At 48.8% G+C, this 56,029-nt stretch carries 58 protein-coding genes (1 of these 58 cut by a window edge); 25 read left to right on the top strand and 33 right to left on the bottom strand.

Annotated features, from left to right (window positions below; all coding sequences use genetic code 11):
- The 3 genes in view from trpS to BLQ88_RS34130 are tightly spaced (at most 16 nt apart) and all read right to left on the bottom strand, a layout consistent with a single transcriptional unit that may run on beyond the window.
- Positions 1-6: the 5' end (the start) of a tryptophan--tRNA ligase gene (gene trpS, locus BLQ88_RS34140; RefSeq protein WP_090157510.1), read on the bottom strand. Its footprint begins 972 nt before the window's first position; only the first 6 of its 978 coding nucleotides appear in the window; the start codon lies at positions 4-6; the stop codon falls past the left edge of the window.
- Positions 7-22: 16 nt separating this feature from the next.
- Positions 23-316 (bottom strand): type II toxin-antitoxin system RelE/ParE family toxin, encoded by a 294-nt coding sequence (locus tag BLQ88_RS34135; protein WP_090157509.1) that lies wholly within the window; start codon positions 314-316, stop codon positions 23-25.
- Positions 313-534 carry a hypothetical protein gene (locus BLQ88_RS34130; RefSeq protein WP_090157508.1) on the bottom strand — a complete coding sequence of 74 codons (222 nt, stop codon included), beginning with the start codon at positions 532-534 and terminating at the stop codon, positions 313-315. The genes BLQ88_RS34135 and BLQ88_RS34130 overlap by 4 nt, the downstream gene beginning before the upstream one ends.
- 116 nt (positions 535-650) lie before the next feature.
- On the opposite strand from BLQ88_RS34130, the gene BLQ88_RS34125 reads away from it, so the two are divergent.
- The 5 genes from BLQ88_RS34125 to BLQ88_RS34105 all read left to right on the top strand — a co-directional run bounded on the left by BLQ88_RS34125 (position 651) and on the right by BLQ88_RS34105 (position 6,136).
- Positions 651-1,322, top strand: coding sequence for a DUF2461 domain-containing protein (locus BLQ88_RS34125; RefSeq protein WP_090157507.1), 672 nt, complete (start codon positions 651-653; stop codon positions 1,320-1,322).
- A gap of 51 nt (positions 1,323-1,373) precedes the next feature.
- On the top strand, positions 1,374-5,024 hold the full coding sequence (gene dnaE, locus BLQ88_RS34120) for a DNA polymerase III subunit alpha (protein ID WP_090157506.1): 3,651 nt from the start codon (positions 1,374-1,376) through the stop codon (positions 5,022-5,024).
- Positions 5,025-5,109: 85 nt separating this feature from the next.
- Positions 5,110-5,442 (top strand): thioredoxin, encoded by a 333-nt coding sequence (gene trxA / locus BLQ88_RS34115; RefSeq protein ID WP_090157505.1) that lies wholly within the window; start codon positions 5,110-5,112, stop codon positions 5,440-5,442.
- A gap of 108 nt (positions 5,443-5,550) precedes the next feature.
- A complete protein-coding gene (locus BLQ88_RS37645; protein WP_090157504.1) occupies positions 5,551-5,736 on the top strand; it encodes a type II toxin-antitoxin system HicA family toxin in 186 nt (61 codons plus the stop codon).
- Positions 5,737-5,740: 4 nt separating this feature from the next.
- Positions 5,741-6,136: a HicB family protein gene (locus tag BLQ88_RS34105; RefSeq protein WP_090157503.1), complete on the top strand. Its 396-nt coding sequence runs from the start codon at positions 5,741-5,743 to the stop codon at positions 6,134-6,136.
- A gap of 305 nt (positions 6,137-6,441) precedes the next feature.
- Here the strand turns inward: BLQ88_RS34105 and BLQ88_RS34100 are convergent, their stop codons facing one another.
- The 7 genes from BLQ88_RS34100 to BLQ88_RS34070 form a co-directional block, all read right to left on the bottom strand.
- Positions 6,442-7,320: an aldose 1-epimerase family protein gene (locus BLQ88_RS34100; RefSeq protein ID WP_090157502.1), complete on the bottom strand. Its 879-nt coding sequence runs from the start codon at positions 7,318-7,320 to the stop codon at positions 6,442-6,444.
- A gap of 5 nt (positions 7,321-7,325) precedes the next feature.
- A complete protein-coding gene (locus BLQ88_RS34095) occupies positions 7,326-8,537 on the bottom strand; it encodes an aspartate aminotransferase family protein (RefSeq protein WP_090157501.1) in 1,212 nt (403 codons plus the stop codon).
- A 1-nt stretch (position 8,538) separates the two neighbouring features.
- Positions 8,539-9,732: an ATP-grasp domain-containing protein gene (locus tag BLQ88_RS34090; protein WP_090157500.1), complete on the bottom strand. Its 1,194-nt coding sequence runs from the start codon at positions 9,730-9,732 to the stop codon at positions 8,539-8,541.
- Positions 9,725-10,567, bottom strand: a complete 843-nt coding sequence (locus BLQ88_RS34085; RefSeq protein WP_090157499.1) for a type 1 glutamine amidotransferase — start codon at positions 10,565-10,567, stop codon at positions 9,725-9,727. The genes BLQ88_RS34090 and BLQ88_RS34085 overlap by 8 nt, the downstream gene beginning before the upstream one ends.
- Before the next feature lie 125 nt (positions 10,568-10,692).
- On the bottom strand, positions 10,693-11,790 hold the full coding sequence (locus BLQ88_RS34080; RefSeq protein ID WP_090157498.1) for a carboxylate-amine ligase: 1,098 nt from the start codon (positions 11,788-11,790) through the stop codon (positions 10,693-10,695).
- Between the two features lie 28 nt (positions 11,791-11,818).
- On the bottom strand, positions 11,819-13,186 hold the full coding sequence (locus BLQ88_RS34075; RefSeq protein WP_090157497.1) for an ATP-grasp domain-containing protein: 1,368 nt from the start codon (positions 13,184-13,186) through the stop codon (positions 11,819-11,821).
- A gap of 26 nt (positions 13,187-13,212) precedes the next feature.
- Positions 13,213-13,926 carry an esterase family protein gene (locus tag BLQ88_RS34070; protein ID WP_090157496.1) on the bottom strand — a complete coding sequence of 238 codons (714 nt, stop codon included), beginning with the start codon at positions 13,924-13,926 and terminating at the stop codon, positions 13,213-13,215.
- A 133-nt stretch (positions 13,927-14,059) separates the two neighbouring features.
- On the opposite strand from BLQ88_RS34070, the gene BLQ88_RS34065 reads away from it, so the two are divergent.
- On the top strand, positions 14,060-14,848 hold the full coding sequence (locus BLQ88_RS34065) for an alpha/beta hydrolase (protein WP_090157495.1): 789 nt from the start codon (positions 14,060-14,062) through the stop codon (positions 14,846-14,848).
- On the opposite strand, the gene BLQ88_RS34060 is transcribed toward BLQ88_RS34065, so the two are convergent.
- Complete coding sequence (locus tag BLQ88_RS34060; RefSeq protein WP_090157494.1) at positions 14,845-15,870, bottom strand: acyl-CoA reductase; 1,026 nt, start codon at positions 15,868-15,870, stop codon at positions 14,845-14,847. The genes BLQ88_RS34065 and BLQ88_RS34060 overlap by 4 nt on opposite strands.
- Positions 15,871-15,999: 129 nt before the next feature.
- Here BLQ88_RS34060 and BLQ88_RS34055 point away from each other — a divergent pair, with 129 nt between their 5' ends.
- From BLQ88_RS34055 to BLQ88_RS34040, 3 genes are all read left to right on the top strand, one after another.
- Positions 16,000-16,347, top strand: coding sequence for a 4Fe-4S binding protein (locus BLQ88_RS34055; protein ID WP_083769031.1), 348 nt, complete (start codon positions 16,000-16,002; stop codon positions 16,345-16,347).
- Positions 16,348-16,693: 346 nt separating this feature from the next.
- The gene (locus BLQ88_RS34045) at positions 16,694-17,893 is read left to right on the top strand and encodes a porin (protein ID WP_229212979.1); all 1,200 of its coding nucleotides are present in this window, start codon (positions 16,694-16,696) and stop codon (positions 17,891-17,893) included.
- Positions 17,894-17,953: 60 nt separating this feature from the next.
- The gene (locus tag BLQ88_RS34040; protein ID WP_090157492.1) at positions 17,954-19,273 is read left to right on the top strand and encodes an ammonium transporter; all 1,320 of its coding nucleotides are present in this window, start codon (positions 17,954-17,956) and stop codon (positions 19,271-19,273) included.
- Positions 19,274-19,580: 307 nt separating this feature from the next.
- Here the strand turns inward: BLQ88_RS34040 and mtaB are convergent, their stop codons facing one another.
- Both mtaB and BLQ88_RS34030 read right to left on the bottom strand, forming a co-directional pair.
- Positions 19,581-20,909 (bottom strand): tRNA (N(6)-L-threonylcarbamoyladenosine(37)-C(2))-methylthiotransferase MtaB, encoded by a 1,329-nt coding sequence (mtaB, locus tag BLQ88_RS34035; RefSeq protein WP_090157491.1) that lies wholly within the window; start codon positions 20,907-20,909, stop codon positions 19,581-19,583.
- A gap of 36 nt (positions 20,910-20,945) precedes the next feature.
- Positions 20,946-22,781 carry an LTA synthase family protein gene (locus BLQ88_RS34030; RefSeq protein ID WP_090157490.1) on the bottom strand — a complete coding sequence of 612 codons (1,836 nt, stop codon included), beginning with the start codon at positions 22,779-22,781 and terminating at the stop codon, positions 20,946-20,948.
- A gap of 148 nt (positions 22,782-22,929) precedes the next feature.
- Here BLQ88_RS34030 and BLQ88_RS34025 point away from each other — a divergent pair, with 148 nt between their 5' ends.
- Complete coding sequence (locus BLQ88_RS34025) at positions 22,930-25,116, top strand: glutamine synthetase III family protein (protein WP_090157489.1); 2,187 nt, start codon at positions 22,930-22,932, stop codon at positions 25,114-25,116.
- Positions 25,117-25,144: 28 nt separating this feature from the next.
- A complete protein-coding gene (locus tag BLQ88_RS34020; protein ID WP_090157488.1) occupies positions 25,145-25,699 on the top strand; it encodes a hypothetical protein in 555 nt (184 codons plus the stop codon).
- A gap of 117 nt (positions 25,700-25,816) precedes the next feature.
- On the opposite strand, the gene BLQ88_RS34015 is transcribed toward BLQ88_RS34020, so the two are convergent.
- The gene (locus BLQ88_RS34015) at positions 25,817-26,827 is read right to left on the bottom strand and encodes a glutamine synthetase beta-grasp domain-containing protein (RefSeq protein WP_090157487.1); all 1,011 of its coding nucleotides are present in this window, start codon (positions 26,825-26,827) and stop codon (positions 25,817-25,819) included.
- A 395-nt stretch (positions 26,828-27,222) separates the two neighbouring features.
- On the opposite strand from BLQ88_RS34015, the gene BLQ88_RS34010 reads away from it, so the two are divergent.
- From BLQ88_RS34010 to BLQ88_RS34000, 3 genes are all read left to right on the top strand, one after another.
- On the top strand, positions 27,223-27,930 hold the full coding sequence (locus BLQ88_RS34010; protein ID WP_090157486.1) for an RsmE family RNA methyltransferase: 708 nt from the start codon (positions 27,223-27,225) through the stop codon (positions 27,928-27,930).
- A 140-nt stretch (positions 27,931-28,070) separates the two neighbouring features.
- Complete coding sequence (locus BLQ88_RS34005) at positions 28,071-28,730, top strand: DUF4159 domain-containing protein (protein WP_090157485.1); 660 nt, start codon at positions 28,071-28,073, stop codon at positions 28,728-28,730.
- A gap of 130 nt (positions 28,731-28,860) precedes the next feature.
- On the top strand, positions 28,861-29,607 hold the full coding sequence (locus BLQ88_RS34000) for an acyl-CoA desaturase (RefSeq protein WP_090157534.1): 747 nt from the start codon (positions 28,861-28,863) through the stop codon (positions 29,605-29,607).
- Positions 29,608-29,944: 337 nt separating this feature from the next.
- On the opposite strand, the gene BLQ88_RS33995 is transcribed toward BLQ88_RS34000, so the two are convergent.
- From BLQ88_RS33995 to BLQ88_RS33975, 5 genes are all read right to left on the bottom strand, one after another.
- Positions 29,945-31,327 carry a sensor histidine kinase gene (locus tag BLQ88_RS33995; protein ID WP_090157484.1) on the bottom strand — a complete coding sequence of 461 codons (1,383 nt, stop codon included), beginning with the start codon at positions 31,325-31,327 and terminating at the stop codon, positions 29,945-29,947.
- Positions 31,328-31,330: 3 nt separating this feature from the next.
- Positions 31,331-32,008 carry a response regulator gene (locus BLQ88_RS33990; protein WP_019943812.1) on the bottom strand — a complete coding sequence of 226 codons (678 nt, stop codon included), beginning with the start codon at positions 32,006-32,008 and terminating at the stop codon, positions 31,331-31,333.
- Complete coding sequence (locus tag BLQ88_RS33985; protein WP_090157483.1) at positions 32,005-32,538, bottom strand: 5' nucleotidase, NT5C type; 534 nt, start codon at positions 32,536-32,538, stop codon at positions 32,005-32,007. The genes BLQ88_RS33990 and BLQ88_RS33985 overlap by 4 nt, the downstream gene beginning before the upstream one ends.
- A complete protein-coding gene (locus BLQ88_RS33980) occupies positions 32,538-33,845 on the bottom strand; it encodes a dihydrolipoamide acetyltransferase family protein (RefSeq protein ID WP_090157482.1) in 1,308 nt (435 codons plus the stop codon). Before BLQ88_RS33980 ends, BLQ88_RS33985 begins: the two co-directional genes overlap by 1 nt.
- 64 nt (positions 33,846-33,909) lie before the next feature.
- The gene (locus tag BLQ88_RS33975) at positions 33,910-35,181 is read right to left on the bottom strand and encodes a competence/damage-inducible protein A (protein ID WP_090157481.1); all 1,272 of its coding nucleotides are present in this window, start codon (positions 35,179-35,181) and stop codon (positions 33,910-33,912) included.
- Positions 35,182-35,288: 107 nt separating this feature from the next.
- On the opposite strand from BLQ88_RS33975, the gene BLQ88_RS33970 reads away from it, so the two are divergent.
- Both BLQ88_RS33970 and gldC read left to right on the top strand, forming a co-directional pair.
- Positions 35,289-36,014, top strand: coding sequence for a DUF4197 domain-containing protein (locus BLQ88_RS33970; RefSeq protein WP_090157480.1), 726 nt, complete (start codon positions 35,289-35,291; stop codon positions 36,012-36,014).
- A gap of 35 nt (positions 36,015-36,049) precedes the next feature.
- Positions 36,050-36,391 (top strand): gliding motility protein GldC, encoded by a 342-nt coding sequence (gldC, locus tag BLQ88_RS33965; RefSeq protein WP_090157479.1) that lies wholly within the window; start codon positions 36,050-36,052, stop codon positions 36,389-36,391.
- A 28-nt stretch (positions 36,392-36,419) separates the two neighbouring features.
- Here the strand turns inward: gldC and BLQ88_RS33960 are convergent, their stop codons facing one another.
- From BLQ88_RS33960 to ispG, 3 genes are read right to left on the bottom strand one after another with little or no spacing between them, the layout of a single operon-like run.
- Positions 36,420-36,776, bottom strand: coding sequence for an MmcQ/YjbR family DNA-binding protein (locus BLQ88_RS33960; protein ID WP_090157478.1), 357 nt, complete (start codon positions 36,774-36,776; stop codon positions 36,420-36,422).
- Entirely contained in the window at positions 36,773-36,952 is a 180-nt protein-coding gene (locus tag BLQ88_RS33955; RefSeq protein ID WP_090157477.1) for a DUF6728 family protein, read from the bottom strand. Before BLQ88_RS33955 ends, BLQ88_RS33960 begins: the two co-directional genes overlap by 4 nt.
- 9 nt (positions 36,953-36,961) lie before the next feature.
- Positions 36,962-38,959, bottom strand: a complete 1,998-nt coding sequence (ispG, locus tag BLQ88_RS33950; protein WP_229212978.1) for a (E)-4-hydroxy-3-methylbut-2-enyl-diphosphate synthase — start codon at positions 38,957-38,959, stop codon at positions 36,962-36,964.
- 323 nt (positions 38,960-39,282) lie between these two features.
- On the opposite strand from ispG, the gene BLQ88_RS33945 reads away from it, so the two are divergent.
- From BLQ88_RS33945 to BLQ88_RS33935, 3 genes are read left to right on the top strand one after another with little or no spacing between them, the layout of a single operon-like run.
- Complete coding sequence (locus BLQ88_RS33945) at positions 39,283-40,017, top strand: hypothetical protein (RefSeq protein WP_090157475.1); 735 nt, start codon at positions 39,283-39,285, stop codon at positions 40,015-40,017.
- 11 nt (positions 40,018-40,028) lie between these two features.
- Complete coding sequence (locus BLQ88_RS33940) at positions 40,029-40,433, top strand: hypothetical protein (protein WP_090157474.1); 405 nt, start codon at positions 40,029-40,031, stop codon at positions 40,431-40,433.
- Between the two features lie 5 nt (positions 40,434-40,438).
- On the top strand, positions 40,439-41,521 hold the full coding sequence (locus tag BLQ88_RS33935; protein WP_090157473.1) for a T9SS type A sorting domain-containing protein: 1,083 nt from the start codon (positions 40,439-40,441) through the stop codon (positions 41,519-41,521).
- Positions 41,522-41,564: 43 nt separating this feature from the next.
- Here the strand turns inward: BLQ88_RS33935 and BLQ88_RS33930 are convergent, their stop codons facing one another.
- From BLQ88_RS33930 to BLQ88_RS33920, 3 genes are read right to left on the bottom strand one after another with little or no spacing between them, the layout of a single operon-like run.
- Positions 41,565-42,647 carry a GHMP family kinase ATP-binding protein gene (locus BLQ88_RS33930; protein ID WP_090157472.1) on the bottom strand — a complete coding sequence of 361 codons (1,083 nt, stop codon included), beginning with the start codon at positions 42,645-42,647 and terminating at the stop codon, positions 41,565-41,567.
- A 4-nt stretch (positions 42,648-42,651) separates the two neighbouring features.
- Complete coding sequence (locus tag BLQ88_RS33925; protein ID WP_090157471.1) at positions 42,652-43,878, bottom strand: sugar MFS transporter; 1,227 nt, start codon at positions 43,876-43,878, stop codon at positions 42,652-42,654.
- Positions 43,879-43,921: 43 nt separating this feature from the next.
- Positions 43,922-45,274 (bottom strand): Gfo/Idh/MocA family protein, encoded by a 1,353-nt coding sequence (locus BLQ88_RS33920; protein ID WP_090157470.1) that lies wholly within the window; start codon positions 45,272-45,274, stop codon positions 43,922-43,924.
- 305 nt (positions 45,275-45,579) lie between these two features.
- On the opposite strand from BLQ88_RS33920, the gene BLQ88_RS33915 reads away from it, so the two are divergent.
- Positions 45,580-45,996, top strand: a complete 417-nt coding sequence (locus BLQ88_RS33915) for a 6-pyruvoyl trahydropterin synthase family protein (protein WP_090157469.1) — start codon at positions 45,580-45,582, stop codon at positions 45,994-45,996.
- Positions 45,956-46,645, top strand: a complete 690-nt coding sequence (folE, locus tag BLQ88_RS33910; protein ID WP_090157468.1) for a GTP cyclohydrolase I FolE — start codon at positions 45,956-45,958, stop codon at positions 46,643-46,645. Before BLQ88_RS33915 ends, folE begins: the two co-directional genes overlap by 41 nt.
- Positions 46,646-46,845: 200 nt before the next feature.
- On the opposite strand, the gene BLQ88_RS33905 is transcribed toward folE, so the two are convergent.
- Together BLQ88_RS33905 and BLQ88_RS33900 are read right to left on the bottom strand one after the other, a co-directional pair.
- Positions 46,846-47,769: a sugar phosphate isomerase/epimerase family protein gene (locus BLQ88_RS33905; protein WP_090157467.1), complete on the bottom strand. Its 924-nt coding sequence runs from the start codon at positions 47,767-47,769 to the stop codon at positions 46,846-46,848.
- A gap of 23 nt (positions 47,770-47,792) precedes the next feature.
- Entirely contained in the window at positions 47,793-48,809 is a 1,017-nt protein-coding gene (locus BLQ88_RS33900; protein WP_090157466.1) for a cation diffusion facilitator family transporter, read from the bottom strand.
- Between the two features lie 38 nt (positions 48,810-48,847).
- On the opposite strand from BLQ88_RS33900, the gene BLQ88_RS33895 reads away from it, so the two are divergent.
- Complete coding sequence (locus tag BLQ88_RS33895; protein ID WP_090157465.1) at positions 48,848-49,402, top strand: NUDIX domain-containing protein; 555 nt, start codon at positions 48,848-48,850, stop codon at positions 49,400-49,402.
- A gap of 1 nt (position 49,403) precedes the next feature.
- Positions 49,404-50,018: a LysE family translocator gene (locus tag BLQ88_RS33890; protein WP_090157464.1), complete on the top strand. Its 615-nt coding sequence runs from the start codon at positions 49,404-49,406 to the stop codon at positions 50,016-50,018.
- 2 nt (positions 50,019-50,020) lie between these two features.
- Here BLQ88_RS33890 and BLQ88_RS33885 read toward each other — a convergent pair whose 3' ends face one another.
- Together BLQ88_RS33885 and surE are read right to left on the bottom strand one after the other, a co-directional pair.
- Positions 50,021-51,589 carry a GH3 family acyl-acid amido synthetase gene (locus BLQ88_RS33885; RefSeq protein ID WP_090157463.1) on the bottom strand — a complete coding sequence of 523 codons (1,569 nt, stop codon included), beginning with the start codon at positions 51,587-51,589 and terminating at the stop codon, positions 50,021-50,023.
- A gap of 13 nt (positions 51,590-51,602) precedes the next feature.
- A complete protein-coding gene (surE, locus tag BLQ88_RS33880; protein ID WP_090157462.1) occupies positions 51,603-52,370 on the bottom strand; it encodes a 5'/3'-nucleotidase SurE in 768 nt (255 codons plus the stop codon).
- A 119-nt stretch (positions 52,371-52,489) separates the two neighbouring features.
- On the opposite strand from surE, the gene BLQ88_RS33875 reads away from it, so the two are divergent.
- On the top strand, positions 52,490-52,984 hold the full coding sequence (locus tag BLQ88_RS33875) for a GNAT family N-acetyltransferase (protein ID WP_090157461.1): 495 nt from the start codon (positions 52,490-52,492) through the stop codon (positions 52,982-52,984).
- A 5-nt stretch (positions 52,985-52,989) separates the two neighbouring features.
- Here BLQ88_RS33875 and trhO read toward each other — a convergent pair whose 3' ends face one another.
- Positions 52,990-53,976, bottom strand: a complete 987-nt coding sequence (gene trhO, locus BLQ88_RS33870; protein ID WP_090157460.1) for an oxygen-dependent tRNA uridine(34) hydroxylase TrhO — start codon at positions 53,974-53,976, stop codon at positions 52,990-52,992.
- Positions 53,977-54,129: 153 nt separating this feature from the next.
- Between trhO and BLQ88_RS33865 the strand changes: the two genes are divergently transcribed.
- On the top strand, positions 54,130-54,744 hold the full coding sequence (locus tag BLQ88_RS33865; protein WP_090157459.1) for a deoxynucleoside kinase: 615 nt from the start codon (positions 54,130-54,132) through the stop codon (positions 54,742-54,744).
- Between the two features lie 7 nt (positions 54,745-54,751).
- On the opposite strand, the gene BLQ88_RS33860 is transcribed toward BLQ88_RS33865, so the two are convergent.
- The 3 genes from BLQ88_RS33860 to BLQ88_RS33850 all read right to left on the bottom strand — a co-directional run.
- The gene (locus BLQ88_RS33860; protein ID WP_090157458.1) at positions 54,752-55,222 is read right to left on the bottom strand and encodes a hypothetical protein; all 471 of its coding nucleotides are present in this window, start codon (positions 55,220-55,222) and stop codon (positions 54,752-54,754) included.
- 103 nt (positions 55,223-55,325) lie between these two features.
- Positions 55,326-55,631, bottom strand: coding sequence for a helix-turn-helix domain-containing protein (locus tag BLQ88_RS33855; protein WP_090157533.1), 306 nt, complete (start codon positions 55,629-55,631; stop codon positions 55,326-55,328).
- Between the two features lie 81 nt (positions 55,632-55,712).
- A partial coding sequence (locus BLQ88_RS33850; protein WP_143016999.1) for a transposase occupies positions 55,713-56,029 on the bottom strand: 317 nt, incomplete at its 5' end.

Below are 56,029 nucleotides of genomic sequence, written 5' to 3'. Positions count from 1 at the left end.
GGCCATTTATTACTATTGATACTTAGTTACGTGATGTTGGTTTGCGGCGGTTGTCCCAAAAGGAAAGCAGAACAATATGGTCTTTCTTCACTTTATAAAACAATGTGCATTGCTTGGTAACAAACCCCTTTCGTACGCCGGGCCTCGCTCGAGAGGCTTCGTACATGAGCGGAAATACCGATATCTGTTTCAGGACGTCTTTGGTTTTCCTGATAAATTTTCTGACTTCTTTTTCTGACCAGTTGGTTTCCAAGTGTGCAATAATGTCGGTAAAGCTTTTTTCTGCCTCCGCCGTCCAGCGAACAGGCATATTCATAGATACCTGCCGAATTTTTCCATTACCTCCTCGTTAGATTTGGTCTGGCCTGCCTCAGATTGCTTCAAACCTTCGTCGATGCTGTCTTTCACATGGTCAGGGAGCTCATCCCAAAAGTCAGTGTATTCCAACTTTTTCTGGATCGCCTCCCAATCCTTCATAGAGATATAAACACCAGTCCTTTCTCCCTTTTCATTCGACAAATACTGCACATTCATAGCTATCAACAGGTTAGCGTTTTCGGGTAAGCATTAGCCTTTTCTTAATCCCAAAATTCGTTAAATTGAACCAGAAAACGTAGTAAATTTGAATTTTATACCTTCACCAACACGACATGGATTCTAAAACGCTGCACTTTCTCAGTCAATTAGCCGAAAACAATAACAGGGAGTGGTTTCAGGAAAATAAGAAACATTATGAGGCCGCGAAAGCGGATATGGAAAAGCTGGTCGGGTTCCTGATCACCGAGGTAGGCAAGTTCGAAGACCTCGGAAATGTACAAGTGAAGGATTGTATGCTGCGCATTTACCGGGATGTTCGCTTCTCGAAAAACAAAGATCCGTACAAGAAAAATCTGGCTGCGGGCATTGGTCCGGGCGGGAAAAGTTCGGGCAAAATTGATTATTACTTGCAAGTGCAGCCGGGTGACCAAACGTTCCTGGGCGGCGGAATGTGGGAGGTGACCACCGAGCAATTGGCGCGCTTCCGGCAGGAGATCGACTACAATGCGCATGAGCTCAAAACCATTATCGAGGAAAAGGAATTTCACGCCTATTTTCCTGAAATTCACGGCGAAAGCTTGAAAACGGTGCCCAAAGGCTATTCCAAAGAACACCCGGAAATTGAATTGTTGAAACGTAAACAACTTTTCTTTATGCACCGCTATACCGATAAAGAGGTGGCTTCCAAAGACTTCGGTAACCTGGTTTTAAAAGGCATTCAGTTGCTGAAACCCTTTACCGATTATATGAATTATGTATTGTACGAAGAAGCGGAAGAGCATTGACGTGCGAAGTTGATTTGAGAAAGCCGCGATACCCATTACAACCCATTTAATATGCAATTTTCACATTTGCACTGTCACACGCAGTTCTCACTGCTCGATGGTGCTGCCGATATCAAAAAGCTGTTCAAAAAGGCCAAGGAGGACAATATGCCCGCCGTCGCCATCACCGACCATGGTAATATGTTCGGGGTGTTCGAGTTTGTGGCTGAGGGGAACAAGCAGGGCATCAAGCCGGTCGTCGGTTGCGAGTTTTATGTGGTGGAAGACCGGCATGTGCGGCAGTTTACCAAAGACAAAAAGGACGTCCGCTTTCACCAGCTTTTACTTGCCAAGGATGAAATAGGATATAAAAACCTCGTGAAAATGTGCTCGCTGGGCTTCATGGAGGGGATGTATGGGAAATATCCGCGGATCGACAAGGAATTGATCGTCAAATACCATCAGGGTTTGATCGCTACCACTTGCTGTATCGGTGCGATGATCCCGAAAACGATCATTCGCCAGGGTGAGGAGGCTGCGGAGCGCGAGTTTAGATGGTGGCTGGATTTGTTCGGAGATGATTTTTACGTCGAATTGCAGCGTCACGATATTCGTGATCAATACATTGTAAATGAGGTGCTTATTAAGTTTGCGCGGAAATATAATGTGAAGATCATCTGCTCGAACGACTCGCATTATGTGGATCGCGACGATTGGAATGCACACGATATTTTGCTCTGTATCAATACCGGCGATAAGCAAAGCACGCCTTCTGCGAAGGATTTTGATGATGAAAAGGGTATTCCGAAGGGCTCCCGCTTCGCATTTTATAACGACCAGTTCTATTTCAAAAAAACCAGCGAAATGCTGCAACTGTTCAACGACCTGCCCGAGTCGCTGGACAATACGAACGAGATTGTCGACAAAATCAAAACGCTCGATCTCCGGAAAGACATTCTGCTGCCCAACTTCCCTATCCCCGACGAGTTCAAGACGCATACCTTGTCGGAAATGGTGGGTAAAAAGGAGCTTACCGCCGATGTTTTAAACCAATGGGAATACCTGCGGCACCTTACATTCGAGGGCGCGCGGAAGAAATATGACGTCGTAACGCCGGAAATAGAAGAACGCCTAAACTTTGAGCTTGACACGATCCGGAATATGGGTTTTCCGGGTTACTTCCTCATTGTGGCGGATTTTATCGATGCCGGTCGCAAAATGGGCGTTTTCATCGGTCCGGGCCGTGGTTCAGCGGCAGGTTCCGCGGTAGCTTATGCAATAGGGATCACGAACATCGACCCGGTGAAGTACGATCTCCTTTTTGAGCGTTTCCTCAATCCCGACCGTATCTCCATGCCCGATATCGATACCGACTTCGACGATGATGGTCGTCAGAAAGTAATCGATTATGTGGTGAAAAAATACGGCTACAACCAGGTGGCGCAGATTGTGACTTACGGTACCATGGCTGCCAAATCGGCGATCAAGGATGTGGCGCGGGTAATGGACCTGCCATTGCCGGATGCGAACATGCTCGCGAAGCTGGTACCGGATAAGCCGACTTACAATATGACGCTGAACCGCATTTTCACCGCGCCGTTGGAAGGGGAGGGCAGCCTTATGAAAAAAGAAGGTATCTCGCCCGACGAATTGGAGAATGTGAAGCGGATGCGGTCTATTGCCTTAGGTAACGATTTGCAGGCCAGTGTTTTGCAGGAAGCGCGCAGACTCGAAGGTACCGTTCGTAACACAGGTATCCACGCCGCCGGTATCATCATCGCGCCCAGCGATTTAACAGAAATTATCCCCGTAAGTACTTCCAAAGATTCCGACTTTTTGATTACCCAATACCAGGGAAAAATCATCGAGGATGCGGGGGTAATTAAAATGGACTTTTTGGGGCTTCGAAACTTATCCATTATCAAGGAAGCCCTGCGGATGATCAAGAATAATCATGGGGTAGACATTGTCATAGACGATGTGCCTCTCGATGATCCAAAGGTTTTCGAACTGTTCCAGCGCGGCGAGACGAATGCGATATTCCAGTTCGAATCCGACGGGATGAAAAAGTACATGCGCGACCTTATCCCCGACCGTTTCGAGCACTTGATCGCGATGAACGCATTGTATCGCCCGGGCCCGATCGCGTACATTCCTAACTTTATCCGCCGGAAGAACGGGCAGGAGGAAGTGACTTACGACTTGCCTGAATTGGAAGAGTACCTGGCTGATACTTATGGCATTACAGTGTACCAGGAGCAGGTAATGCTTTTGTCGCAGAAGCTGGCAGGCTTTACGAAAGGCCAGGCGGATACGCTGAGGAAAGCTATGGGTAAAAAGCAGATCGAAACGCTGAACAAGCTGAAAGGCGACTTCATGAAAGGCGGTACCGAAAAGGGCCTTGATGCGAAGAAGCTGGAAAAGATCTGGACCGACTGGGAAGCATTTGCGTCGTACGCATTCAACAAATCCCACTCGACCTGCTATGCGTTTGTGGCTTATCAAACGGCTTATTTGAAAGCGCATTACGAGTCGGAATATATGGCGGCGGTATTGACGAGTTCGCTGGGCAGTATCGATAAGATCACGTTCTTCCTGGAAGAATGTAAAAACCTGGGAATTAAAGTATTGGGGCCGGATATCAATGAATCGGAGCGGCAGTTCGGTGTGAATAAAAAGCAGGAAATTCGTTTTGGTCTCGCCGGTGTAAAAGGAAGCGGCGACGCGGCCGTAGAATCGATCATTGAAGAAAGGACCAACAACGGTCCGTTCAAGGATGTATTCGACTTTATGACGCGTGTCAATCTCCGGACGGTGAATAAAAAGACATTGGAAAGCCTCGCATACGCAGGCGCATTCGACTGCTTCCCGGAATACCACCGTGCGCAGTATTTCGCTGTCGAGACAGGTGAAACAGGCACTTTTATCGAAAAACTGATCCGTTACGCCAACAACTATCATGCGGAAAAATCATCGGCACAAGCATCGCTGTTTGGTATGCTTGGAGATAGTGGTTCGACGCTCGCGAAGCCCAAAGCCGCAGAAGTGGGTGAATGGGACGATCTGGCGAAGCTCCGTTACGAGCAGGAGGTGGTAGGTTTCTACATTTCAGGTCACCCGCTGGATACATTCCGGACCGAGCTGGACAATTTCTGCTCTTGTACCGTCAATAAGGTGCTTGAAATCCATGAAGGAGAGCGTGCACCGCGGTTTTATGGCAAGGATATCAATGTGGCGGGGATTGTCACAAGCGCGCAGGAGCGGATGTCGAAAAATGGCAGTCTTTTCATGATTTTCAAGATAGAGGACTACCAGGGTGCAATGGAAATGCTGATCGGAGGAGAGGATTATATTCGATTTAAAAACTACCTGCAAGTGGGCCAGTTCCTGTACATTAAAGGTAAAGTGCAGAACCGCTGGAAACAGGAAGACCAGTTCGAATTCAAGATTTCGCAGATACAACTTCTGCCGGAAATCATGGAAAAGATGTGCAGGAAAATCAAGATCAACCTTACGCTGGATCAGATCGACGCGCAGTTCATTCATGTGCTCAACGACACCTTCGGAAACTACCCAGGCGGGTGCCAGGTGAGCATGACCGTGAAGGACCCTGAAAGCCATTTGGAAGTAGAAATGTTGTCGCGCGGTTACCGCGTATCTCCTAGCAATGAGCTGTTTAAGGTGCTACGGGGTTCCCTGGGCGTGAAATTCTCCCTAAACTGATTTGTATTAAATTAAATGAGGAACTTTTAGATACTAATATTCCTTATTAATCCAGATTGATAAATAACATTTAGACACTTAAAACATGGGAAAAGCACTTGAAATTACCGATAGCACCTTCGACGAACTGATCCAGGGCGACAAGCCAGTACTGGTTGACTTCTGGGCTGAGTGGTGTGGGCCTTGTAAGATGATCGGTCCGGTTGTGGAGCAACTCGCTGGTGAGTACGACGGCAAAGCAGTTATCGGTAAAATGGATGTGGATATGAACTCTTCGGTACCTGCAAAATTCGGTATCCGCAGTATCCCTACGCTGATGATCTTCAAAGGCGGCCAACTGGTAGATAAAGTAGTAGGCGTTGTTCCTAAAACAACCCTTGAAGATAAATTGAATGCCCAAATCGAAGCGACCGTTTGATAATCGCTGATTTGTGAAAGAGTTAAAAGCCCCGGTGACGGGGCTTTTTTAGTTGTATACTAGAATGAAAGGTATATAATTATCTACTCTTATTACTATATTTGCACTATGAAATATTCGGAGTTTCATCGCATCATCCGGCGGAACGGATGGATCCTGGCCCGCACACGAGGCAGCCACTATATGTACACAAAAAACGGCATAACGTATTGCGTGCCGTATCATTCTTCAAAGGAAATGAATGAAGGTTTGAGAAAGACAATCATCAAGGAAATGAAATTGACTAATCAATAGAGGTATGAAAAGAATCAGAATATTGATTGAAAGAGGAAAAGACGGATATAGTGCTTACGCCGAAAATGCCAGGAAAATTTATGGAATAGGAGATACGGTGCAAGATGTGAAAAGAAATGTTCTCGAATGCATTGAAATCCTTAAATCATTTGACGACAAGAACATTCCGGCAGCGCTGAAAGGTGAATACGAAATCATCTGGAAGTTCGATGTGGAAAGTCTTTTGGAATATTACAAAGGCATATTTAGCCAGACAGGGATTGCTCGGCTGACGGGCATTAATGAAAAGCAACTGAATCACTACGCCTCCGGCCTCAAAAAGCCTCGCGCAGCACAGGCGAAGAAGATTGAGAGTGCATTGCATAAACTGGGAGGAGAATTGCTGGCTATCGAATTGTGATGGGATCGCCGACGAAATCTCGTATATGTCGTTGCATGCCTACGGCATTTTGGCGCTTCCTCATCTGACTTTTACTACCAATATTACATGCCAGACGGCATTGAAGGTTTGGGTAGAGCGGCACAAATGGCCGTTCTTTCTTCCTACGTTAAGTCGCGTAGCGACGTAATATTGGTAGCAAAACCGAAAATCCTCCCTTCAACGTGAATCCCGTAGGGATGTAACATTACCACTCGCTAATTTCAACATAGCCGCATCGTGCTAAAACCGAACCGCATAGCAGGAACAACGAATGCGGCGACAGGCTACTCATTGATTTCGATTGTAAAACTAGCCTCGAAAGTTCCGCCGGCTTCCAGTTTCAGAATACCTTCCTTTGTCGCAAAATTCTGGTCCGAATCGGCGCTGTCGGCAATGCCCAGCCATGGCTCGATACATACGAAATGGCCGCCGGGTTTTGCCCAGATGCCGAGGTAGGGGAAGTCTTTGTAGGAAACAGTGATTACCTGTCCCGATTTGGTGCTTCTCAGACTCACCCGTTTTGAAATCAAATGCTTGAAAATCAATGCATCATTGTCGAACAGGTGGTTGTTTAAATGCAGCACATTGGTGTGTTCCAAAACCGGTTTGGTCGTGTTGCTTACGAGGCCGTTTTTTTCCAGAATCCAGGTTGAATCGTTTTCAATCGCCTCAAATTCAAGGTAATAGTCCTCGTAAACTTCATCCTCATGGAGAGGACATTTGAATGCAGGATGACCGCCGAGGGAGAAAAGCATTTCAGAACCGCCGTGGTTGAGCACTTTATGATCGACCACGACTTTCTTGCCTTCCAGCCGGTAGGTAATTTGAAACTTGAATTTGAAAGGATAAATGGCCAGCGTTTCTTCGTTGTATTCTAATGCAAATGTAAGACTATCAGTTGTTTGGCTCGTTAGTTTTACATTTGCGTTATTGCGGACCATTCCGTGGCGTGGTACCGCATATTCACTGCCGTTGTATTTTACAAAACCATTCTTGATAGCGCCGATCACGGGAAAAAGTACCGGTGCATAACTGGCCCAAACCGAAGGATCAGCGTTCCAGAGGAAATCTTTGCCGGTTACGGTCGATTGGATCTGGCAAAGTTCAGCGCCGGTTTCCTGCACGGCGATTTTCAAATGGTCGTTTTGAATGGAGTAGTTCATATCGTTCAAGAATTCAGGACATTGATAATAGTCGCGCAGGCCTCGCGAATCTGATCTTCGGTGATCGTCAGCGGTGGGGCAATGCGCATGGAATTGTCGCAAAAAAGGAACCAGTCGGTGACCACGCCCAGCTCGATACAACGATCGATGGTCGCTTTCAGTTTATCGAAAGATGCCATTTCTGCCGCAAGCATAAGGCCTTTTCCGCGGATTTCCTTGATTTCAGGGTGAATTAACAGTGATTTAAACAGTTCTCCTTTTTCGATGGCCGCTTGCGCCAGTTGCTCATCGACAGTTACCCTTAGGGCAGCCAGCGACGCCGCGCAACTCACGGGATGTCCGCCAAATGTGGTAATGTGGCCGAGTATCGGATTGGTTTTCAGTACTTTCATGATTTGTTGCGACGCCATGAATGCACCGATCGGCATGCCGCCACCCATTCCTTTGGCACTCAGCAGCATATCCGGGTAAATACCATACTGCTCAAATGCCCAGAAGCTACCCGTACGTCCAAAACCGGTTTGTATTTCATCCAGAATGAGCAAGGTGCCGGTTTCAGTGCATTTTCGGCGCAGCGCAACGAGGTAACAATCATCAGGCACCCGCACCCCCGACTCACCACCGATCACCTCGATAATTACAGCGGCAGTCTGATCCGTAATTTTTTCAAGATCAGGCAAATAGCCATGCTGAATATGCTTTACGCCCGGCAGTAGCGGACGGAAGTTTCGTTTGAAAAACTCTGCGCCGGCCAGGCTCAATGCGCCCTGCGTAGCCCCGTGATAAGCATTGTAACACGAAACGAATTCGCGCCGCTTGGTAAACCGTTTCGCTAGTTTCATGGCTCCTTCCACCGCTTCGGTACCCGAATTGGTGAAATATACATTGTCGATCAGGCCGAAAGGAGAGGGGTTGGGGGCCTCCAAATGCAAGGTGTCGGCCAATGCTTTCGCGAGTTGTACCTGCGCGCTCTGCACGTACTCGCCATACACGAGCAGGTGCATATGCTTATCCAGTTGTGCGTGAATGGCTTCGAGCACTTTCGGGTGCCGGTGGCCAACGTTGCTCACGCCGATACCGGAAATGAGGTCCATATACGACTTGCCGTCGAGACCGTACATGTAAACGCCCTCGGCCTTTTCAATTTCAAGGGCAAGCGGGAAATCGGAAGTTTGCGCCAGATGGTCGAAAAAGTGCTGGCGATGTGAGATATGCATTCTAATGTTCAAAAAAACTGGCACTGCCGCCTACCCAGGTGAAATCCTTGTTGTACCGGACGCCGATCATTTCGCCCCGGCTCAACCGGCTGAGACTGATCAGTAACTCCGGCTTTTCAGCATTGTCGGGCCAGCCGTACATCATGCGGATTTCGCATTTCACGAGACCGTCTGGTGCCTGGATAACCGGTTCGTAGGCGACTTTTCGCTGCAATATATAATTTTCCGGGTCGGGAATGGCTTCCAGATCGGCTTTTGTCAGGTGGAGCTGCACGCCGGAACCCGCGAAAGAGAAAAGCGGTTTCAATACATAATTCTGAAGGTCAGCAGGAAACTCATCCCGGTAGTCGCTCAGAAAACGGGTTTCGGGTATAAATTCCCCCTTCAAAAAAGGCATCGCAAACTTGCTGATCCTGAAAAACCAGTTAGGATGACCTACCCATTGCACGTCGACGTCGTCGGTGAAGTGGTAGCTGGTTTGCAGATCGGGATAGTTGAACAGGTCGTCGAAAATGAGGCGGTTGTAGATGCGTGTGACCTGGATTTTCCGGCCGTCTTTTTCATAAAACAACAGCCTTCCTTCCCGGATCAGTTTGGTATAACACACTGCCTTAATGCCCAGCATTTGCTCGGTAACCGCGAAATCGATGCGCGTTTTCTGCTTTTCCGGGAATATTTCAAGCAATATCACATGCTCAGGCTGTTCGCCGCCGAGGATCAGCGCTTTCAATTTGGATACATATTCATCCAAAGAAGTCGCGCCAAACAGATATTCGAAATTGCCCTGGACATCGAAAAATTTCCTGAAAGTCTCCGATAGCAACGCCTGATAGCCAAATATGGACGGAAAGCCCTGTAATTCAATGAGCTGTGGCACGAGTTCACCAGCCGCATTCCGGCAAATGGCGTAATCGATAGCGAGAAAAGAGGAATGCGCATTCTCGCCGGGAACGTACTGATTAGAAGGTACGGCGCGATCCGTTTTGCTGCGAAAATCGGGTGATATTAACGTAGAAATGATATCGTCCGATGCGTGTATGATCTTTTCTTTCAGTTTTTTGGGTACAAAAACAGGCGTTTCTGCAACTCTGAAATCCAGCTGACCGGGAAACGGCGTATTGAGCGATTCGACGAATTTTTCGTACCCTTTCTCCGTAAAGGAGTTATTGAACGCTTCCCGGGCTTGCTTATGCATAGGCTGGCTGGAACGTTTTGTTGAATGCGTTTTTCAAAAATGTGGGAATAACGACGGCTTCGGTCATCGAAATCTTGTCCGGATCGTTCAAATGCACGATCATATCGTTGTACTTCTGCTCACCGTGCGCTTTGATAATGGCCTCCTTTTTATCTTCCTTCAAAAAATAACGCAGCATTCCCTCGGCATCGGCCTCCGGGTGAAACTGTGTGCCGACGATCTCGCCCGAAAAGCGGATAGCCATCACGGCGCGTTCGAGCGGCACGTGCGGGCGAATTTTTTCCAGACAAAGCAGCTTCGCACCCAATGCGTCGAATGCAAACTGGTTGGGCTGGGTAACCTGGAAATCACGTGAATCGACGATCCAGAAAGGGTCGCTCAATGCACTTAGCAACGGATCTTTGCGCCCGGAGGAAGTTTTGTGTACTGGAAATGTGCCAAAGGATGTTTTCCGCCGCTTGCTCACCGCCGCCAGCTCCCAGTGAATGCATGCCATTTGAAATGAATGACAAATCAGGAACAAATGCTTTTTGATACGGTTCTGCCGCTTTGCATTGAAAGCCAGTATTTTATCCAGAAATCCGAAAAATTTCTTCTCCCAAGCCTCGCCGACCGGTGCCGGATTGCCCGGCCCGCCCGTAGAAATGTATGCGTCGAAGTCCATTTCCGGCACTTCGAGCTTTTGTCTTACATCAAAAACAGAGAATTCAACGGGCATGCTCTGCTGCTCTCCAAATGCGGCGATGATCTTTTTAATGCATCGCATTCCCTCGTTGGGGTGGCCGTTGTACATGTCCAGGATCGCAATCCGGAAATGTCTTTCATGAGTGGTCATTTCAGTGGGGGGCCGGTTCGTGTCAGTGAAAACGGCCTTTAAGTTATAGAATCGGGTAACCTATTTTAAACAAATGTGTTCCTGATTAGTTCGGATTTTGGATCAAAAGTTTGATTTAATTCTAATCAAAGGCCGATTTTAGTTTCCGAGACAATATAATCTACAACCGCGTTCAAACTGCCCGTTTGCTCGAAAACGGCGAGCTGGCGGTCGGCACCGGTACCCATTTCGAGTATCTGGTGAATGTATTCGATCTCCTTGCGGCTGCCGAGTTCGTCCACTACGTCGTCGATGAATTCGAGGAGCTCGCAGATCAGGATTTTGTACTCCACTTCCTGCTGCTTCCCGAAGTCGATCAGCTTGCTTTGAATACCATACCGCGCAGCACGCCATTTATTTTCGTTGATCAGCATTCGCCGGTAGGGGCGGAAGCTCAGGTTCTGGCTGTGTAGCTTGTGGATTTTGGCCACGAGCGCCTGCATGATCGCGGCCAGGCAGATGGTCTCGTCCGTACGCATGGGCACGTCGCACATGCGGAACTCGATGGTGTTGAAAAACGGGTGTACACGGATGTCCCACCAGATTTTTTTGCCGTTGTCGATGCAGTTTGTTTTAATCAAAAGCGCCACATACTCGTCATATTCGGCCGCACTCGAAAAGAAATCGGGAATGCCGGTCCTGGGGAATTTGTCGAAAACCTTCGAGCGATAGGACTTGAAACCCGTATTGCGCCCGCACCAGAACGGCGAGTTGGTCGATAATGCGTAAATGTGCGGCAGGAAATACCTTACCGCATTCATGATCTGTATTCCTTCGTTCCGGCTCTCGATGCCCACGTGCACGTGCAACCCGAAAATGAGGTTACCGCGTGCTACATCGCGCATTTCGTCGATGATCTGGTCGTAACGCGGATCGTCGGTAATGAGCTGGTCTACCCAGTCGGCGAACGGGTGTGTGCCGGCAGCGGCTACTTGGAGGTCCTGTTTTTCGGCCAGGTCCAGGATCATTTTGCGCAGGTAGGTAACCTCTTCCCGCGCTTCCTGGATGTTATGGCAGATATTCGTCCCTACTTCCACCACCGCCTGGTGCATTTCCGCCTTCACGCGTTCCTTTAATGTAATTTTTCCATCTTCAACCAGCTTTGACATGTGCGACCGCAGGTTACGGGTTACCGGGTCGATGGTCTGAAATTCTTCTTCAATTCCCAGGGTGAATGTTGCCATAATGCAAAGGCGGCTGAATTTTAGTTTGTCAGGACTTCTTCAATTTGGAGTTTTTGGCGGGTGCTTTGGTCGCGGCCGCCTTGGTAGTCGGGATTTTGGGCTCTGCCGGTTCGGCCACGGCGATCGGTTCCGTGACGATCGCTCCAAGCGATTTGGCCGGTTTCTTCGGCGCTACCGTTTTGACTTTTACTTCGGTGGCGGATGGGGCGGCTTCCGGAGTTTTCGCAGGCGCGGCCTTGGGTGCCTTCGTTGCTGCCGGTTTCGTTGCGGCCGCTATTTCGGGAGTCGCTTTGGTTGCTTTCGCGGGCGCAGGTTTCGCGGCAGCCGGCGTTTTTTCGGCTGTTTTGGTTGCTTTCGCGGGTGCGGCTTTTGCTTTTGCAGGTTCAGAAGGAGCTGCGGCCGGTTCGGCGGAAGCTACCGCTGGTTGGGCGGCTTGTGCCGGAATGCCATTGACGGCCTGGTTAATGAATGTACCCCAGGTAAGGTTGATCTGCCCCGGAACCTGCGCTTTTGCCCGCTCGATGGCCATATTGGCCGCCGCTTCCACTACCCATTCGAAGTTGTCGCGACCTACCGAGTAAATGTCGGCGTCGGGCGCGGGATTACAGAAGTCAATTGCGTATGGAATGCCGTCGCGCACGGCGAATTCGACGGTATTAAAGTCATAACCCAATGCGACATTCAGTTTTAATGTATAGTCCCTGATCGTTTCCAGCAGTTTTTCGCGCTCCTCGCCCTGGGCTTTCAAATCGGCGGCGTAGCGCAAATGGTGCGGGTTGCGCGGTTCGTAAGGCATCACGAGCACATCTTTCTGACCAATGCAATAGCAGCGTACATAATCGTCGAACACGATTTCTTCCTGCAACATCATCACCAATTGTCCCGTTTCCTCGTGCTTGATCCACATATCCTGCGGGTTCACGACGCGGTACACACTTTTCCAGCCACCGCCGTCGTGCGGTTTCATGTACGCCGGGAAGCCCACATACTGAAATATCTCCTCCCACGCCATAGGGAATGCGAGGTTGCGGAAGGAGGTTTCGGAAGTGTTATCGGGGCGTTGTTTCGAAGGTAGCAACACGGTTTTTGGAACCGGTATGCCCAGTTTTTCCGCCAATGCATTGTTAAAGAACTTCTCGTCCGCGCTCCACCAGAAAGGGTTATTGATCACTGCCGTGCCCGAAAGTGCTGCGTTTTTAAGGAATGAGCGGTAAAAAGGCACGTCCTGCGAAATACGGTCGATGATCACGGCATATTCGGTGGGTGCGGCCTGTATGACTTTATCGATGGTAACGGCCTCTGCTATAATGCCGTCTTCACCTTTGCTGTTGATTCTTTCGATAAACGCGTTCGGGAAGGTGTTTTCCATTCCAAACAGGATTCCGATCTTTTTCATATTCAGGTTTTGAGTTGTGTTTTTGATTATTGCAAAACAATGCGCGACAGGTAATCCGGAAACATTTTGTTCCATAGCGGCCAGTCGTGCTTCTCCCAGCCCCGGATGTCGAGCCAATGTTCGATGCCGCTGTTGTTGAGGACGTTGGACATTCTTATGTTGCTATTCAGGCAAATGTCCCAGTCGGAAGTGCCGAGAGCGATCTTCATGTGGCCGAAGCGCCAGCCTTGCTCATTAGGCATGAAATCGACCGGATTATTGAAATAAACCGAATCATCATAAAAGCCATCGAGAAAGCCCCGGATGTCGAATATGCCGCTCATACTGAGGAGATATGCGACCTGGTCGGGATGGCGGAAGGCGAAATTAGCGGCATGGAAACCGCCAAAGCTGCAACCCGCCACGCCGATCTTGCCGACATTACATTCATTCCTTATATAAGGTACGAGCTCGTTTTTCAGGAATTTGTCGTATTGAATGTGGTTCGCGACCCGGTATTCGGGATTGAGATGCTTCGCGTACCAGGAGTCGGCGTCGATCGTGTCCACACAGTAAATCTTGTATTTCCCCGATTCGACCAGCCACCGGACGGATTCGATCAGGCCCATGTCCTTGGCCTGGTAATACCGGCCGAGCGTCGTGGGGAAGAGCAGGATAGGGTAGCCCCAACTGCCGAAAACAAGCATCTCCACGTCCTTGTCGAGATGATGAGAGTAGTATTTAATGTGCTTCTCTTCCAAACAAAGACGGTTTATAGTTGATAAATGAAATATACAAAACAAATCATAGGAAGCAAATTATTAACTTTCGGGTTTTATTTCTGTCCGTAGTCGTCCCATTTCAGTGAATTCAGCCACTTTCCCCATAAAAACAATGCCTGTAATTACCTCGCTACCATCGACTTTCCTTGGCCGGGAAGTGGTGGTGACGATCGTGCTGCCGATGCATTTTAATCCCAATGAAACTTACCCGCTGGTGCTTTTCAATGATGGACAGGACTTTGGGGCTTTGCATATGGCGGAAACGGCGGCGGCATTGGAGGCCGCGGGAAGCATCGCTCCGTGCGTCATTGCGGGCATACACGCGAATGAGGCGCGCATACATGAGTACGGGGTCGCCCGCCAGCCCGACTACGCGGGACGGGGCGGCAACGCGCAGCTTACGACCTCATTTGTTTTGGAAGAATTGCTGCCATATCTGGCAAAGCATTATAATATTGTTCAAAACGGCATTACCTACGCCGGCTTCTCGCTGGGCGGGTTAATGGCGCTGGATGCCGTATGGAACCACCCCGATGTATTCTCGCAAGCCGGCATATTCTCCGGCTCGCTGTGGTGGCGGCAAAAGGCGCTCGACGAAGGTTATGCGGAAACGGACCGCATTATGCATGAGCAAATACGGGTTACCAAAAGTACGGCTCCACTTAGTTTCTGGTTTCAATGCGGGACCTGGGACGAGCACGACGACCGGGATGGCGACGGCGTGATCGATTCCATTCAGGATACGCTCGAATGCATTGCCGAGTTGGAACGGAAAGGGTATGCCTGGGGGCGGGATGTTTGTTATGTAGAAGTAAAAGAGGGAATGCACAACCCAGAAACATGGGCAAAAGTCCTTCCTGATTTCCTCGTATGGGCATCAGGAAGGGCAGGGAAGGCCTAATCCATGTTGGACAGGAATGCCATAGTATCGATACCGTCGGCATAATCCGAGAGCCCGGGTGCCTGTGCGGAGCCGAATGGCAGCGCTTCCGGTAAGTGCAATTCGGGTTTCGCCACCACGCACTGGATCTTTTCCTCCGATTCCCGCAATAATGCTTTCAATTCTTCCACGGAATCATAATGCTGGTAATGCAGCACGCTGATGGGCGATACCAATGCCTCGCTCTCGGTTGCGAGCAAAAAGCCGTTATCCGAGTGCGCAATACGGTTTACGAGGTAAATGGATTTGTTGTACTCGTAATTGTTGAAATACTTGTGGTGATTTACATAGTCATCCGCCATTTCTTCGATGGCCTGGTAAAACCCGGTAAAGTCATATCCGGACGGAACGAAAACTTTGGATACATTGCGGCAGCCAAGCCCGAAATATTGCAGAATATCAGTCGCTAATGCCCTGAGTTCCTCACGCGTTTCCCCGCCCGTGAGTGCGGCGACCGATGTCCGGTTCTTACGTATAATATTAGGCTTTTTGGCAAAATAGTAATGGAAATACCGCGCCGTATTGTCGCTTCCCGTCGCGATGTACGCATCCGAATCGTTCAAACGCTCTACGAACTGAATATAATCCTTAAACTCCGGTTCGATTTCGGTCAGTTGGGTAAGCAATGCACGGATCAGCAGCGGGTCGTCGGAGCTTGGTTTGGCGAGTAAAGTATGTCCGCTGATGAGTACGCACAGTGCATCATGAAAACCTACCGCAGGGATGTTTCCTGCCATAACTACGCCAATTTTGCAGGATTGGGCGGGTTCGGGGTAGGCTGCGGCCCAGGCTTGGAGTCGCTCTTCATTCATGTACTGCCCGGCGATCGCATTCAATGACAACCTTACATTGGCGGGTGTGAACCAGTTATTCCGGCTTTTGGCGCCCGCAACCCATTCCGCGATCGTTTCCTCGTTGGCCGGGTCGCTGATGAACTGCCCCAGACGGATGAATGCATTTATTCTCCGAATTCTTGATATCATTCTACTCTGACTCTAAAAAGTTAAATGGCAAGTGCCGTTTTTATTTTTCTGATTGTTGGGAAACTATAAATAGTTATATTTGTTACCCAATACAGAAGAATAGCAACAAATATAAACAATCCGGCGACTATGGCTATAATGATAACCGATGAATGCATAAATTGTGGGGCGTGTGAGCCAGAATGCCCGAATACTGCAATTTATGAGGGAGGTGTAGAATGGACTTGGGGAGATGGAACGAGTTTAGATGAAGTGGACTTCGGTGATGGCACCATCGTAAGCGGCAAGGAAAAGCAGTCCCCTGTTTCAGACGAATTTTACTATATAGTTACAGATAAATGTACCGAGTGCGTTGGTTTCCATGAAGAACCCCAGTGTGCTGCGGTTTGTCCGGTTGACTGCTGCGTGCCTGATCCCGACAACGAGGAAGAAGAAGAAACTTTGCTTGCCAAAAAAGCATGGATGCACGGTGAATAGACCCTGCTGAATATAGAAAATGCGAAGCCTGCTACTCAGCAGGCTTTTTTTGTGCCCTTTCGGTTCTGCAAATGGCATTATAATAATAAAATTTCTTAATAACTGCAACTGATTCTTTTGAAGAAAATTCTGTTTTGTTGAGCATATGCAGAATATTCAGTTTTTGTAAAAAATTGTGATTTTGGTGTTTTTGTGTTTTAAAAACGATAAAAAACATGATAAAAATCAGAAAATTGGATTTTTAGGTATAAATTTTGGCTAGATTATTTGATAAATATAATTTAAGTACAATATTTGATCCAGTAAATCAGCCGGAGAGTAATATTAACTTAAACAGAATATAATTATGAAAAAAGTCTATTGCACAGTATTATCTTTGATAGTTCCGATTTTGGGTTTTGCGAAGGCGGAAGATGATAAGAAGGCAGTGAAAGCCGATACTGCGGTGGTAACAGAGGCTAAGGATGAGGAAGAGGCAAAAGGAGCATTCGCTTTCTCGGGCTATCTGGATTCCTATTACATGGCTAATTTCAATAAACCCGTATCCCGCTCCAATATGGGTGCCTCTAACGCGAGGGTGTTCGATCAAAAGTCGGGCCAGTTTTCGCTCGGTCTGGTTCAGGCGAAGGTTGCTTATACCAATGCTAAGTCGGAAGCGGTTGTTGACCTTACTTTCGGTCCTAATGCAAACATGGGCAACTATGGAAACGCATTGTTCAGCACTGCGCTGGCGATCAAGCAAGCATACTTTACATACAAATTTACCGACAAGTTCTCGATGACCGCAGGACAGTTCGGTACGCATATCGGGTACGAAGTGATCGACGCACCGGCCAACTTCAACTACTCGCTCTCCAACCTGTTCAACAACGGTCCGTTCTACCACGCAGGTTTGAAAGCCACTTACGCATTCTCCGACAAGGCATCTCTCATGGTCGGTGTGGTGAACAATGTGGATGGTTTAGGCGATAACAACCGCGCGAAAGGCATTATCAGCCAATTGTATTTCAAACCGGTTGAAAACTGGAACGTGTACGTGAATTACATCGGAAGCAACGAGGCTAACACGGATTCACTGGGCAAGCAGCCGGACGGCTTCTACCAGGTATTCGACCTTACCACCAGCTTCCAGATCTCTGAGAAATTCCTCCTGGGTCTTAACGCCGCGTATGGATCGCAGAAGGGTGATTATCAGGGCGCAGGTGGTCCGATCAAGGCTGAATCCTGGGGTGGTGTAGCGGTTTATGCGAATACCGCAATCACCGACAACTTCGGAATCGGCGCACGTTACGAATATTTCAACAACGACAGCGGTGTGAGAGGTTTGCTTACTGCCGCGAAGACGGGCACCAAAGTGAATTCAGTGACCTTGACTGGTAACATCAACCTGGCCGACGGACATATCCTGGTAAAACCTGAATTCCGTCTCGACGCTTATCCTAAACTGAGCGGTGCAGGAGAAGCGCAGCAGTTCCAGGATTCAGAAGGCGGCTGGACTAAAAACAGCCAGACTACATTCGGATTAGCATTCATTTACAAGTTCTGATACAACAGCATTTCACACGAATACCTTCTTAATCTAATACAATAACAATAATTTACTACAATGGAAAAACGTAACTTTATCCCACTGATTATCCTCCTGGTAATCAGCATCCTCGGTGCCTTCGTCCCCAATGTTCCGACGCAGATCCCTACGGAGGGCATCAATTCGGGCGACACTGCATGGATGCTCGTGTCATCCGCGCTGGTACTGCTTATGACCCCGGGTCTGGCGTACTTCTACGGAGGAATGGTTAACACCAAAAACGTCATCTCCACGATGCTCCAGAGCTTCATCGCGATGGGGGTAATCAGTGTGGTATGGGTAGTTTGCGGTTTCAGTCTTGCATTTGGTGAGGACATCGGTGGTTTCATCGGTAACCCATCGACGCACTTCATGTTCAAAGGTGTATTGGACGGCCCGGTTTGGGGTACCATTCCTTTCGCTTTGTTCGCGATGTTCCAGTTGAAGTTCGCGGTGATCACACCTGCGCTCGTAACCGGTTCAATGGCTGAGCGTATCAACTTCCGCTCTTACGTTCTTTTCATGATCCTTTTCTGCTTGTTAATTTACACACCACTTTGCCACATGACATGGCATGCAGATGGTATTCTTTTCAAAATGGGTGTTCTTGACTTTGCAGGTGGTACTGTGGTTCACATGTCTGCCGGCTGGGCTGCTTTCGCTGGTGCATTGTATCTGAAACGTCGCAAGTCGCTGCTCGAAGACCACGTATTGCCTCCTGCGAACATTCCATTCGTATTGCTCGGAACAGGTTTGCTTTGGTTCGGATGGTTCGGTTTCAACGCCGGTTCTGCACTGACAGCCTCTCCGTTGGCGGTTTCAGCTTTCGCTACTACTAACACCGCTGCTGGTGCTGCTGGTTTGGCATGGGTCCTTTTCGATGCTGCAAGAGGCAAGAAAGTATCTGCACTTGGTTTCTGTATCGGTGCTGTGGTTGGTCTGGTTGCCATCACACCAGCTGCCGGTTTCGTAACGGTTCCTGCTGCATTGTTCATCGGAACTGTGGCTGCGATCATCTCTAACTACGTTGCCCACCTGCGCACCCGTTCAACTTTGGACGATACGCTGGACGTATTCCCTTGCCACGGTGTAGGTGGTATGGTAGGTATGCTCATGACCGGTATCTTCGCGACAAGCGGTGTTAACTCACTGGTAGTTGACCAAGGTCTTGCATTCGGCGAAACCAAGTTGTTCATCAACCACGTAATCGCCCTGGTAGGTGTATCTGCATTCGCATTCGTAGGCTCATTCGTACTCCTTAAAGTGACTGACCTGATCCTGCCGCTTCGTGTAACTGAATCGGACGAAAAAGCAGGTCTGGACGTAAGCCAGCACGACGAGTTCCTTGTAGAAGCTTAATCTAAACTATAAGAATAAATGCAAAAGCCCGGCCAAATTGGTCGGGCTTTCTTTGTGACAAATTAAAGCAAGCTGTTCCTAGCAGCCTTTTCTTCTTATAATAATCCCCGGATTAAAACCCGAGCCAAAGAATTCTCTAGTCCATTGCCGTCGACTTAAGTCGACGGTACTAGATAAGATTATAGCTAGATTAAGATTATAGCTAGATTAAAGATTATAGCTGGATTAGAATTTATAGCTAGCTCAGAATCGATTGGTCAAAACTAACAGCAGGCTAGTTGATTGCAGATCAAACTGACTTTAACTATCAGTGAATCAAAACTTCTTCCTGAATCTCAGTGACTTCCATCAACCCTTCTGCATTAATATGATCATACCGCACTTCCTTGGTCTCATTGATCAGCAGCGGATCGTATTTCACAGCCACGCGTACATAGTTACCTGTAAACCCAAGCATCTGCCCGTTCTGCACCTCATCCTCAAACAATACTTTCCCTTCCTTGCCCATCTGGCTTTCATAGAAGAACCGTTTCTTCTTATCCGAGAGAATATGCAGCATTTTGGAACGTTCGGCCCGCTCAGCTTTCGGTACAATAGGGCGGATGGCTAATGCAGTAGTATTTTCTCTTTCTGAATAAGTAAACACGTGCAAATACGAGACATCCAGCTCGTTCAAAAAGCGGTAGGTCTCTTCAAATAGCTCCTTCGTTTCTCCCGCATGTCCCACGATCACGTCCACGCCAATGCAGCAATCCGGCATCAGCGACTTGATTTTCGCCACACGTTCTTCATAAAGCTCGCGTTTGTAACGCCGTTTCATCAGGCCCAAAACCTTATTGGAACCCGATTGCAAGGGAATATGGAAGTGCGGTGCGAAGCGTTTGGATTGCGCCACAAACTCAATGACCTCGTCCGTCAGCAAGTTGGGCTCAATGGAGGAAATACGGAAGCGTTCGATGCCATCTACCTCATCCAATGCTTTGACCAGATCCAGGAAAGTTTCTTCGCGAACGCCGTTACGCAAACCGAAATCACCGATATTGACACCGGTAAGCACGATTTCCTTCACGTCGCGCGCAGCAATGTCGCGTGCGGCCTTCACGATATTTTCGATACTGTCCGACCGGCTCTTCCCGCGTGCGAGCGGGATCGTGCAATACGCGCACGGGTAGTCGCAGCCATCCTGCACTTTCAGGAACGTGCGCGTGCGGTCGTTGAGTGAATAGGAAGTATGGTATTCAACCGCATTGTCGATCGTGGAAGCGATTACCTGTGCCGGCTGGCCGGAAGGTGCTTTTTCGAATGTATCGATCAATTCCACCAGACGGAATTTCTCGGCAGCGCCTAACACCGCGTCTACGCCCGGTATTTCGGAAATTTCCTTGGGTTTCAGCTGGGCATAGCAACCGATGACTGCCACGTAGCCGTCCGCATTGATTTTCTGTGCCTCGCGCACGATTTTGCGGCATTTTTTGTCCGCATTCTCCGTGACCGAGCAAGTGTTGATGATAAATATATCCGGGTTTTCGTTGAATTCCACTTTGGTATAACCCTTATCCTCGAACATGCGTCCGATCGAAGAGCTTTCGGAGTAATTCAGCTTGCACCCTAATGTATAAAAAGCGACTTTTTTCATTGTTTTTAAATATCCTGCAAAATTACACCTTTATTATCAACGCTTTAAATAATCTCCAAAAGAAGATTGCAGGTAAGCCTTGCCCAGGCCCTCTTCCTGCTGCGGTAAAGCGCCGCTTTTCTCGGTGATATTCCCGCCGATGTTGTCCCGTACGAGGAAGCCGTCGGGACGCATCCAGCCGAGGCCGTTGTTGAATGCGAAATAGGCGAAATCATGACGACCCTTTTTGAAAATGTCGTTACTCCACGCAAAAGTTCCGGAGGGTAAATGCATTTGGTTTAAAATCGTGGCCGCGAGGTCGGTTTGCGACGCGAGCGTGTCTACACGTGCAGGTGCAGCCGTAAGCGCGCCGCCGAGCCAGAGCATGGGGATATGGAACTCCGAAGGCTTGTCTTTGCGGGTTTCAGGCAGTGGGTGGCCGTGGTCGGCGATGATGACGACGAGCGTATTTTTCCACCAGGGTTTGGTTTGCGCCTCGCGGAGGAATGCACCGAGGGATTCGTCGGTATAATGCAATGCGTTCAGGAACAAATGCTCCGGGTCGTTGCCCTGGATTACTGTTTTAGTAGGCACTTCAAACGGCTCGTGGCTGCTCAGCGTGAACATCGTCGAGAAAAACGGCTGCTTTTCCTGATCCAGATCCTGCATCAACCTTTTGAAAACCACATGATCATGTGCGCCCCATTTGGAATTCATGTCTTTTGAGTCGAAGTCGTTGATGTCGACAATACGGTCGAAACCTTGTTGGAGGAAATACGACTTCATATTGGCGAACTCGGTTTCGCCGCCGTAGTAGAAGGACGTCTGCCAGCCGCGTTCCTTGAAAATGGTAGGTAACGATGGCAGAGAGGCTGTTTTTTTTGGTATTTTAATGATGGAAGTGGTAGGCTGCGCCGGGTAACCGCTCAGAATCGCTACCATACCTTTGTCGCTGCGGTTGCCGCTTGCATATATATTGGTAAAAAGCAGCCCTTCTTTGGCAATCTGGTCGAACTGCGGGGTAATGCCTTTCAACCCGCCCAACGAAGCCACGGCTTTTGCCGTAAAACTTTCCCAAATGATTACCAGCACATTCTTTTTGCCAATTGTATCGATAACCTGGTCGGTAATACCTTCCGATCCGTACAGGTTGGTGACAGTTTGCTTAGCTTCGGCTTCGTCCAAGTATTTAAATGGGTTTTCATTGGAATAACCCTCACTGATCACCGATCGCATATAATTCCACGGCACATTCACGGCCGCGTAATTCGCAAAGCTCTTATCGCTGAAAAACACCGCGCTCTCGTTCATAGGAGCCAGCTGGAAACCGCCGCGAATGGGGATAATGAGGCTGCCGGCAATGACCAGGAATGCCGGTATCGTGTACCAAAGCGGCGTGAGCCGGAATGCACCGGTAATGCGCCGGACAATTGTCTGCAACACGCGATTGACCAGGAATATCAATGCAAACAACAGCAGGCACAGCTGCCATACCGGCGCTGCGCCCATCGATGCAAAAGCCTCGGAAGGCGTTTCGAGGTAATGCAGCGAGGTCGCATCGATGCGAAAGCCCCAGGCGCGGAACAGTTCCAGGTCAACGACCGTGAGCAACGTGATGACCGATACGACTATAATGGTGTAAATCCGCAGCGTTTTCCGATACCATTCCCAGCGGTGACCAGTGAACATCATCAGCAAGGTAGGAATGCCCAGGATGTAGGCGGCGAAGGAAATATCCATCGGCAGGCCGTGGCCCGCGCTCGCTACCCACAGCGACGATGGTAATTCGAGTGCTTTTTTATAATGGTATGCCAGGAAAATGACCCGGAAAAACTGGAAAATAACGACCCAGGCCAGCCCGTACAAGGCAATAAATTCAAGTCTTTTACGCATTGGTGTCTATGAACAATTTGCAAAGTTCTTAAAAATGCGCTAACCTGTGGTAACCGTTGGGCAGCTAATGTGAAAATGTCCGCAGGATTTGTGGTTCGTATCGGTAAATAGATAATTTTGAGGAGAATTAATATAAATCAATAAATACATGACGTTTCGTTCCAAAGCTTTTGAGATCGCGCAAGGCCGTGTCTCGCCTGTTTTGACCCCTCCCACAGAAAAAGTAGCCGACCTTTATGGCAGCAATACATTCAGTGATGATGTGATGAAAACCCTGCTTTCCGCAGAGGCTTATACCAAAATCTCCAATGCGATCCGCTCCGGCTCGACGATCGACCGGGAAGTAGCCGAGGAAGTGGCCGCGGCCATGAAATCGTGGGCTATTTCGAAAGGTGCGACGCACTACACCCACTGGTTCCAGCCATTGACCGGAACGACAGCTGAAAAGCACGACTCGTTTTTTGACCTTACGATCGACGGAAAAGCGGTTGAGAAATTCAAAGGCAGCGCATTGGTGCAGCAGGAGCCGGATGCTTCCTCGTTCCCGAGCGGCGGCTTGCGCGCGACATTCGAGGCGCGTGGCTACACGGGCTGGGACCCGAGTTCGCCGGCGTTCCTGATGGACAATGGCGCGGGTGGTAAAACCTTGTGTATCCCTTCCGTTTTCATTTCCTACAACGGAGAAGCATTGGATTACAAAGCGCCGCTTCTGCGCTCGCTGATGATGCTCGACAAGGCCGCAACCGGCGTTTGCCAGTTCTTCAACCGCGATGTGTCGAAGGTAACGCCTACTTTGGGGATAGAGCAGGAGTATTTTCTGGTGGACAAGGCATTGTATTACGCCCGTCCGGACCTGTTGATGTCGGGACGTACCGTTTTCGGGCATAATCCGGCACGCGGCCAGCAACTCGACGACCATTATTTCGGCTCTATTTCACCGCGTGTGAATGCATTTATGGTGGACTTCGAATTCGAAGCATTGAAGCTCGGTATACCCGTCCGCACCCGGCATAACGAGGTAGCGCCCGGCCAGTTTGAATGTGCACCGACTTTCGAGGAGGTCAACCTTGCGATCGATCACAATGCATTGCTGATGGATCTAATGCAGAAAATCGGCGACAAGCATAATTTCCAGGTGCTGTTCCATGAAAAACCATTTGCAGGCATTAACGGTAGCGGAAAACATAACAACTGGTCGCTTTCGACCGATACGGGCATTAACTTGCTCGCACCGACATCTAAGCCAAAGGAAAATCTGCGCTTCCTGACATTCCTGATGAACGTCGTGAAAGCCGTGCACGATCATGCCGACCTGTTACGCGCGTCGATATCGTCGGCGGGTAACGAGCATCGCCTGGGCGCGAACGAGGCGCCACCGTCGATTGTATCGGTGTTCCTCGGTGGCGATCTTACCAATATGCTGGAAGAGCTCGTGAGCAAAGGAGAGATTACGCTGGAAAAAGGGGAGAATTTCTATTACAAATTAGGCATTTCCCGCATTCCTAACCTCCAACGGGACAATACCGACCGCAACCGGACGTCGCCGTTCTGTTTTACGGGAAATAAATTCGAATACCGTGCCGTAGGAAGCTCGCAGAACAGCGCGTCGCCGATGATCATCCTCAATACGATTGTAGCGAACCAGTTGCTCGACTTCAAACGCGAAATGGACGAGCGCCTGGTAGCAGGGGAAGAGAAGAAGGTAGCGACCGTGGAGATACTGAAACGGTATTTCCTTGAATCTAAAAATATTCTTTTTGAAGGAAACGGTTATTCCGACGAATGGATCGAAGAGGCCGCCAAGCGCGGTTTGAGCAATATCCGTGAGACTTTCGATGCATTGTACGCCTATAAAACAGACAAAACCATCACTGTTTTCGAACGAACCGGCGTACTGAGCTCACGCGAGCTGCACGCGCGGTACGAGATCGAACTGGAAAATTATGTGAAGAAGTTGCAGATCGAATCACGCGTGATCGGTGACCTCGCATTGAATCACATTGTTTCGACGGTGGTGAAATACCAGTTCAAACTCGCACAGACGGCCCGCTCGCTGACCGACCTCGAAATGATGGAAGAAGCCGAGCCGATTAAGGAAATTATCCGTGACATTTCGTCGCACGTGGTGGTAATCAAGAAGCTGGTGCATGAAATGACCGAAAGCCGTAAGAGAGCCAACAATATCGAAGAGCTTTTCGAACGCGCCAAATGCTACGGTTCGGAGGTAAAAGGCTTTTTCGATGAGATACGCTACCACGTGGATAAGCTGGAATTGCTGATCGACGACGAGGACTGGCCACTGGCTAAGTACCGTGAAATGTTATTTTTGGAGTAGTTTTGCAATTGAATCAAACAACAAGCATATGAATCCCGGATTTGATCCAGAAGAAATCGCGCAGCTCAAAGCCGAATGCAAGGCCGAGAATTCGAACTTTATATATGTAGAAGACGAGTTCGAAGACGACGACAGCGAAAACAATGAGCACGCACACGTGCAGTTTGTAGGCACTTACAAAAATCAGGAGGTCATTTTCGACGCGCTGGTCTATACATTGCGCCTGCATCACTCCACGCTCGTGTACGACGAGGCGCTGGAACGCCTGAAAAAGGAAATGCCGGGCTACGTATCACCGGATGAGCGTCCGGCGAACTACAAAACGACCGACGAGCAGGAAGACGAAGCCGAATTGCTGCTGACGGAGTTCATTGAGGAAATCGAGGAAGGGGAGGAGATCACCGTCCGCGAACACATCGAAATCGACGACCAGTTTGAATACGGTGTCGGCCTTGAAGTAGGACTGAACAAAACCGAGATCGACGACCAGGTGATCAGCGATTTTATCAAAGCTTATACCTCCGGTAAAGTGGAGCTCGACCCGACGCTGTACTCGTTCACCGGCAGTGAGGATGAGGATTGATCTGCGCAATCTACCCAGCCTTAAAAGGCTGGGTTAAGGCTGGGCTAGATGTACCCCACAAAGCAAAACGACCAGCCATTTGGCTGGTCGTTTTGCTTTGTATAGTCGATCTGCGGATTAGATAGCAGATTTAACAGTCTTGATGATACGAGCTGCCACTTTGTATGGATCAGCAGCCGAGTTTGGACGACGGTCTTCAAGGTATCCGCTCCATCCTTTTTGAGGAACCAGAACAGGGATACGGATAGAAGCACCACGGTCAGAAACACCGTAGCTGAAATCGTGGATAGAAGCAGTTTCGTGCTTTCCAGTCAAACGCAGGTGGTTATCAGCACCGTAAACTTCGATATGCTCTTTCACTACCGGACGGAATGCTTCGCAAATTTTGTCGAAAGTAGCTTTGCTGCCCGCAGTTCTCAATACACCGTTTGAGAAGTTGGCGTGCATACCTGAACCGTTCCAGTCGAGGTCGCCAAGCGGCTTGCAGTGCCAGTTGATAGATACACCGTATTTCTCACCGATTCTTTCGAGCAGGTAACGGCCCAACCAGATTTGGTCGCCAGCTTCTTTCGCGCCTTTCGCAAAGATCTGGAATTCCCACTGGCCAGCAGCAACTTCTGCATTGATACCTTCTACGTTCAGACCTGCGTCGAGGCAAACGTCAAGGTGCTCTTCGATGATCTCGCGACCGTAAGCGTTTTTCGCGCCTACCGAGCAGTAGTATGGTCCTTGTGGAGCAGGATAGCCACCCGCTGGGAAGCCCAGTGGTTTGTTGGTTTCGTTGTCCCAAAGGAAATATTCTTGTTCAAATCCGAACCAGAAGTCGTTATCGTCGTCTTCGATAGTTGCACGACCGTTTGATTCGTGAGCAGTTCCGTCAGCGTTCAATACCTCGCACATTACCAGGTAGCCATTTTTACGCTGTGGATCAGAAATAATGTAAACCGGTTTCAGCAAACAGTCGGAAGAACCGCCGGGAGCCTGCTCAGTTGACGAGCCATCAAACGACCACATTGCGCAATCTTCCAGTTTTCCACTAAAATCGTTTTCAATTTTGGTTTTGCTGCGTAAACTTTGGGTCGGCTTGTAGCCATCCAACCAAATATATTCCAGCTTGGACTTTGACATAATAGTACTAGATAAAGTGGTGACGAATAATTATAACGGCACAATATTAATGCAAAAATGTATTTGCAAAAAATAAATGTTAGGAAAAATTAACCTTCCACAGAATATTATTGTGTTCGTGGTAGTATTGTCAGTAAAAAATGCACTATTCTAATAAAATCGATGGGTTTCAAAAATCAGGGTTTTAAGGGGATTTTTTTGTTAAAACGTCTGAAACAGGTTGAAAATATGCCTTTGAAACTATAAAATGGCGACAATATCCTATAAATGATCTTTTTCGCATCGGAGGGTGGATAGAATTCTGCGGGGATTGCAAATTTTGTGCTGTTGCGGATATTTTGTATATTTTTGAAGGCCCCAGCGGTGTTTGCTCACATTATCACAATATTGGAAAAATGCATTTGTTTTACCAGCCTGACCCTCACGTTTTTGAACTCGACGAAGAGGAAGCAAGGCATAGTTCGAAGGTTTTGAGGCTGGGTTCCGGCGACATGATTTACGTCACCAATGGCCAAGGCTTGCTGCAAAAATGCCGGCTTAATGTTCAGGGGCGAAAAGTAGGTTACGAAGTGGTAGAATCCAAACTGACGGAGCGGAGAAATTTCGCAGTCAATATGGCGATCGCGCCCACGCGCAAGGCCGAGCGCAATGAATGGATGGTGGAGAAAATGACCGAAATCGGGGTAGAGCGTATCGATTTCGTAATCACGGAACATACCAATCCCGAAACACTGAACCGCGTCGTGAACCTTACGAGGCTCAACCGCATCGCCGCCGCGGCTATGAAGCAGTCGCAGCAATATTATATGCCGGTTATTACAGTAAATAACAAGTACGAGCCGTTTATTAAAAATGTAGCCGACGCCGTCCGCCTGATCGCGTATGTTCCCGAACAAAATACGGTGGAACACGTTTTTAGTAAAATAAAGAAAGGTGTCGCCACGACATTGCTCATCGGCCCGGAAGGAGATTTCAGCCCCAAAGAGGTGGAGCTGGCATTGGAAAGCGGTTTTCAAACGGTATCACTGGGCCCAACGAGACTCCGGACGGAAACGGCTGCTGTTGCCGGATGCCACGCGGTGAATCTGGCGCAGGTTTTATAACGAAGTAAATGGTCATTAGGTCAGATGTTGTCATGCAATTGTCAAGAGTCGTCATGTAATTGTCAGGGATAGTTAAACAATACCTGACCACCCCTGACAGTACCTGACTTTTTCATTCATTTATTCACTCATTCAAAATTATGAACGCCCGCCTCCTCGTTATCGCCCTCCTGTTCTGCACCGCCATTGCATCGTTCGGGCAATCGTCATTGAAGATCGCCAAGCTGAAATACGGCGGTGGGGGCGATTGGTATGCCAATAAAACGTCGCTGCCGAACCTGATCAAGTTCTGCAATGCGGAATTGAAAATGAATATCAACCCTGCGGAAGACGTTGTGGAAGTGGGTAGCCCCGACATTTTCTCGTACCCGTTCGTACACATGACCGGGCACGGCAATGTGGTTTTCACAGATGCCGAGGCGCAGAATTTGCGGAATTATCTGCTTTCGGGCGGTTTTTTGCATGTGGATGACAACTATGGCCTCGACCAGTTTATCCGCCGCGAAATGAAAAAGGTTTTCCCCGAGCTTTCATTTGTGGAGCTGCCGTACGATCATCAGATCTACAACATGAAATACAAATTTCCCGACGGCCTCCCGAAAGTACACGAGCACGACGGCAAGCAGCCACAAGGATTCGGGCTCATATGGCAGGGAAGGCTGATCTGCTATTACAGCTACGAAACAGACCTTGGTAATGGTTGGGAAGATCAGAGCGTCTACAACGACCCCGAGGAAATGCGACGTAAGGCATTGCAAATGGGGGCGAACCTGCTCAGCTACGCATTCATGATAGAGTAGGCGGGGGCTGGTTCGGAGGTAGGTATTGCCTATGGCTATATTCCAAATTTAGTTTGGGAAATTTCGGTTTTCTAACCTTTGGCACTTACTTTTGTACAAAGTTCAGCACATTAAATTTTTCCGCCGTTCCATGTATATTGTTCTGATTGTATTTGTTGTACATTGGTATTTGTCACTATTCTGTCAAACCTTTTTCCTGCACCGCTATTCCGCTCATAAGATGTTCATAATGAGCAAGCCGTGGGAACGGTTCTTCTATTTGCTCACCTATCTTTCACAAGGTTCTTCCTACCTGAGCCCGCGTGCATATGCGATCCTGCACCGCATGCACCACGCATTCAGCGATACCGATAAAGACCCGCATTCACCGCACCACACCAAAAACGTGTTCACGATGATGTGGGAGACTAAAAATATTTACAACGCCGTATTGAACCGCAAACGTGCCATCGAAAACCGGTTCGAACGCAATTATCCGGAATGGAGACTGATCGAAAAACTGGGTGATTCCTGGATTTCGAGAGCGGGCTGGGCTGTTTTGTACATTGTGTTCTATGTGCTTGCCTACATTTACCTGGATATGCACTGGGCGTTCTTCTTCCTGCTGCCGATCCACTTCCTGATGGGCCCGATCCACGGCGCGATCGTCAATTGGAGCGGACATAAATATGGTTACCAGAACTTCGATAATGACGACAAGTCTAAAAACTCCCTGATCTTCGACTTCCTGATGATGGGCGAGCTGTTCCAGAATAACCACCACAAACGCCCGAACTCGATCAACTTCGGTTCAAAATGGTTCGAAGTCGATCCGACTTACCCGGTGATCAAGCTGCTGAATAAGTTGAAGATTATCGAGATTCGAAAGAAGCACTAATGTGCGATGCCAGTACCGGTGTTGTCATTTATGGTCAGGTGTAGTCAAGTGTTGTAATTAATACAAAGGGAGGAGAAATCGGTCGTTCGGCCACTTTCTCCTCCCTTTTCACTTCACTCCAATCCATACCTGACAATTCTTGACTACAAATGACAACACTTGACCATACATGACAAAAAAAATTGGCAGACGTGAGAGACGCCTGCCAATCTGCTTATTAACACCACAAAAAATGAAATCCTTGGAATTTGCCGTCCGGACTTTTGTTTCGCCCTGTCGACATTACAAATAAGATCAACAATACTTAAAAAGGCGTTAATAAAAAGTTAGAATTTGCTTAAAGGCGCAAAAAAGTCAGGCGGAACGTGGTGCCTTTCGGGATGTTCGACAGAATGCTGATGTTGCCGTTGTGGAGCTTCACAATGCGCTCTACGAGCGAGAGTCCGATGCCGTAGCCTTTGATGTTAGCCGTGTTGTCGGAGCGGTAGAAGGGCTGGAAAACGAGGCTTTTGTCTTTCTCCGGGATTCCCTTCCCATTGTCTGCAAATGTAAGTGCAAGCTGCCCGCGTGACGGGTGCAGGCAAACATTCACCGCATTATCGTCCGAAAACTTGCAGGCATTGTCCATCAGGTTCAGGAATGCGGTTTTGAGCAAAGTCGTGTTCCCCGTGATTTCAAGCCAGGTATCATCCTCGGGCAGTTCGTCGAAATTGAGTTGAATGTTGTACGCAGGATTTGCTTGTGCCAGGGTCAGGCGGCAATCCAGGAGGAGGTCGTCTACCCGGATGAGTTCCGTGAGCAGGTCGCGCTGGTCTTCGCTAACCTTGGCGAGTTCGAGCAAGGTATTCGAAAGCTGGCCGAGCTCCTGGATATCTTCCAATACCGAACGGATCGTCATCTGGTATTCGTAAGGGTTCCGCTCTTTCAGCATGCTCACTTCGAGCTGCGATTTGATTTTCGTCAAAGGGTTTTTCAGCTCGTGGGAGACATTCGCGACAAATATCTTCTGCATTTGAAAAGCTGTTTCAATGCGGTCGAGCAATTTGTTGAAGGTGACCGTCAGGCGACCAATTTCGTCCCTTTGGTTAGGTACATTCAGCCGCGTATCGAGTTTTTGCGGCAGAATGCCTTCCACCGCGTTCATTACCTTTGAAATGGGCCTTAATGCGCGCTTGGAGAATATCCAGCCCACGATCGCGACCACAAATGTCACAATGAGGTACAGGACGGTCAGCAGGGTTTTCAGGTTGGAAAGGTTGGCCTGGCCGTACAAATCCTTTGCGCCGAGCATTACTACGGCCTTATTGAAAGGATATTTGTAATAAAGACCTACCACTTTATAATCGCCGTCGTCGTAGCGGATCTGGCCGGCCTTGCGGATTTCGTCGAGCCAGTAGTTGGAGACGTGCAATGCTTTGAGCTGCGGGGTGGTGGAGTTGCTGTAAATGAGGCGGTTCTTTTCGTCGAAAATGAAAATGTTCTCGTCGTAAATAAGGTCGCGGTTGGTTTCGTCGAGGGCTTTCAATACTTCCGCATTGATGAGCGGCACCTGTACTTTCAGCAAAAGCTCGGCTTGCGACTTTGCCTTCGAGCGTAGACGGTCGTAAAAGTCCTCGGTAACATTATAATAGGTAAAAAAGTAGACGGCCAGAAAGGTGATCAGCAAAATACCGCTTACCAGCAAGGAAAACTGAACCGTAAGTCGGGTGCGGATTTGCATAACCTATTCTACTTTAAGCACATAACCCATTCCAAACTGCGTGTGGATGAGTTTCACGGGATAATCTTTGTCGATCTTTTTGCGAAGGTAATTTACATATACTTCAATGACATTGGTACCGGTATCGAAACCGATATCCCAAACCTGCTCGGCAATCTCGACCTTTGAAATAACCCTTCCCTGGTTCCGGATAAGGTATACCAGCAGATTGAATTCCCGAGCCGTCAGATTAATCTTATTCCCCGAACGATAAACGGTCTTCGCATCTAACGACACTTCAAGGTCTGCAAATTTCAAAACCTGCGCCGTGTGCGAAACCGTCGAGCCGCGCTTCGTGAGTGCACGTACGCGTGCGAGGAGTTCTTTGAATTCGAATGGTTTGACCAGGTAATCGTCCGCGCCGGCATCGAGGCCGGTTACCTTATCGTCGGTGGTACCGAGGGCGGTGAGCATTAATATAGGCGTTTCGTCGCCCCAGCTCCTGATTTCGCGACAAAGCTCTATTCCATTGATACCGGGAATGATAATATCGCTGATAATGAGCTGATAAACATTGCTTCGTGCAAGTTGCTTACCGATCAGACCGTCGTAGGCAATATCTACCTCATACCCATTCTCTTCCAGCCCCTGCCGTATCGATTGCAATGTTTTCGGTTCGTCCTCAATCAGTAACAGTTTCATACGCTGTGCAAAAATAGTTCCGATACTTCCTTCCAGCTCGACACACGTTTGTAGGCCGTTTCGCGGAGGTTGTGCGGGGATGAAAAAAGAATGCCTTTACCTTTGAATGCCGCCAGGTTACGTACATGGTCGTCAATCAGGTAATCCGACTGGATAATGCTTTTATACCCGCAGAAAACTACATTCGTCCACGGAATAAATGGAAAGTGCTTTTTGAGCCAGTCGAACTTATCGCGGAACGAGTTCGGGAACTCCATGCAGGCCGTCGCCACAAACAATTCGTAATACCTGGAAAGCTTGTGGACCGTTTCCACGGCGTCGTCCTTCACTTTAATGTCCGCAAAGAAACCCGGCGAGTCCATAATCTTATGCAGCTTCGAAAGCTGTTTTGGATGCAGCAATTCCCTCAATCCCTTTTTCTGGAAATCCGCGCGATCCAATGTGGTCGAAAAGTCGGCGAGGACAATGTCGACAAGCTTTTCGTGGGTATTCGCCAGCACGTCGTCCATATCCAGGGTCAATCTCAGCATCAGATTATCGTTCGGCTAATGTCGAAATTTTCGAGGTAATCGTTTACGCGTTTCAGGAACAGGCCGCCCAACGAGCCGTCCACCACGCGGTGGTCGTACGAATGCGAGACGAACATCATGCTGCGGATGCCGATCAGGTCACCTTGCTGCGTTTCGATCACGGCAGGCTTCTTTTTGATCGCCCCAAATGCCATGATCGCCACTTGCGGCTGCACGATAATCGGCGTGCCCATGAGGTTGGCGAATGCGCCGATGTTGGAAACGGTATATGTTCCCCCGGCGAGGTCGTCGGCTTTCAGGCGGTTTTCCCGTGCGCGCTTTGCGAGGTCGTTCACCTTGCGTGCGAGGCCGGGCAGGTCGTAGCGGTCGGCATTATGGATCACCGGCACGATCAGGTTACCGTCCGGCAGGGCCACGGCCATGCCTATGTTAATGTCTTTCTTTTTAATGATCTTGTCGCCCTCCACCGAGATGTTGATCATCGGGTAATCCTTGATGGCTTTCACTACCGCTTCAATGAGGATAGGCGTGAACGTAATGCTGTCGCCGGTTTTCTTGCGGTATTCCTGCTTCACATGCTCGCGCCAGCCCACCACCGGCGTCATATCCGTTTCGATGAATGAAGTCACGTGCGCCGAAATTCGCTTGGATTCCACCATTCGCTGCGAAATCATCTTTCGCATACGGTCCATTTCAATGATTTCGTTGCTGCCATTCAGCGAAACGGCAGGAGCAGGTGCTGTCGCCGGCCCTTTTTTGCGGCGATGTTCAACATACGTGAGAATATCGTCCTTGGTTACCCGGTTTTCCAGGCCACTTCCTTTAATCACCTTCAATTCCTCTACCGGGATTCGCTCCTGACGCGCAATGCTCAGTACCAGCGGCGAGTAGAATGAATTGAATTCGGTATCAGCCGGTGCATATTCGTAAACAACCTCTGGTGTTCTGGTTACAGCCGTTTGAAAGTCTTTTTCAAGTACTGCGGCCGTTGCTGCCACTGCCGCATCAGCCTCTTCTTCCACACCTACCAGCAACGGCGTGCCCGCATCCTGTGCCACCACGTTGTCGGCCACCTCGATTTGCGCCACGGCGCTTCCGATAGGCACTACATCTTCGACTTTGACGAGCCATTTGGTGAGCGTTCCTTCGTAGGGGCAGGGTACTTCGGTATCTACTTTATCGGTAGCAACTTCGAGGATGGAATCATCGATCCGCACCTTGGCGCCCTCTTCTGCAAGCAGGTGGAGCACGGTGCATTCCATGATGCTTTCCCCCATCGGAGGCATTACCATTTCAATTATTTTCATAAATGGTGTTTTTTCGAAGGTAAGGAAAACATGCGTCCGTTACCTCCATGATCCTGATCTTCGTTTATCCTTTAACTGCCAGAGTGGTTTTTAAAATTGTTTTTCTCAGCAGGTTGAGGGCGTAAGAGCAGGTTAGTTCTATATTGATTTTTCTGTTGTTCCTTAATGTCAGCAACTGGGTAAATGTCTCCTCGGGCGTTGCGCACGCGATCCACACGGTACCTACGGGCTTTTCAGCAGTACCGCCGTCGGGGCCTGCAATGCCGGTGGTGGAAATGGCAAATGTGGTATTCAGCACCCGGCGTGCTCCCTCGGCCATTTCGCGGGCGGTTTGCTCGCTCACGGCGCCGTATGCTTCGAGCGTCTCACTGGATACGCCCAGCACATTCATTTTAACCGCGTTACTATAACTCACCACGGAGCCTTCGTAATACCGTGATGAGCCCGGTATGCTCGTGATCTGGTTGGCTACATAGCCTCCTGTACAGCTTTCGGCGGTCGCTATCGTGGCATTGTTATTCATCAGCAACGTACCGATCACCGTTTCCAGTTCATCCGAATCATAGCCGAAAACGTTTTCCTCAATTAGCGGCAACACTAATGCTACTTGTTCCGCAAGTTCTTTTTCCAATATCTCCTGATCAGTACCTGTGCCGGTAAGCCTCAGCCTAACCTGTCCGAAATGCGGGAGATAGGCCAATTTGATATGTTCCGGCAATGCATCTTCCCAGGCGGCAATTTTCTCGGCCAGGAAAGACTCGCCGATGCCAATCGTGCGAATGGATTTATGTTGAATAATGTGGGTCGAAAATCGCGCTTTCAATCTCGGCAGGATCTCGAATTCCATCAAACTCTTCATTTCATAAGGCACGCCGGGCAGGGAAACGTAAATGACCTCGTCCTGCTCAAACCACATTCCCGGAGCGGTTCCCCAGAGGTTCGGAATGTAGGTACAATTTTTGGGAAGCGCTGCCTGCTGAATGTTCAGCTCGGTCATGACACGGCCGCGTTTGGCGAAAAACTCGGTGATCAGCGCCAGGGCGTCCTGGTTGATTTCCAGTTCGGTACCGAAATATTCGCAGAAGGTGTGTTTGGTAATATCGTCGCGCGTGGGCCCGAGGCCACCCGTTACGATCACCACGTTCACCCGCTGGCTCGCCTGCGTGAACGCATCGAGAATGTCCTGCCTGTTGTCACCTACGGATGTTTTCCTCGCAGGACGGATGCCGATGTCAGTCAGTTGGGAGCCAATCCATTGCGTATTCGTGTCGACGATCTGGCCGAAAAGAATCTCGTCACCGATCGTGATTATTTCAGCCCTGGCAGAGGAAATCATAGGTTTGGAACAGGTTAAATGGGACCGTTATTTTCCCAAAAATAAGTAAAATTAATCGTTATTGAGTACGTTTGAACCGTAGTGAAATATTAACAAACTCTATTGTAATGAAATACAAAATCCTTTCGTTAACGCTGATTTGGCTCTTTTTAGGACATGCTTCGCAGGCACAGTTCAACCTCGGTAAGCTGCTTGGAAAAGGTGGCAGTAAAAGTGGGGGACTCGCTGAGAACGAGATCGTTCAGGGCTTGAAGGAGGCGTTGAACATAGGCGTCAGCAACGGTTCCGAATCGGCTTCCAAAGTCGACGGCTTTTTCAAAAACGAGCTGATCAAAATAGCAGTACCGCCGGAAGCACAGAAAGTGGCGGATGCATTACGCAAAATGGGACTGGGCGCTGAGGTCGATAAATTTACATTGTCGCTCAACCGCGCGGCCGAGGATGCGGCTAAAAAGTCGAAGCCGATCTTCATTAAAGCGGTCACTTCCATGACGGTACCTGATGCGTTGGGTATTCTGAAAGGTCAGGACGATGCTGCGACGCAATATTTGAAGAAATCGACTAACGACGAGCTTTTCAAGACTTTCTTCCCGGTGGTGGACAGTACGTTGAACTTGAATAAGGCTACCGAATACTACGCCGACATTGTCAATACTTACAATCAGTTGCCGCTGGTAAAGAAGGTGAATCCCAATCTGAAAGAGTACGCGACGCAGAAGACGATCGACGGCATGTACGTGTTGATTGCGCAGGAGGAAAAGAAAATTCGCGAGAATCCGGGTGCGCGGGTGACTGATTTGCTGAAAAAAGTGTTCAGTCAGGCAGGCAAATGAGTTTTGCTTACTTTTGTAAAAATTAACACCTCAATATGAAAAAGTCAGAAATACATTTCACCGTTGAACTCGACGAAAAAAATATACCGGAAAAGATCTTTTGGGACGCTACCGATAACCCGAACGAGGGAATTAACGACACCCGCGCGATCGCGATCGGTGTGTGGGACCATTATCACCGCGGAACGCTGAAAATCGACCTCTGGACGAAGGATATGGAGGTTTTTGAAATGAAGCGCTTCTATATTGAACTCATGAGCGGCATCGCGGACACCTTGCTGACTGCTACCAACGACCGCAGCATGGCCGACATGATCGAAGGCGTTTGTGACACGCTGAGCAAGCGGTTGGATGAGGAAATGAAAGCTGCCAAATAGCGAAAAGGAGCGAGTTATCGCTCCTTTTTTATTGGTTTTTCAACTCTTCTTGCGTTTTCTTTGGCAAACTTGCCACGACCAGATCGTAGGAATCTTTGACCCAACTGAAAAGTTCCTCGCTCGGAATGCTGCCCGTCACGAGCACCGTGTTCCAATGCTTCTTATTCATATGATATCCCGGCTTTACGTCGGGATATTTTTCTCTCAGCTCTTCGGCTTTTTCGGGGTCGCATTTCGCATTGAACGAATGCTGCGGCGAGTCCAGCGGCGTGAGCAGGAAAACCTTTCCCATTACTTTAAATACCAGCGTATCCGGACCGAATGGTAACTCTTCCGTGACGCCGGGTAATTTCAGGCAGTAGTCGCGCAGTGCTTCGAGGTTCATCGTGTTAAGGCTCTGACGATCATGACAATGACACAAATCAGGAACATGACGATCGAGATGCGGTTGATCCCGTGCATCATGCGCAAATTGAACGAATCAGGGTTATTCGGGTCGCGTTTTTTGAACACGCGGATGAAGTAGGAAAACACCTCGCCCAGTTGAAAGTATTTTTTCATTGTATTTATTTAAATCAAAATCTCACGTTCCTCCGGCTCTATCCACCGGCCATCTTCCCGGATCAGCTCGATCAGTTCTTCCACCGCTTTGGACGAATGCACCGACCGTTTGATCACTTCCTGGCCGCGGTACAATGCAATTTTGTCCTTGCCCATACCCACGTAACCATAATCGGCATCGGCCATTTCGCCGGGGCCGTTCACAATGCAGCCCATAATACCGATTTTTACACCTTTCAAATGCTCCGTATGCTTCCGGATCATTGCCGTCGTTTCCTGCAAATCGAACAATGTGCGTCCGCAGGAAGGGCAGGAAATGTATTCTGTTTTCGACATCCGCGTGCGTGCTGCCTGCAAAACTCCGAAGGCAATGCTGTTATAGGAAGCAGCGGCTTTTAACTTGTCCGAATGCGCGATGCCTGCCGGAAACTCAGGCGAAAGTAACGCTCCGTCACCGAAGCCATCCACCAGCAAGCCACCAATGTCAGTTGCGGAATATAATGTAAGCTTATCGCCGAGATCGGTCTGGTAGCTTCGGTTGATAATCACCGGTAGTTTGAAATGCAGTTCTGTGAGTTTGTAAAAGAAACGGCGCATTTCCGGCATCGCGTGGGCATTATGCGTGTGCAGCACGAGAACGACATTCTTTTTATCCGAAACAGCATTCAAAAATGCCTGGTCGAATGTGTGAATATCGCCTTTGATAAAGTTAAGCTCAGCGGAAACTTCTGTCGCGGCATTCCATTCCGCTACCTCGAAAAGCGGGAATTTAATGTGTTTTTCAGCGTGTGCGAGCCATTGCGAATGGTCGAGGATTTCACGCAGACCGTTTGGAAGCATGAACGGCACCGGTTTTTTCCCGGAGTAAATGAAATCTGCACCCTGGTCGTTCATGGCCCATTTATCGGGAACCAGCAGGAAGAAATGCCCGATGCTTTTCAGATCGTCCAGTTGCTGAACCTCGATATTCGAATAATCGGCAATTACCCGTGGTACATTCAAATGGCCGATGTTATAAACTTCCCGTGTATCGCGACGCGTATATTGGAACGGGTTAATCGGGCAATGATCGATCGGCTCGATGGGTGCGTGGTCAGCACGCGTAGTGTACCGCTCGATCAATGCGCGGGCCACGGGAGCTTCTTTTTCCGGCGCTTCGGTCAGTGAAACGCGCACCGTATCGCCGAGGCCGTCTTCCAGCAAAGTACCAATCCCGACAGCCGACTTAATGCGGCCATCCTCGGCTTCGCCAGCCTCAGTAACGCCCAAATGCAGCGGGTAGGGCTTCAAACCTTCTTCGTCCAACCGTTGCACCAGCAAGCGGTAGGCTTCCACCATCACCTGCGTGTTGCTGGACTTCATCGACAGCGCGATGTTATAGTAATTCAGTTCTTCACAAATCCGCAGAAATTCCAGCGCCGACTCCACCATTCCCAGCGGCGTATCGCCATAGCGGCTCAGAATGCGGTCGGAAAGCGAGCCGTGATTGGTGCCGATGCGCATAGCAGTGCCATACTCCTTGCAAATTTTGACCAGGGGGATAAACTTCTCCCGGATCCTTTCCAGCTCGGCGGCATAGGAAGCATCGGTGTAATCGATCACCTCGAAACGCTTGCGATCGGCATAGTTACCTGGATTGATCCGCACCTTTTCGACGATGCGGGCAGCCAGTTCGGCTGCATTGGGCGTAAAATGTATATCGGCGATCAGCGGCACCTGAATGCCCAGCTTGTGCAACCCATTGCGGATGTTTTCGAGGTTTTGGGCCTCTTTCACGCTTGGCGCGGTGATACGCACATATTCGCATCCCGATTCGACCATCCGGATCACCTCGTCGATCGAGCCCTGTGTATCCATCGTATCCACCGTCGTCATCGACTGCACGCGTATCGGGTAATCGGAGCCCATCGGCACGCCGCCAATATTGATGGAAATGGTTTTACGCCGTTGATATGCCGTCAGCGACGGGCAGTAAATATTGGTTTTTTGTTCAGCAGGTGTGATCACGGTCAATGGAATGGTAATATCGACAAAGGTCTTAAAACTAAAACACAATCGGAACGCCAATGGTGCATTTTTCAATTTTCAGTTGAGGCTTTGTAACCATCGCTTGACGGGTCGTAAATCTGCTGCCTTATTACCGTTCCCATATTAATTCCAGCCGGATATTCATTACTCATTAAAATGGTTATGTTTTGTATTTGAAAAATCAAATATTTGCATCGCCCGTCACCGCCAGTCTACGGCAACTTGTAAGCTCAATGTTCTGAAACGATCGTCCGCGTTCGCGGCAAAGTGCATGTATTATTCATCATGTAAACAGGAGTTCTATGAGAAAAATCAAACTGTTTTTGATTGTCACATTACTGTCGTCGCTCGCTTCCGCGCAGTCCACACTGCGCTGGAATTATCCCTGCAAGCCGGGTACTGAATGCTGGAATGCGCTAACGTCTGTCGAAGAACGGCAGGAAGCCTGTCAGATTAAAGGTATCGATCTGAAAACGTTGAGTACGGAAGAGTTGCTGTTAATTACGATGGAGCACCCGTTTTTTCAGAGTTATGTCGCACACGATAGCCCGATTGAGGGTTTGGGTTTCGCATTGGAAGGCTTCAACGGCTTTACGGAATTCAAGCGGCGGCCTGATGCTATGAAAGCACTGCGTGATGTCTATTTCAGGGAAGATTTCAGCAAGATCGTCACCCTTGCCGATAGCGCGGAAATGGGAGCTTATTCACTGAACTGGATCGGGGCAGAGCTGATTATGCGCGATGACGCGCTGCTGAACCAGATGTCTTCCGACGAAAAGGCTGAATTCTTGAAGCGCTTGTATTCGCAGCTGCTCATTAAGCAAAGGTACAGGGATGTTTTTGGCGGCATTTCGGATGCTGTTAGTGCTTATATCTATTACAAGGTGATGAAGACCATGAATGTGAATGTCCTGGAAGATGCTTTCAACGAGCAGAGCGCCGATCTGTTTAGGAACAGGTTAATTGCCAAGGACGCCGATGAGCTAAAAACGCTGCTTGTGAAGTTTGAAGAGTTTGTAAAATCTGTTAAACATTAAAAATTAAAGTCATGAAGACATTTACAGTTCTCCGCGGAAGTCAAAGCTTCCATTTAAGCCGGTTGTTCACCATTGTGATTTTGTCGGTCCTCATCTTCGCCGAATCTTGCGATCAAAGAGAGATTAATGAATACGAGCCGGATAGTTCGTGCTTCACAAAGGAGTTCTTGGAAAATGAACCCTGGGTACAGGAGGAGCTGGCCTGGTTTCAACAACCGAAAATGGGCTCATTACGGGTGGCAGTGTATCGTTATAGGGGAGCGTATTTTCTTGCGTTCGAAAACTCGTTCCTTTCAGGCCCGGCAAGCCACATTTTTAATTGTTCAGGCCAGCACCTTGGAGACTTGCAGATTCACTATAACGAATTCTACGATAATATTGAGTTGATGGTAGTTTTGTTAACAGAACAATATTGAGAAATATGAACAAGATCTGTACAGCAGTGCTGATTTCGCACATATGTATCCATGTATGTTATTCGCAGGTAAATACGCCTAACGGAGTAGCGGTGCCGCCGGCAGCACTTTTCGCATATCAAAATGCAGGGTTTTATACTGATGCGCAATTGCAATCGAACCAAAATGCCATCCAAAACGGGCTTTACGGCCCGAGTTGCACTATTTTGGCTAACTATTCGAGGCAGTATAACTGCCACGGCTATGCTTGGCACGTTTCTACCGGAGGAGCCCAGACTTGTATTGACCAAGTGACCTTTGGTGGGGTGACGCCTTATATAGCGGGGGTGAATCCAAGTTATACCCAAACAAACTACAACAGCACCGTCGGAAAACTACGAATACGATACTCTGGAGATCATTCAGCTTTGACAACATACGACGGTAAATTCATTTCCAAGTTCGGGCCTGGTCCATTGGTTAAGCACAATGCGCTCGATGTGCCCCCTGGCTATGGCAATCCATCAACCTGCTGGACGTGCAACTACGCTCCACCATTGACAAGCGTCTACCTTGATGGTAAACTGATCTCCGGTAGCTTCCAAACCACTACCTGGGGCGCGCACAATATGCAGATATTTTGGGGACTAGATCCAGACACCGGGCCAACATTCAGCCCGACTGCTGGAAGCACCATCATCAGTAATCAAAGTTCTGGGGCAGTGAATTTCACATTCAATGGCCCTTCGAACAATGGTGGCCTTTCCATTGCATTCTGCGGCGCGCCTCGATATTCGTTTACATTCTTCAAGCCAAATGGTGCTAAAATGCAGGTATATCCTAATCCGGCCCGGGAGGATGAAGTCATTACAATATCATCGAAATCACCCGAGGATATTCAGGCTGTAAATCTGAACGGCAGGGTTAACAGGATAACAAAAATTGCGCTCCTGGATGAAAGACAGCGGTTGGTGCAGAACTATTTATCAAATGAAGACGGAGACCTGACGACTGTAAAATTGAATGCAGGGTTGAAAGGGACATATTTCTTGAAGGCAACTTTCGAGGATAGAACGGTGCAGACGAAACGGGTCCTAATCGAGAAATGAGGACGTTTGCAATGGAAAAATTCAGGCGAAGCGCCCGGATCGGTTATCCTTCGATCCGGGTGCCTTCGTCGACAGTAATAATGTAGCTCTTCCCACCTTCGCGCTCGATGGCCTCGGCCACCTCTTCCGCATGCGTAGGCGCGTACGCGAACATGCAGCCGCCTCCGCCCGAGCCGTTGATTTTGCCGCCTAATGCACCGGCACCGAGGGCTGCGTTCATCATGCGTTCGATTTTCGGCGTGGAGGTGCGTTTGTGGTCGCGGAGGTTTTGGTAATGCTTGTAGAGCAGGCTGCCGAAATGCTTGTCGAAGTCGCCGCTGGCGTGGTTTTCGGCACTGTCGATCAGGAGCACTTTCCCTTCCACGAGAATGTCGCGGTCTTCGATGTTGGCATTGAGCAGGCTCAGCTGGTCGTCGGAGAGTATGGACTTGTAGTCTGTTACCTGTTCGATGGGTGTCGTGAAAATGGAGAAAGATGGGTCGTAACCGGTGACGATTTTGATTACTTCTTCCATTCCAAAACGGCAGCGGGCCAGGATACCGAGCGTGTCTTTGGGTTCCAGCGAATCGCCGAGGACGAATGTACCTAGTTTAGGGGTTAATGCCTCTACTTTGATGACAGGCGTCGATTCGAGGTAAATGACATTGCCGATGGCGGTGGAGTAGTTGTCCATCATCCCGCCGGGCTCGCCGAATTCCAGTACTTCTGCCGCATTGGCGATTTCTCCCAGTTCTTTTTTTGAAAAATTGAGTGGATTGTCGCTTAGCTTGTCCAGGAAATGGGCCCAGGATACAATCAATGCCGAAGAGCTGGATGTCCCGGAGTTAATGGGAATATTCCCGTGAATGGTCGCCTCGAAGCCTTTGGAGAAGGTTAGTCCCTTTCTTTTGACAACATTGATCGTGCTGCGGAAATAGTCGCGCGGCTTGGTGTAAGGGAATGTCGTATCGAGTGAGAATTCTTCCTTAGTACCCAGATCGGGCAGATGCAACACTATTTTTTGATCATCGCGATAACCGCCGTCGACACTAATTCTTCGCGATATGGCCGCTGCGATCACGGGGAGCCCCAGGTAATCCTGGTGTTCCCCGAAAAGGCAAATGCGGCCGGGAGTTGAAATCCTCATTGAACTACCAGCTTTTCTTTTTGTGGCCTACGAGACCGAAATAAAGTATAAAGATATATAGTGGAATCATGATCCAGTAAGCGTGCTGCGTACTTTTAATCGAATCAGCAATTTTACCATAGGCAACTGGAATGATCGCTCCTCCGGAAATACCCATAACCAAGAGTGCCGAGCCGATTTTGGTGAATTTTCCAAGGCCATGCAGCGCTAAGGGCCACAGAGCAGGCCAAATTACTGCATTTGCAAAGCCAGCAATGGCCAAACAGATGATAGAAGTAAATCCGGGAGAGTAAATTGCAAATAATGCAGCTACCATTCCCAGGATTGCGCTAAATGTGAGATAGGCTTGCTGGGAGACAAATTTTGGGATTAAAACAATTCCTAGAAAGTAGCCAACCAGCATTCCGACAAGTGGATAAGTTCCGAAGAAACTTGCTTCGGTTTCTGGGAATCCTAATGAAACTCCGTACGTAATAATCGTATCCGCGGCCAAAACTTCCACACCTACGTAGCAGAAAATTGCAAGTACACCCAGTACTAGATTCGGGTACTTCAAAACGCTTGATTTGTCGGCATTTAGATGGATACCTGCCTGGTTCGAATCGTCCTCTTCCTCCTCACTTACCTCTGTCAATCCTTTTGAGAATTTGATCAATAAAGCAAGGCCGATAAGGATCGCGGTAAGTATCATATAGGGCATTGCAACTTTATCAAGTTCTTCTTTTGGATCAGAAGATGTCGCTCCCGCTAGTAAAATTTTACCGATTACAATCTGACTGATGATACCAGCGCCTTTATTGGCAATACCCATGATACTGATCCGCTGCGCGGCACTTTCGCGTGGGCCGAGGATCGTCGCATAGGGGTTGGAAGCGGTTTGCAATACAGTAAGACCGATACCGATGGTGAAAAGCCCGACCAGGAACAATGGATAGGAAGCCATTTCCGCAGCCGGAATGAATATCAGCGTACCCACAGCCATTACGCCGAGTGCCAGCGACATACCGTTTTTAAAACCGGTCTTTTTCAAAACCATCGAGCACGGGATCGCCATCACGGTGTAGGAGATGAAAAATGCGAACGTTACCAGGTAAGAACTGGTGTTGTCGAGAGAAAATGCTTTTTTAAAGAAGGTGATCAGTGTTCCGTTAACCCATGTGACGAAACCCATCACAAAGAATAGAATGCCGATAATGAAGAGGGGACCCAGGTAACTGTTCTTTTTGCTCATTTAAGTCGTATTTGGATAAGGTTAGTTCAGGTTATTATAATACTCAAAATTCGTCATTCAGGCCAAAGATCCGTTGATTTGTTCGCCATTTTCCTCTCGTAAAGTCCGGAATCTCAACGGGCGAGCTGCCGCGTGCGATCGAAAGTTCGGATAAAGGGCTGATAGCACTCCACACCGCGGCGTCGTAGACGTCGATCGGAGGGGCGGTTTTGCGCTTGATGGCTTCTACAAATCCGCGTAACACAAAGTAGTCGATGCCGCCGTGGCCTGCATTCTCGGCTTCCTTGGCATATTTGGCCCAAAGCGGATGGTCGTTTTTATCGAGATAGGGCTTGTCCGGCTCCGCGGTATGCTCTTTGGGCGATACGCCTTCGAGGTAAATGGTGTGGCCGTCGTTCATCCAGATACCCTCGGTTCCCTGCGCGCGGAATGCGAGCGAGTAGGGGCGCGGCGAGTTGGTGTCGTGGATGAGCACGATGTTTTCGCCATTATGGCATTGGATCATCGTCGTCACAATGTCGCCCAGTTTGAAATTGACTTTTGCATTCGGGTGGTCCTTGCCGCCGTGATCTACAATGTATTTATGTAAACTACGTGATTTGGTGGCCATGGATGTCAGGTGGGTAAAACAGTTGCCCCGGTTGATATCGAGCCAATGTGCTACCGGGCCCAGGCCGTGGGTAGGGTAGAGGTCGCCATTACGGTCGACGGAATGCTGCGTACGCCATTTGGCTTCGGAAAACCCTTTCGCACCAAATTCGACGCCGTGACCTGCATTACTTTTGCCGGTATTAAATTTGATGCCCCGCAAGTCGTGCTGGTAGCCGCAATGCGCGTACGTCATTTCGCCGAACATACCGGCGCGGATCATTTTGAGTATGGCCATAACATCACGGCGGTAGCATACATTTTCGAGGATCATGCAATGCGAGCCGGTCTTTTCGTAAGTGTTGACCAAATCCCAGGATTCCTGCAAAGTAACGGTTGCGGAAACTTCTACCGCGGTGTACTTGCCCGCATTCATCGATGCCAGCGCCATCGGTACGTGCCATTGCCAGGGCGTGGCGATGAGCACGCCGTCCAGGTCGTCGCGCTTGACGAGGTTCATAAAATCCTCTTCGCCTTTGGAATACACCACTGGGGCCTTGCGGCCGGCCTTTTTGATTTTGTCGAGCGTAATATTGACGGCTTCGGGGTCGATGTCGCAGATCGCATTGATTTCCACATCCGGTCGAAACAAAGCTTGCTCCACATGGTTGCGTCCTCTTAGCCCGACGCCTATAAAACCTAAACGTACATTTCCTGCCGGTTTTTCCTTTTTCAAATTCAGCGATGGGATGATGCCTGCGACGGGTGCGGCCAATGCTGTTTTTTGCAGAAAATCACGTCTATCCATATCAGAATCTGTTGAAAGTTGGCGGTACGGTTGGTAGAAGATTATTTGGCTTTACCGGGTCCGGGGCTGCAATTTACACGCAAAAGCCAGATTTTTAAATTTTTTTATTAATTAAAACTTGACATACCGGACGCATTCCGGTAACAGTAAATAGGAATGCCGTGAACAATTTCCTAGCTTACAGCGTTTACCCAAAGCAAGAGACTTCTGAGAGCGACTCAAAGCATGCTCGAACCCTTAGATGTGTTGGACACAAACTTTGTAACGACATTTAAGGCAAACGAAAATTTTAAGTGGTTTAAAATATGGTGCAAAAGGTGGCGGTGTTCCGGAAGGAGCATTTCAATGCGGCCCATCGTCTTCACAATCCGGATTGGTCGGAGGAGAAGAACGGGGAGGTTTTCGGAAAGTGTAACAATCCCAACTTTCACGGGCACAATTATGAACTGATCGTACAGGTAACGGGTCCGGTTGACCCCGAAACAGGCTACGTGATGGACATGAAAGTACTTAGCGCCATATTGAAGGAATCCGTTATCGACCGGTTTGATCACCGGAACCTGAATCTCGACGTTGAAGAATTCAAAACCCTTAATCCGACCGCGGAAAACATCGCGATCGTTATTTATTCAGTAATAAGACCCAAAATTGACTCAGGTCTGGACCTGAAAATCAGATTGTATGAAACAGAACGGAATTTTGTCGAGTATCCAGTCCAGTGAAGCTTTGGACATCGAGGAGGTTGGTGACGATCATTTGTTTTCAGGGATAGAGACTCCCCTCCGCAAGGACGCGTTCGCGATGGAGGATGAGCTTAAAATGGAGTTGATCGAGAAGCATTTCCGCCACATCATGGAGATCATGGGCCTCGACCTGACGGACGACAGCCTCAAAGGCACGCCGAAACGGGTTGCGAAAATGTATATCAAAGAAGTTTTCAGCGGTCTGGATCCGAAAAACAAGCCGGCAATCGCGCTGTTTGACAATAAATATAAATACAACCAAATGCTGGTTGAGAAGGACATTTCGGTGTTTTCAAATTGCGAGCACCACTTTGTCCCGATTTACGGCAAGGCGCATGTCGCCTATATTTCAAGCGGGAAGGTGATCGGCTTATCGAAGCTGAACCGTATTGTGGAGTACTACTCGAAACGTCCGCAGGTACAGGAACGGCTTACCGTGCAGATTGCAAATGAATTAAAAGAAGCATTACAAACCGAAGACGTAGCCGTGGTAATCGACGCGCAACATATGTGCGTGCAGTCACGCGGGATACGGGATTCAGGCAGCTCAACGGTTACTGCTTTTTATGGTGGGAAGTTTGAGGAAGAGGGGACAAAGAAGGAGTTTTTGAGTTATCTGGGGATGTGAGATTGGGGGTGGCCGGTCGGAGACCGGCTTACACTCGGACGTAGTCTCAGACTACGCCCAACTTCTTTGCGATGTCCGGTTCACTTCCATCAGTTGGGCGTAGTTTCCAACTACGTCCGAGCGTCACGCGGTCTCTGACCGCAATAAAACAAGAACGCCTGGCAATTTGCCAGGCGTTCTTGTTTTATTGTAAATCGAAACTACACAGTCGGTCCGACACGCTCCAACAGCGCCTTGGTCGCCTTGATACCGTCATATTCCGAAAGCTTGCTTCCTTCGTACTCGATACCGGCAATGCCTTTGAACCCGCTGGCCTTCACCACCTTCAGGATTTTCGCATAGTCCGTTTCGATACAGTTTCCTTTCTCATCGAAGTCGTAAGTTTTCGCACTTACACCTTTTGCAAAAGGCATAAGCTCCTGCGTGCCTAGGTAACGGTCATACGACTCTTCGCAACCTGTTGAAGAACGTTTGATACAGAAATTGCCGAAATCGGGCAGCGTACCTACATTTTTCATGTTCACCTGCTTCATCACGCCCGACAACCATTTGCCATTTGAAGACGATCCGCCGTGGTTTTCAACGATCACATTAATGCCGGTTTTCGAAGCGAATTCGCCCAGTTTACCCAATCCATCGATCGCCGCTTTGGCTACTTCTTCGTCTGAACCTTTACCGAATGCATTCACGCGGATGGTTTTGCAACCCAGGTATTTCGCCGCTTCTACCCATTTATAGTGATTTTCAACAGCTTTGTTACGTACCGCCGCGTCGAGCTCGCCAAGGCCGCCTTCGCCGTCGATCATGATCAGGTTGTTGGTTACGCCATTGTCCTTCGCGCGTTTCAGCAGCTCGGCGAGGTAAGTTTTATCTTCCGCCTTGTCTTTGAAAAACTGGTTTACATATTCTACAATAGAGATACCGAACTCTTTTTTAGCCAGTTCAGGGAAATCGAGGTTGGTGAGTTTTTTCGCGAAAAGAGCCTTGTGCAGCGACCATTCGGCCAATGAAATGTCGAACCAAAGTTTTTTAGCAGCCGGTTCGGCGAACAGATCGGTGAATGCAGTGGCAGCAAGCGCAGTGGCTCCGGCCTTTTTAAGGAAATCGCGACGAGAAAAGTCCATGATTGGTTAGAATTTAGATTTGATTATTGTTCTTGAATATTGATTCTGGCTTCGCGGTACAGCTTCTCGTTTTTGGTGAGTTTGGCTGCGTCCCATTCGATGTCCTGCACGAATGTATGCTGGCGGACGGGACAATTGTCGATCCTGCAAAAGTAGCAACATTGGTATATGCACGGATCGGCGTGGACAAAAATTTCCGTTTCGCCCACCTGCGACGCTTTGAGAATGTTCTCGAACTCGTGGATCGTTTCGTGTACCTTTTGCAATTCCCAGTAGTAAGGCAATGTCAGGTGGCAGTCGATATGCAGATCGGAGCCGTATTGCTGCGCGCGGAGGTTATGGACATCGATCCATTCGTCCTTTTTGTTTTCATTCAAAACACGAATCACTTTGTCGAGCAGCAGGTCGTCGCTGGCGTCCATCAAACCCGCCACCGATTTACTCACCAGCTGTGAGCCGCTGTAAGCGAGGAAAAGTCCGAAAAACAGCGATGCGACGCTGTCGATCCAGGCATAGCCCGTCAGCATAATCAGTCCAACACTCAAAATCAGCACCACGCTGCTGATGCTGTCGGACATTAAATGCTTTCCGTCGGCGACCAATGCGAGCGAATTGGCTTTCCGGCCTTCGGTAAGGAGCTTGTATCCAATGGCGGTGTTGACCAGGATCGTAAACACAATAAACACGGAGCCCTCCGCCAGGTTTTGAATCGGTTCGGGGTTTCTAAGCCTGTTAATGGCCTCTACCACAATGAATATCGATGCAATGATAATCAATGCACCTTCGAACCCCGCTGAAAAAAACTCGACTTTCCCGTGGCCGTAAGGATGGTTCCGGTCTTTGGGCTGGGAGGAAAGATAAACGCTGTAAAACGCAAATCCGCTGGCGATTACGTTGATGATCGATTCGAGCGCGTCGCTCAGAATGGCGTTGGAAGAGGTGAGGTAGAATGCAAAAAACTTCAATCCTGTCAACAGAATGCTGGCTACAAAAGACAGCATGATGAGACGTTGTTTAAGCTTATTTTGGTTTATTTGCATTTGAGATTTGTCAATGAAAGGTCAAAAATACTAAGAAAATGCGGGTTATATCCACTGAAAATAACTGGAAAACACTATCGTCTGAAACCGTTTATGAGAATGCCTGGCTGGAACTCAGTCACCGTGACGTGATTAACCCGGCGGGTAACAAAGGCATTTACGGTTTGGTTAAATTCAAAAATCAGGCGATAGGGGTAATCCCGGTGGACAGCGACGACAACATCTACCTCGTGGGCCAGTACCGTTACGCCATCGACGAATATTCCTGGGAAATCCCGGAAGGCGGCGGTGCCCTTAATGCCGACCCGCTCGACGCCGCCAAGCGCGAACTGAAAGAGGAAACCGGTCTTTTAGCGAACAAATGGACCAAACTCGCCCGCATTCATACCTCCAACTCGGCTACCAACGAAGAAGGGTTCCTGTTCATTGCCGAAGACCTTACGCAGGCGGAAGCCGAACCCGAAGAAACCGAGGAGTTACAGGTGTGGAAATTGCCTTTGAAAGAAGCGGTGGAAATGGTCATGCGGTCCGAGATCACCGATTCGCTTTCGGTAGCGGGCATTTTGATGACCGCCAGACTGAAAGGTATTTAATATGCTGCAAGCTTTATTTTACGGGACGCTGACGGGCGTCGCATTGTGCCTTACTTTCGGGACCGTATTTTTTTCATTGGTCCAAAACAGCGTCGATAATGGTTACCGGTCGGGTATCAAGATCGCTTTCGGCGTTTTTATCTGCGACATTATCTTCGTTTTCTTTGCCATTTTCGGTACGGCATTGCTGCCCGACATTCCGAATTTCCACAAATGGATGGCCGGAGCGGGTGTCGTATTCCTCACTGCGCTGGGTTTGAGCAACATTATTAAAGGCCAGCCGCAGATCGCCGAGCCGCAAACGCGTTTTGGCAACTTCCTGTACTATTTTACGACAGGTTTTCTGCTGAATGGCCTGAACCCGGTGAATTTCATCAGCTGGGTAACGATCGCGTCGTACATCCGCACGAACCTGCATTTCAATCTGAACCAGGTGATATTGTTTTTTACCGCGAGTGTGATTGCGGTGTTTTTGGTAGAAAGCGCGATCGCTGTTTTCGCGCACAGGCTCAAAAAGCTGTTTACGCCGAGAGTGGTCACGATATTTAACAAAGTGACAGGCGTGGTTTTTATTCTCATCGCCTGTCAGATTGCTTATACCAATTTCTTGAAGTAAGGTTATTCTTTAATGTAGCCTTCGGTTTTGAGGAAATTCTTCCAATCGCCGATCAGGTCTTTCTTGAAAACGCGGGGGAATTTGTTCTGCCCGCCGAGCTTGCCTTTGGATTCCATCCAGTCGTAGAATGCCTGGTTGGGCAATACGGTCACGAATACCTCTTTTAATGCGTGACGGCGCTCTACGGCGTAGTCGTCGTTGAGTTCCGCGAGTTTCGCATCCAGTTTTTGTTTCAAAACTTCGGCATCCACATTCGATTCTTCCACACCCACGTACCAGTCGTGCGCGAATAATGTGCCGTGCTCGATGCCGCAAACGGTAAACTCTTTCACCGAAATACCCATTTCCCCCGAAACGAGGTCGATAGCCTTGTTCATATTGTCCACCGAAAGGTGCTCGCCGCAAAGGCTCAGGTAATGCTTTGTTCGGCCGGTAATGACGGCCTCGCCGCGCGCCTTGTCTACGAATTTAAGCGTATCGCCGATCAGGTAACGCCATGCACCCGAGCAAGTCGAAAGCAGCAATGCATATTCTTTGCCTTCTTCCACCTGATCGATCATCAGCGTTTCGGGATTTTCAAGCATCGAACCGTCCGAATCGAAGTTCTTGGGCGTGAAAGGGATAAATTCAAAGAAAATGCCATTGTCACACACCAATTCCATCCCCTCCGCACCCGGCCGCGATTGGTAGGCGATAAAGCCTTCGGAAGCCAGATAGGTGTTAATGTAAATCATCGGCTTGCCGAGCAATTTCTCGAAACCCTTGCGATAAGGCTCGAACGAAACGCCGCCATGCGCGAAAACCTGCAAATTAGGCCAGATTTCGTGGATGTTCTTTACATTATAATGCGCGATGATCTTCTCGAAAAGCAGCTGGATCCACGCAGGCACGCCTACGACGAATCCAATGTCCCATTCGCTTGCTACGCGCGTGATTTCTTCCAGTTTCAAGCCCCAGTCGCGCTGCGCCGCGATTTTCTGGCCCGGTTTGTAATATGGCCGGAACCAGCGCGGAATCTGCTGGATTTGGATACCACTCAAATCTCCTGCCAAACTTCCCGTATCGTGCGGATTGAGGTTGGTACTGCCGCTAAGCATCAGGAAGCCCTTTTCGTACAAATCAGGCGGGAGGTCTTTGTAATGGCCCAATGACAAAATCTGGCGGATACTCGTCTTTTGTATCGCCTTGGTCATTGCCTTGGTTACCGGGATCTGCTTGGAAGCCGCTTCCGACGTACCGGAGCTCAATGCATAATACTTGATAGTACCAGGCCAGCACACGTCCTTTTCACCTTCGAGCGATTTATGCCACCATTCGTTAAATATCTTATTGTAATCGTAAACAGGCACCGTTCGCTTGTAGAGCTCGTAAAATGCGCCTTTTTCACCAAAAAGAATGGAGGAAAGCAGCTCGTCGAAGTTGTACTTTTCGCCGAACTCGGTATATCTGGCCTTGGCCAGGAGTTTGGCCAAAGTTTTCTTCTGCTGCTGGTGTAAACTTGCCTTGCGGCGGTTGGCAACGATGTTGCTGAAATGGATGCCCTTCTTTAATAAACTGCCTACTAATGCCATAGCTGTTGTTAAATTACAAATCCCAGGTCGATAGCTTTTTCAACGCTTCATACTCTGTCAGATCATATTGACATGGCACCACCGAGATATAATTGTTATCCAGTGCCCAGACATCGGTATCTTCTTTTTCCGTATCGAAATTTACGAACTCGCCGGCCATCCAGAGGTAGCCGCGACCGTTAGGGTCAACGCGGTAGTCGAATTTCTCCTGCCATTTGGCGTGCGCCTGGCGGCAAACCTTTACACCTTTTAATGCCAGATCAGTCTTTGCCGGAATGTTCACATTTAATGCAATGCCGTTTGGAATACCATTTTTCAAAGCTTCCTCGGTAATCGACTTAATGTAAGGGATAGCGTGACTGAAATCCGCATCTTCCCTGAAATCGCAAAGTGAAAACCCGATTGCCGGAATGCCTTCGATCGCTGCTTCAATGGCCGCTGACATGGTGCCGGAATACAGCACACTGATCGAACTGTTGCTGCCGTGGTTGATGCCGCTCACGACAAGGTCGGGCTTGCGATCCCGCAACACGTAGTTCTTGGCCAGTTTCACGCAGTCGGCCGGGGTACCCGAGCATTCGTATTCTGTTACATTATCAAAAATATGGGTGGAATAGAGCCTCAGCGGTTCACCGATGGTAATGGCATGGCCCATTCCCGACTGCGGGCTGTTAGGGGCAACCACAATCACCTCGCCCAGCGTCTGCATGATATCAACCAGTGTTCGGATTCCTTTTGACGTTATTCCGTCGTCATTTGTAACTAAAATGAGGGGTTTCATATATTTCTACTGATCGGGTGCTTAGCTGCTTCGTGCGATCTGTTCTGCCGGCTCAGTAACATGGATTTTAAGTGAATAAATATTTAATTGCGCCTTTCAAGCTGCCAAATTTAAGCAATATGCCTTCATTCGCAACACTACAAGCCTCCGTTGAGGACATTCCAACTATTATCACAATTCAGGAAAAAACATGGGAACCGACTTACCGTGACATCCTTAGCAAGGAGCAGATCGATTATATGTTCGAAAAAATATATTCTCCCGAAGCCCTCACACACCAGATGCAATCCGGCCAGCAATTCCTGATCCTGCTGGCCGACGAAACGCCGGTCGGCTTCTCGGCGGTGTCGGAAGAGCACGCGGGGAAGTTCAAATTACACAAAATATATGTGCTTCCCGCCACGCAGGGAACCGGCGCGGGCAAATACCTTTTGCAGGAAACAGAAAATTTCGTGAAATCGAAGGGAGGAACGGTGCTGTCGCTGAATGTGAACCGCTACAACAAGGCCAGGTCGTTTTATGAAAAAATGGGTTTCCGCGTCGTCGACGAGCAGGACATTCCCATCGGGCCTTACTGGATGAACGATTACATTCTTGAAAAAGCATTGAACTGAACCGGCTAAGCCGATTCAGTTTTCAATGCGAGTTTCATTTTCTTGATATTCTTCTGCTGACTTTTCAGGCCCTGCAACGGTTGGTAATGGTTGCTGTTGATCACATAGTAACCCGTTCCGTCGTAAGTACGCTTCCCAGGGTGGGCTTTGCATTCTGCCGAGCAGGTACCTTCCATTTCCCAACCGCATTTCTCGCAGATAGGTACGTGGTTATTGCATTCGGCATTCGCGCAGTTCACCATGCGGTCGCAAAGTTCTTCGCAGATATAGCATTTCGAAATGACGGTCGGGTTCACCTTGTTGACATCCACGGTAATGCGGTTGTCGAACACGTAGCATTTGCCGTCGAAATTCTCACCGCCTTCTTCCAAGCCGTAACGTATAATGCCACCGTGAAGCTGGTAAACATCCGTAAAACCCTGGTCTAGCAGGTAGGCGCTGGCTTTCTCGCATTTGATACCGCCGGTGCAATAGGTAACCACTTTTTTATCTTTCAAATGCGCGATCTCGTGCATATGGTCAGGCAGTTCGCGCAGGTTGTGCATATCGAAAGTGATCGCGCCCTTGAACTTGCCCACTTCATGCTCGTAATCCGAGCGCATATCCACGAGCACCACATCCGGGTCGTTCAGCATAGCTTTGAAATCGGCGGGTTCGAGGTGTTTGCCGGTGCGTTCGAGCGGGTTAACAGGCAGGTCGGAGTTCACGATCTCATCCTTCACGCGCACGTGCAGCTTCTGGAATGCAATATGGTCCGACTCTTCTATTTTGAACTGAACACCTGCGAAACGTGCGTCCGAACGAACATAATTCATGTAAGCTTCGCATTGCTCCGGCGTACCCGAAACGGTGCCGTTCAACCCTTCCGGTGCCACGATAATGCGGCCCAGCAGATTGTTTTCAACGCAAAACAGGTGATGTTCATCGCGGTAGGTGTCGGGATCGGCGATGTTTGTGTAATAGTAATATAGGATAACCCGGTAAGGTTTCATAATTCAATTCGTTTCTCCAAATCAGCCGCAAATATACGAATAATGCAAGTTTTAAGAAAATGCCGAAAATCAGTTTTGCAACTGACCGGTTATTCACTGAAATACATATTTTTGTAAGCACTCGTTCAATCACTCAACTCATCCTATCTCCTTATGCACATCGCTATCATTGGTAACATCGGCGCCGGTAAAACTACTCTGACCCAAATGCTGGGCGATTATTTCAAATGGGAAGTGATGTACGAGGCCGTGGAAGGGAACCCCTATCTGGCTGATTTTTATATGGATATGGAGCGCTGGGCGTTTAATCTGCAAATCTATTTCCTGAACAACCGTTTCGCGCAAGTGCAGACGATCCGCGAAACAACCTACGCGACGATCGTTCAGGACCGGACTATTTTTGAGGACGCCTACATTTTCGCCCGCAACCTGTACGAATCCGGCGTGCTCACCGACCGCGATTACCAGACTTACCTGCTGCTTTTCGAATCCATTATCCGCACCGTTTCACAGCCCGATCTGCTGGTATACCTCAAAGCCGACATTCCCAAGCTGGTTTCACAGATCAAAAAGCGCGGCCGCGACTTCGAAGCGGATATTTCCATCGATTATCTCGCCAACCTCAACCGCTATTATGAGGATTTCGTACAGAACTATGAAGACGGGAAAATACTTGAAATAGACGTCAACAACATGGATTTCGAGTCGAATCCGGAGGACTTCAATAAAATCGTGACGCTGCTCAACAAGGAGCTGTTTTACGTGTGACGCGCGCCTAGTGCATGCACGCTATGGCCTTATGCAGTAGCTGGTTCTTTTTTGGATCGATTTTGAATACCCGCTTGTCGTCGGGCAACAGTATCTCGATCTGCGCCGTTCCCTTCATTTTCTCCAACTCTTTGGGTTCAACAGGGGTGGACAGTACAAACTCGCTCTGCCAATTGCTGCGATCGGTGGAACTAATGGTGGTATAGAGGGAGAAATTACCTTTGACCGACGAAAACTTGATCTCGGTGAACATCTGGACGTGGTAAACCTGCCCAAACTCGTCGTTATGGTAGTTGAGCACCCGTTCTTCGCCGGTTTTCGTAAGGGTAAGGTATTCTTTTGCCCCGGATAGCGGGACAATATGGTAGTGGACCTTCTTGTTGTTCGATGGGCTGACGGTTTCCTTGCATTGCGCAAAACACGCATTCCTATCCGCCACCAGCAAGCCGAACACACCAAGCAGGAAAGTAGACTTCATGCAGAGGGCGTAATTCAACACTTTTTCTAAATTTCGGGGTTATTCAAACGTTTGTAAAGATAATCGCCTGATCAGTAGAATGCAACAGGATAATGGGAAATGACTACTTTACTCTCCGTTCCTCTGCCAGTTGCTTGTAAACTTCCCCGAGTTCGTCCTTCAATTCCCTGATTTTAGCTTCCAGTTTTTCGACTTCGCTTCGCTGAACCAGATCGTTCAGGTACATTACTGATTCAGGCTTGCCCTCGTAACCAAAAAGCCAGTTGGGATGGATACCTAATTCTTTGATGAGAATCCCGACTGCATCGGATGTGAATTTTTGGTCGCCGGAAAGGACTTTTGAAATTTTGGATGGAGACAAGCGCACGATCTCGGCCAGTTCGCTCGTGTTCAAGTGGTGTGCTTTCATGAGTGCCGCTATTCTTGCAACTTCTATCATTGCTATCGGTACAAAATGGGATCAAGACCAAATGTTGTGGAGCACCTTGGATTAAGCATATAACTGGGTAAGGCGGTAAAGGAAGAATTCTACATTCCTGACTCCTCTGAACTGCGCCCTGAACGCTTTGATCTTCGCATTGAAAGATTCAGCGGATGCATTGGTGCTTCTGTTATCAAAATAGTTAACAATGGTCTTGTAGTGATTCTCAATCGAGCGGGCAACGGTATTGAATGATTTGAAGCCGGATTGCCTGACCTTTTCGTGCCACTTAGCCAGCCTGGTCAGTCCGTATATTTTTTCTTTTGTAGTCGTGAAAATGTTACTGAGCTCCAATGCCAGCTCGTATGCCTTTTTAAGGTCTGGAA

The sequence above is a fragment of the Dyadobacter soli genome (assembly GCF_900101885.1).
In the GTDB taxonomy this organism is placed as follows: Bacteria; Bacteroidota; Bacteroidia; order Cytophagales; family Spirosomataceae; genus Dyadobacter; species Dyadobacter soli.
Note: the sequence above shows the minus strand (reverse complement) of the source record. Positions and strands in the feature narration are given on the sequence as shown.

Excerpts from the sequence above, each read along its gene's own strand:
- BLQ88_RS34080 (WP_090157498.1), bottom strand. The coding sequence starts at position 11,790 with ATGGCAACATTCACCCTGGGAATTGAAGAAGAATTTCAGACCATCGAC.
- BLQ88_RS33990 (WP_019943812.1), bottom strand. The coding sequence starts at position 32,008 with ATGAAACTGTTACTGATTGAGGACGAACCGAAAACATTGCAATCGATA.
- trxA (WP_090157505.1), top strand. The coding sequence starts at position 5,110 with ATGGGAAAAGCACTTGAAATTACCGATAGCACCTTCGACGAACTGATC.
- BLQ88_RS33975 (WP_090157481.1), bottom strand. The coding sequence starts at position 35,181 with ATGATTTCCTCTGCCAGGGCTGAAATAATCACGATCGGTGACGAGATT.
- BLQ88_RS37645 (WP_090157504.1), top strand. The coding sequence starts at position 5,551 with ATGAAATATTCGGAGTTTCATCGCATCATCCGGCGGAACGGATGGATC.
- BLQ88_RS34125 (WP_090157507.1), top strand. The coding sequence starts at position 651 with ATGGATTCTAAAACGCTGCACTTTCTCAGTCAATTAGCCGAAAACAAT.
- BLQ88_RS34020 (WP_090157488.1), top strand. The coding sequence starts at position 25,145 with ATGAATCCCGGATTTGATCCAGAAGAAATCGCGCAGCTCAAAGCCGAA.
- BLQ88_RS34060 (WP_090157494.1), bottom strand. The coding sequence starts at position 15,870 with ATGATATCAAGAATTCGGAGAATAAATGCATTCATCCGTCTGGGGCAG.
- BLQ88_RS33945 (WP_090157475.1), top strand. The coding sequence starts at position 39,283 with ATGAGAAAAATCAAACTGTTTTTGATTGTCACATTACTGTCGTCGCTC.
- BLQ88_RS33855 (WP_090157533.1), bottom strand. The coding sequence starts at position 55,631 with ATGAAAGCACACCACTTGAACACGAGCGAACTGGCCGAGATCGTGCGC.
- surE (WP_090157462.1), bottom strand. The coding sequence starts at position 52,370 with ATGAAACCCCTCATTTTAGTTACAAATGACGACGGAATAACGTCAAAA.
- BLQ88_RS34045 (WP_229212979.1), top strand. The coding sequence starts at position 16,694 with ATGAAAAAAGTCTATTGCACAGTATTATCTTTGATAGTTCCGATTTTG.
- BLQ88_RS34065 (WP_090157495.1), top strand. The coding sequence starts at position 14,060 with ATGCCTGTAATTACCTCGCTACCATCGACTTTCCTTGGCCGGGAAGTG.
- BLQ88_RS33905 (WP_090157467.1), bottom strand. The coding sequence starts at position 47,769 with ATGGACTTTTCTCGTCGCGATTTCCTTAAAAAGGCCGGAGCCACTGCG.
- BLQ88_RS33995 (WP_090157484.1), bottom strand. The coding sequence starts at position 31,327 with ATGCAAATCCGCACCCGACTTACGGTTCAGTTTTCCTTGCTGGTAAGC.
- BLQ88_RS33895 (WP_090157465.1), top strand. The coding sequence starts at position 48,848 with ATGCGGGTTATATCCACTGAAAATAACTGGAAAACACTATCGTCTGAA.
- BLQ88_RS33915 (WP_090157469.1), top strand. The coding sequence starts at position 45,580 with ATGGTGCAAAAGGTGGCGGTGTTCCGGAAGGAGCATTTCAATGCGGCC.
- BLQ88_RS33925 (WP_090157471.1), bottom strand. The coding sequence starts at position 43,878 with ATGAGCAAAAAGAACAGTTACCTGGGTCCCCTCTTCATTATCGGCATT.
- BLQ88_RS33875 (WP_090157461.1), top strand. The coding sequence starts at position 52,490 with ATGCCTTCATTCGCAACACTACAAGCCTCCGTTGAGGACATTCCAACT.
- BLQ88_RS34075 (WP_090157497.1), bottom strand. The coding sequence starts at position 13,186 with ATGAAAAAGATCGGAATCCTGTTTGGAATGGAAAACACCTTCCCGAAC.
- BLQ88_RS34100 (WP_090157502.1), bottom strand. The coding sequence starts at position 7,320 with ATGAACTACTCCATTCAAAACGACCATTTGAAAATCGCCGTGCAGGAA.
- BLQ88_RS34055 (WP_083769031.1), top strand. The coding sequence starts at position 16,000 with ATGGCTATAATGATAACCGATGAATGCATAAATTGTGGGGCGTGTGAG.
- dnaE (WP_090157506.1), top strand. The coding sequence starts at position 1,374 with ATGCAATTTTCACATTTGCACTGTCACACGCAGTTCTCACTGCTCGAT.
- BLQ88_RS33985 (WP_090157483.1), bottom strand. The coding sequence starts at position 32,538 with ATGCTGAGATTGACCCTGGATATGGACGACGTGCTGGCGAATACCCAC.
- BLQ88_RS33940 (WP_090157474.1), top strand. The coding sequence starts at position 40,029 with ATGAAGACATTTACAGTTCTCCGCGGAAGTCAAAGCTTCCATTTAAGC.
- BLQ88_RS34135 (WP_090157509.1), bottom strand. The coding sequence starts at position 316 with ATGAATATGCCTGTTCGCTGGACGGCGGAGGCAGAAAAAAGCTTTACC.
- BLQ88_RS34005 (WP_090157485.1), top strand. The coding sequence starts at position 28,071 with ATGAACGCCCGCCTCCTCGTTATCGCCCTCCTGTTCTGCACCGCCATT.
- BLQ88_RS33860 (WP_090157458.1), bottom strand. The coding sequence starts at position 55,222 with ATGAAGTCTACTTTCCTGCTTGGTGTGTTCGGCTTGCTGGTGGCGGAT.
- BLQ88_RS34025 (WP_090157489.1), top strand. The coding sequence starts at position 22,930 with ATGACGTTTCGTTCCAAAGCTTTTGAGATCGCGCAAGGCCGTGTCTCG.
- BLQ88_RS33885 (WP_090157463.1), bottom strand. The coding sequence starts at position 51,589 with ATGGCATTAGTAGGCAGTTTATTAAAGAAGGGCATCCATTTCAGCAAC.
- BLQ88_RS33920 (WP_090157470.1), bottom strand. The coding sequence starts at position 45,274 with ATGGATAGACGTGATTTTCTGCAAAAAACAGCATTGGCCGCACCCGTC.
- BLQ88_RS33930 (WP_090157472.1), bottom strand. The coding sequence starts at position 42,647 with ATGAGGATTTCAACTCCCGGCCGCATTTGCCTTTTCGGGGAACACCAG.
- folE (WP_090157468.1), top strand. The coding sequence starts at position 45,956 with ATGAAACAGAACGGAATTTTGTCGAGTATCCAGTCCAGTGAAGCTTTG.
- BLQ88_RS34000 (WP_090157534.1), top strand. The coding sequence starts at position 28,861 with ATGTATATTGTTCTGATTGTATTTGTTGTACATTGGTATTTGTCACTA.
- gldC (WP_090157479.1), top strand. The coding sequence starts at position 36,050 with ATGAAAAAGTCAGAAATACATTTCACCGTTGAACTCGACGAAAAAAAT.
- BLQ88_RS33955 (WP_090157477.1), bottom strand. The coding sequence starts at position 36,952 with ATGAAAAAATACTTTCAACTGGGCGAGGTGTTTTCCTACTTCATCCGC.
- BLQ88_RS33890 (WP_090157464.1), top strand. The coding sequence starts at position 49,404 with ATGCTGCAAGCTTTATTTTACGGGACGCTGACGGGCGTCGCATTGTGC.
- BLQ88_RS33900 (WP_090157466.1), bottom strand. The coding sequence starts at position 48,809 with ATGCAAATAAACCAAAATAAGCTTAAACAACGTCTCATCATGCTGTCT.
- BLQ88_RS34105 (WP_090157503.1), top strand. The coding sequence starts at position 5,741 with ATGAAAAGAATCAGAATATTGATTGAAAGAGGAAAAGACGGATATAGT.
- BLQ88_RS33935 (WP_090157473.1), top strand. The coding sequence starts at position 40,439 with ATGAACAAGATCTGTACAGCAGTGCTGATTTCGCACATATGTATCCAT.
- BLQ88_RS34030 (WP_090157490.1), bottom strand. The coding sequence starts at position 22,781 with ATGCGTAAAAGACTTGAATTTATTGCCTTGTACGGGCTGGCCTGGGTC.
- BLQ88_RS33960 (WP_090157478.1), bottom strand. The coding sequence starts at position 36,776 with ATGAACCTCGAAGCACTGCGCGACTACTGCCTGAAATTACCCGGCGTC.
- BLQ88_RS34085 (WP_090157499.1), bottom strand. The coding sequence starts at position 10,567 with ATGACCACTCATGAAAGACATTTCCGGATTGCGATCCTGGACATGTAC.
- BLQ88_RS34040 (WP_090157492.1), top strand. The coding sequence starts at position 17,954 with ATGGAAAAACGTAACTTTATCCCACTGATTATCCTCCTGGTAATCAGC.
- BLQ88_RS34015 (WP_090157487.1), bottom strand. The coding sequence starts at position 26,827 with ATGTCAAAGTCCAAGCTGGAATATATTTGGTTGGATGGCTACAAGCCG.
- BLQ88_RS33980 (WP_090157482.1), bottom strand. The coding sequence starts at position 33,845 with ATGAAAATAATTGAAATGGTAATGCCTCCGATGGGGGAAAGCATCATG.
- BLQ88_RS34095 (WP_090157501.1), bottom strand. The coding sequence starts at position 8,537 with ATGCATATCTCACATCGCCAGCACTTTTTCGACCATCTGGCGCAAACT.
- mtaB (WP_090157491.1), bottom strand. The coding sequence starts at position 20,909 with ATGAAAAAAGTCGCTTTTTATACATTAGGGTGCAAGCTGAATTACTCC.
- BLQ88_RS33970 (WP_090157480.1), top strand. The coding sequence starts at position 35,289 with ATGAAATACAAAATCCTTTCGTTAACGCTGATTTGGCTCTTTTTAGGA.
- BLQ88_RS34130 (WP_090157508.1), bottom strand. The coding sequence starts at position 534 with ATGAATGTGCAGTATTTGTCGAATGAAAAGGGAGAAAGGACTGGTGTT.
- BLQ88_RS34010 (WP_090157486.1), top strand. The coding sequence starts at position 27,223 with ATGCATTTGTTTTACCAGCCTGACCCTCACGTTTTTGAACTCGACGAA.
- BLQ88_RS34090 (WP_090157500.1), bottom strand. The coding sequence starts at position 9,732 with ATGCATAAGCAAGCCCGGGAAGCGTTCAATAACTCCTTTACGGAGAAA.
- trhO (WP_090157460.1), bottom strand. The coding sequence starts at position 53,976 with ATGAAACCTTACCGGGTTATCCTATATTACTATTACACAAACATCGCC.
- BLQ88_RS33865 (WP_090157459.1), top strand. The coding sequence starts at position 54,130 with ATGCACATCGCTATCATTGGTAACATCGGCGCCGGTAAAACTACTCTG.